At 50.0% G+C, this 57,671-nt stretch carries 51 protein-coding genes and 3 pseudogenes (1 of these 54 running past the window's edge); 29 read left to right on the forward strand and 25 right to left on the reverse strand.

Translation table 11 applies throughout. The features are described 5' to 3' along the window. Positions 1 to 1,346, reverse strand: a 1,346-nt coding sequence (locus BQ7483_RS05210; protein WP_407657204.1) for a DUF5112 domain-containing protein, incomplete at its 3' end; no start/stop codon positions are given. Positions 1,347 to 1,592: 246 nt separating this feature from the next. On the opposite strand from BQ7483_RS05210, the gene BQ7483_RS05215 reads away from it, so the two are divergent. Beyond that, positions 1,593 to 2,531 (forward strand): ribose-phosphate pyrophosphokinase, encoded by a 939-nt coding sequence (locus tag BQ7483_RS05215; RefSeq protein WP_072545127.1) that lies wholly within the window; start codon positions 1,593 to 1,595, stop codon positions 2,529 to 2,531. 92 nt (positions 2,532 to 2,623) lie between these two features. On the opposite strand, the gene BQ7483_RS05220 is transcribed toward BQ7483_RS05215, so the two are convergent. From BQ7483_RS05220 to BQ7483_RS05235, 5 genes and pseudogenes are all read right to left on the reverse strand, one after another. Further along, entirely contained in the window at positions 2,624 to 3,763 is a 1,140-nt protein-coding gene (locus BQ7483_RS05220; protein WP_407657207.1) for a phosphatidylinositol-4-phosphate 5-kinase, read from the reverse strand. 114 nt (positions 3,764 to 3,877) lie between these two features. After that, positions 3,878 to 5,167 carry a M16 family metallopeptidase gene (locus BQ7483_RS05225; RefSeq protein ID WP_072545129.1) on the reverse strand — a complete coding sequence of 430 codons (1,290 nt, stop codon included), beginning with the start codon at positions 5,165 to 5,167 and terminating at the stop codon, positions 3,878 to 3,880. Then, the gene (kdsB, locus tag BQ7483_RS05230) at positions 5,164 to 5,922 is read right to left on the reverse strand and encodes a 3-deoxy-manno-octulosonate cytidylyltransferase (protein ID WP_205096261.1); all 759 of its coding nucleotides are present in this window, start codon (positions 5,920 to 5,922) and stop codon (positions 5,164 to 5,166) included. Before kdsB ends, BQ7483_RS05225 begins: the two co-directional genes overlap by 4 nt. Positions 5,923 to 5,973: 51 nt before the next feature. Further along, a pseudogene (locus tag BQ7483_RS17980) lies at positions 5,974 to 6,321 on the reverse strand (2-amino-4-hydroxy-6-hydroxymethyldihydropteridine diphosphokinase); the annotation flags it as partial. Positions 6,322 to 6,330: 9 nt separating this feature from the next. After that, positions 6,331 to 8,661 (reverse strand): transglycosylase domain-containing protein, encoded by a 2,331-nt coding sequence (locus BQ7483_RS05235; protein WP_072545131.1) that lies wholly within the window; start codon positions 8,659 to 8,661, stop codon positions 6,331 to 6,333. 719 nt (positions 8,662 to 9,380) lie between these two features. Here BQ7483_RS05235 and pyrB point away from each other — a divergent pair. The 6 genes from pyrB (at position 9,381) to glyA (ending at position 14,120) form a co-directional block, all read left to right on the forward strand. Then, positions 9,381 to 10,316, forward strand: coding sequence for an aspartate carbamoyltransferase (pyrB, locus tag BQ7483_RS05240; protein ID WP_072545132.1), 936 nt, complete (start codon positions 9,381 to 9,383; stop codon positions 10,314 to 10,316). A 97-nt stretch (positions 10,317 to 10,413) separates the two neighbouring features. Continuing rightward, positions 10,414 to 10,872, forward strand: coding sequence for an aspartate carbamoyltransferase regulatory subunit (gene pyrI / locus BQ7483_RS05245; protein ID WP_022020337.1), 459 nt, complete (start codon positions 10,414 to 10,416; stop codon positions 10,870 to 10,872). A 6-nt stretch (positions 10,873 to 10,878) separates the two neighbouring features. Next, positions 10,879 to 11,259 (forward strand): four helix bundle protein, encoded by a 381-nt coding sequence (locus tag BQ7483_RS05250; protein WP_021848139.1) that lies wholly within the window; start codon positions 10,879 to 10,881, stop codon positions 11,257 to 11,259. An 89-nt stretch (positions 11,260 to 11,348) separates the two neighbouring features. Beyond that, positions 11,349 to 11,918 carry a flavin reductase family protein gene (locus BQ7483_RS05255; protein WP_072545133.1) on the forward strand — a complete coding sequence of 190 codons (570 nt, stop codon included), beginning with the start codon at positions 11,349 to 11,351 and terminating at the stop codon, positions 11,916 to 11,918. Positions 11,919 to 11,960: 42 nt separating this feature from the next. Continuing rightward, positions 11,961 to 12,761 carry a porin family protein gene (locus BQ7483_RS05260; RefSeq protein WP_072545134.1) on the forward strand — a complete coding sequence of 267 codons (801 nt, stop codon included), beginning with the start codon at positions 11,961 to 11,963 and terminating at the stop codon, positions 12,759 to 12,761. A gap of 78 nt (positions 12,762 to 12,839) precedes the next feature. Beyond that, complete coding sequence (glyA, locus tag BQ7483_RS05265; RefSeq protein ID WP_072545135.1) at positions 12,840 to 14,120, forward strand: serine hydroxymethyltransferase; 1,281 nt, start codon at positions 12,840 to 12,842, stop codon at positions 14,118 to 14,120. Between the two features lie 105 nt (positions 14,121 to 14,225). Here the strand turns inward: glyA and BQ7483_RS05270 are convergent, their stop codons facing one another. Genes BQ7483_RS05270 through BQ7483_RS05280 form a run of 3 tightly spaced genes read right to left on the reverse strand, consistent with a single transcriptional unit; the run spans position 14,226 to position 17,210 of the window. After that, the gene (locus BQ7483_RS05270) at positions 14,226 to 15,362 is read right to left on the reverse strand and encodes a cytochrome d ubiquinol oxidase subunit II (protein WP_072545136.1); all 1,137 of its coding nucleotides are present in this window, start codon (positions 15,360 to 15,362) and stop codon (positions 14,226 to 14,228) included. A 4-nt stretch (positions 15,363 to 15,366) separates the two neighbouring features. Continuing rightward, on the reverse strand, positions 15,367 to 16,944 hold the full coding sequence (locus BQ7483_RS05275) for a cytochrome ubiquinol oxidase subunit I (RefSeq protein WP_072545137.1): 1,578 nt from the start codon (positions 16,942 to 16,944) through the stop codon (positions 15,367 to 15,369). A 44-nt stretch (positions 16,945 to 16,988) separates the two neighbouring features. Continuing rightward, positions 16,989 to 17,210: a DUF4492 domain-containing protein gene (locus BQ7483_RS05280; RefSeq protein WP_072545138.1), complete on the reverse strand. Its 222-nt coding sequence runs from the start codon at positions 17,208 to 17,210 to the stop codon at positions 16,989 to 16,991. A 457-nt stretch (positions 17,211 to 17,667) separates the two neighbouring features. On the opposite strand from BQ7483_RS05280, the gene BQ7483_RS05285 reads away from it, so the two are divergent. The 6 genes from BQ7483_RS05285 to BQ7483_RS05310 all read left to right on the forward strand — a co-directional run bounded on the left by BQ7483_RS05285 (position 17,668) and on the right by BQ7483_RS05310 (position 24,488). Next, entirely contained in the window at positions 17,668 to 19,068 is a 1,401-nt protein-coding gene (locus BQ7483_RS05285) for a TolC family protein (protein WP_072545139.1), read from the forward strand. 43 nt (positions 19,069 to 19,111) lie between these two features. Continuing rightward, positions 19,112 to 20,353, forward strand: a complete 1,242-nt coding sequence (locus tag BQ7483_RS05290) for an efflux RND transporter periplasmic adaptor subunit (RefSeq protein ID WP_072545140.1) — start codon at positions 19,112 to 19,114, stop codon at positions 20,351 to 20,353. A 12-nt stretch (positions 20,354 to 20,365) separates the two neighbouring features. Continuing rightward, complete coding sequence (locus tag BQ7483_RS05295; protein WP_072545141.1) at positions 20,366 to 21,112, forward strand: ABC transporter ATP-binding protein; 747 nt, start codon at positions 20,366 to 20,368, stop codon at positions 21,110 to 21,112. Positions 21,113 to 21,315: 203 nt separating this feature from the next. Further along, complete coding sequence (locus BQ7483_RS05300) at positions 21,316 to 22,536, forward strand: ABC transporter permease (protein WP_022020347.1); 1,221 nt, start codon at positions 21,316 to 21,318, stop codon at positions 22,534 to 22,536. 147 nt (positions 22,537 to 22,683) lie between these two features. Continuing rightward, on the forward strand, positions 22,684 to 23,790 hold the full coding sequence (locus BQ7483_RS05305) for a sensor histidine kinase (protein WP_072545437.1): 1,107 nt from the start codon (positions 22,684 to 22,686) through the stop codon (positions 23,788 to 23,790). Next, positions 23,787 to 24,488 carry a LytR/AlgR family response regulator transcription factor gene (locus BQ7483_RS05310; RefSeq protein ID WP_022020349.1) on the forward strand — a complete coding sequence of 234 codons (702 nt, stop codon included), beginning with the start codon at positions 23,787 to 23,789 and terminating at the stop codon, positions 24,486 to 24,488. The genes BQ7483_RS05305 and BQ7483_RS05310 overlap by 4 nt, the downstream gene beginning before the upstream one ends. A gap of 346 nt (positions 24,489 to 24,834) precedes the next feature. On the opposite strand, the pseudogene BQ7483_RS18310 reads toward BQ7483_RS05310, so the two are convergent. The 5 genes and pseudogenes from BQ7483_RS18310 to BQ7483_RS05335 form a co-directional block, all read right to left on the reverse strand. Further along, positions 24,835 to 24,972, reverse strand: a pseudogene (locus BQ7483_RS18310) (transposase); the annotation flags it as partial. A gap of 26 nt (positions 24,973 to 24,998) precedes the next feature. Further along, the gene (locus tag BQ7483_RS05320; RefSeq protein ID WP_072545142.1) at positions 24,999 to 26,381 is read right to left on the reverse strand and encodes an MATE family efflux transporter; all 1,383 of its coding nucleotides are present in this window, start codon (positions 26,379 to 26,381) and stop codon (positions 24,999 to 25,001) included. A 12-nt stretch (positions 26,382 to 26,393) separates the two neighbouring features. Next, entirely contained in the window at positions 26,394 to 27,446 is a 1,053-nt protein-coding gene (locus BQ7483_RS05325; RefSeq protein WP_072545143.1) for an ABC transporter ATP-binding protein, read from the reverse strand. After that, positions 27,439 to 28,476: an iron ABC transporter permease gene (locus BQ7483_RS05330; RefSeq protein WP_072545438.1), complete on the reverse strand. Its 1,038-nt coding sequence runs from the start codon at positions 28,474 to 28,476 to the stop codon at positions 27,439 to 27,441. The genes BQ7483_RS05325 and BQ7483_RS05330 overlap by 8 nt, the downstream gene beginning before the upstream one ends. Positions 28,477 to 28,486: 10 nt before the next feature. Further along, positions 28,487 to 29,653, reverse strand: coding sequence for an ABC transporter substrate-binding protein (locus BQ7483_RS05335; RefSeq protein WP_072545144.1), 1,167 nt, complete (start codon positions 29,651 to 29,653; stop codon positions 28,487 to 28,489). A gap of 147 nt (positions 29,654 to 29,800) precedes the next feature. Here BQ7483_RS05335 and BQ7483_RS05340 point away from each other — a divergent pair, with 147 nt between their 5' ends. After that, complete coding sequence (locus BQ7483_RS05340; protein ID WP_072545145.1) at positions 29,801 to 30,514, forward strand: precorrin-2 C(20)-methyltransferase; 714 nt, start codon at positions 29,801 to 29,803, stop codon at positions 30,512 to 30,514. Between the two features lie 33 nt (positions 30,515 to 30,547). Here the strand turns inward: BQ7483_RS05340 and BQ7483_RS05345 are convergent, their stop codons facing one another. The 3 genes from BQ7483_RS05345 to BQ7483_RS05355 form a co-directional block, all read right to left on the reverse strand. After that, positions 30,548 to 31,735: a cation:proton antiporter family protein gene (locus tag BQ7483_RS05345; RefSeq protein ID WP_072545146.1), complete on the reverse strand. Its 1,188-nt coding sequence runs from the start codon at positions 31,733 to 31,735 to the stop codon at positions 30,548 to 30,550. A gap of 81 nt (positions 31,736 to 31,816) precedes the next feature. Continuing rightward, positions 31,817 to 33,598, reverse strand: a complete 1,782-nt coding sequence (lepA, locus tag BQ7483_RS05350; RefSeq protein ID WP_022020356.1) for a translation elongation factor 4 — start codon at positions 33,596 to 33,598, stop codon at positions 31,817 to 31,819. 330 nt (positions 33,599 to 33,928) lie between these two features. Next, the gene (locus BQ7483_RS05355; protein WP_022020357.1) at positions 33,929 to 34,129 is read right to left on the reverse strand and encodes a winged helix-turn-helix domain-containing protein; all 201 of its coding nucleotides are present in this window, start codon (positions 34,127 to 34,129) and stop codon (positions 33,929 to 33,931) included. Positions 34,130 to 34,338: 209 nt separating this feature from the next. Between BQ7483_RS05355 and BQ7483_RS05360 the strand changes: the two genes are divergently transcribed. Next, positions 34,339 to 35,277 (forward strand): tyrosine-type recombinase/integrase, encoded by a 939-nt coding sequence (locus BQ7483_RS05360; RefSeq protein WP_072545147.1) that lies wholly within the window; start codon positions 34,339 to 34,341, stop codon positions 35,275 to 35,277. Between the two features lie 469 nt (positions 35,278 to 35,746). Then, positions 35,747 to 36,271, forward strand: a complete 525-nt coding sequence (locus BQ7483_RS05365; RefSeq protein WP_139247570.1) for a UpxY family transcription antiterminator — start codon at positions 35,747 to 35,749, stop codon at positions 36,269 to 36,271. A gap of 60 nt (positions 36,272 to 36,331) precedes the next feature. Here the strand turns inward: BQ7483_RS05365 and BQ7483_RS05370 are convergent, their stop codons facing one another. After that, the gene (locus BQ7483_RS05370) at positions 36,332 to 36,751 is read right to left on the reverse strand and encodes an N-acetylmuramoyl-L-alanine amidase (RefSeq protein ID WP_072545440.1); all 420 of its coding nucleotides are present in this window, start codon (positions 36,749 to 36,751) and stop codon (positions 36,332 to 36,334) included. Between the two features lie 163 nt (positions 36,752 to 36,914). Continuing rightward, positions 36,915 to 37,454, reverse strand: coding sequence for an HU family DNA-binding protein (locus BQ7483_RS05375; protein WP_022020362.1), 540 nt, complete (start codon positions 37,452 to 37,454; stop codon positions 36,915 to 36,917). 160 nt (positions 37,455 to 37,614) lie between these two features. Here BQ7483_RS05375 and BQ7483_RS05380 point away from each other — a divergent pair, with 160 nt between their 5' ends. The 12 genes and pseudogenes from BQ7483_RS05380 (at position 37,615) to BQ7483_RS05435 (ending at position 50,034) form a co-directional block, all read left to right on the forward strand. Further along, the gene (locus tag BQ7483_RS05380) at positions 37,615 to 38,784 is read left to right on the forward strand and encodes an IS4 family transposase (RefSeq protein WP_072544383.1); all 1,170 of its coding nucleotides are present in this window, start codon (positions 37,615 to 37,617) and stop codon (positions 38,782 to 38,784) included. Between the two features lie 17 nt (positions 38,785 to 38,801). Continuing rightward, a complete protein-coding gene (locus tag BQ7483_RS05385; protein ID WP_072545148.1) occupies positions 38,802 to 39,671 on the forward strand; it encodes a glycosyltransferase family 2 protein in 870 nt (289 codons plus the stop codon). Between the two features lie 80 nt (positions 39,672 to 39,751). Then, a complete protein-coding gene (locus BQ7483_RS17870) occupies positions 39,752 to 40,114 on the forward strand; it encodes a hypothetical protein (RefSeq protein ID WP_204246001.1) in 363 nt (120 codons plus the stop codon). Further along, entirely contained in the window at positions 40,108 to 40,443 is a 336-nt protein-coding gene (gene tnpB / locus BQ7483_RS05395; RefSeq protein WP_072545149.1) for an IS66 family insertion sequence element accessory protein TnpB, read from the forward strand. Before BQ7483_RS17870 ends, tnpB begins: the two co-directional genes overlap by 7 nt. Before the next feature lie 72 nt (positions 40,444 to 40,515). Then, positions 40,516 to 42,311, forward strand: a pseudogene (gene tnpC, locus BQ7483_RS05400) (IS66 family transposase). A gap of 99 nt (positions 42,312 to 42,410) precedes the next feature. After that, positions 42,411 to 43,358 carry a hypothetical protein gene (locus BQ7483_RS05405; protein WP_139247544.1) on the forward strand — a complete coding sequence of 316 codons (948 nt, stop codon included), beginning with the start codon at positions 42,411 to 42,413 and terminating at the stop codon, positions 43,356 to 43,358. A 450-nt stretch (positions 43,359 to 43,808) separates the two neighbouring features. Next, positions 43,809 to 45,026, forward strand: a complete 1,218-nt coding sequence (locus tag BQ7483_RS05410; RefSeq protein ID WP_072544455.1) for a transposase — start codon at positions 43,809 to 43,811, stop codon at positions 45,024 to 45,026. 121 nt (positions 45,027 to 45,147) lie between these two features. Then, the gene (locus BQ7483_RS05415) at positions 45,148 to 46,068 is read left to right on the forward strand and encodes a hypothetical protein (RefSeq protein ID WP_072545151.1); all 921 of its coding nucleotides are present in this window, start codon (positions 45,148 to 45,150) and stop codon (positions 46,066 to 46,068) included. Beyond that, entirely contained in the window at positions 46,065 to 47,015 is a 951-nt protein-coding gene (locus BQ7483_RS05420) for a glycosyltransferase family 2 protein (protein ID WP_072545152.1), read from the forward strand. The genes BQ7483_RS05415 and BQ7483_RS05420 overlap by 4 nt, the downstream gene beginning before the upstream one ends. Positions 47,016 to 47,306: 291 nt before the next feature. After that, positions 47,307 to 48,533 (forward strand): site-specific integrase, encoded by a 1,227-nt coding sequence (locus BQ7483_RS05425; protein ID WP_072545153.1) that lies wholly within the window; start codon positions 47,307 to 47,309, stop codon positions 48,531 to 48,533. Positions 48,534 to 48,535: 2 nt separating this feature from the next. Then, positions 48,536 to 48,913, forward strand: coding sequence for a virulence RhuM family protein (locus BQ7483_RS17990; protein WP_072545154.1), 378 nt, complete (start codon positions 48,536 to 48,538; stop codon positions 48,911 to 48,913). A 98-nt stretch (positions 48,914 to 49,011) separates the two neighbouring features. Then, entirely contained in the window at positions 49,012 to 50,034 is a 1,023-nt protein-coding gene (locus BQ7483_RS05435; protein WP_072545441.1) for a PDDEXK nuclease domain-containing protein, read from the forward strand. 163 nt (positions 50,035 to 50,197) lie between these two features. Here the strand turns inward: BQ7483_RS05435 and BQ7483_RS05440 are convergent, their stop codons facing one another. The 3 genes from BQ7483_RS05440 to BQ7483_RS05450 all read right to left on the reverse strand — a co-directional run bounded on the left by BQ7483_RS05440 (position 50,198) and on the right by BQ7483_RS05450 (position 52,828). Beyond that, entirely contained in the window at positions 50,198 to 51,418 is a 1,221-nt protein-coding gene (locus tag BQ7483_RS05440) for an IS256 family transposase (RefSeq protein WP_456085460.1), read from the reverse strand. A gap of 352 nt (positions 51,419 to 51,770) precedes the next feature. Beyond that, on the reverse strand, positions 51,771 to 52,151 hold the full coding sequence (locus BQ7483_RS05445) for a hypothetical protein (RefSeq protein ID WP_072545155.1): 381 nt from the start codon (positions 52,149 to 52,151) through the stop codon (positions 51,771 to 51,773). 131 nt (positions 52,152 to 52,282) lie between these two features. After that, on the reverse strand, positions 52,283 to 52,828 hold the full coding sequence (locus tag BQ7483_RS05450) for a leucine-rich repeat protein (RefSeq protein ID WP_072545156.1): 546 nt from the start codon (positions 52,826 to 52,828) through the stop codon (positions 52,283 to 52,285). Between the two features lie 168 nt (positions 52,829 to 52,996). Here BQ7483_RS05450 and BQ7483_RS05455 point away from each other — a divergent pair, with 168 nt between their 5' ends. Next, a complete protein-coding gene (locus BQ7483_RS05455) occupies positions 52,997 to 54,160 on the forward strand; it encodes an IS4 family transposase (protein WP_072545443.1) in 1,164 nt (387 codons plus the stop codon). On the opposite strand, the gene BQ7483_RS05460 is transcribed toward BQ7483_RS05455, so the two are convergent. The 3 genes in view from BQ7483_RS05460 to BQ7483_RS05470 are tightly spaced (at most 19 nt apart) and all read right to left on the reverse strand, a layout consistent with a single transcriptional unit that may run on beyond the window. Next, on the reverse strand, positions 54,157 to 55,572 hold the full coding sequence (locus BQ7483_RS05460) for an alpha/beta hydrolase family protein (RefSeq protein WP_072545157.1): 1,416 nt from the start codon (positions 55,570 to 55,572) through the stop codon (positions 54,157 to 54,159). The two genes, BQ7483_RS05455 and BQ7483_RS05460, sit on opposite strands and share 4 nt — an antisense overlap. A gap of 19 nt (positions 55,573 to 55,591) precedes the next feature. Then, the gene (locus BQ7483_RS05465) at positions 55,592 to 56,827 is read right to left on the reverse strand and encodes a radical SAM protein (RefSeq protein ID WP_072545158.1); all 1,236 of its coding nucleotides are present in this window, start codon (positions 56,825 to 56,827) and stop codon (positions 55,592 to 55,594) included. Beyond that, positions 56,824 to 57,671, reverse strand: partial view of a M20/M25/M40 family metallo-hydrolase gene (locus tag BQ7483_RS05470; protein ID WP_072545159.1) — the 3' portion only. Its footprint extends 211 nt past the window's final position; 848 of the gene's 1,059 nt are visible here — the last part of the coding sequence; its start codon lies off the right edge, out of view; it ends in the stop codon at positions 56,824 to 56,826. The genes BQ7483_RS05465 and BQ7483_RS05470 overlap by 4 nt, the downstream gene beginning before the upstream one ends.

Here is a 57,671-nt window from a genome sequence, read left to right on the forward strand (position 1 = left end):
AAGAACACCAGCACCGCCACGATGCCCGCCACCACGGCCAGCGACCATCGGTTCAGCACGTACATGCCCCGCTCCAAGGCCTCGTAGCGGCTCTCCAGCTCCTTGTCCTGACGGGTGTCTTCGAGGATGTCGAGGTATATGTTGCGGTTGTAGTCGGAGCGCTCCTTCATGCCCAGGCCTGCATACGACACACTGAGCTGGTCGCGGATGCGCGATATCCATTCGGGGGGAGTCTTCAGCTGGCCGGCCATCCATTGGGCTTCCACGGCAGGGGCGTTGCGATGGTCGTACATCTTCAGCAGGTCGAGGGTGTCCTCGCACTGGTAGTAGTGGCGGTGGTGAGCATTCACCGCATCCAGAGCCACCCGAAGCGTGTCGAGCGCCTCTCCATAGCGGCCGTGCTCGTTCAGGTAGCGGCTGATTTCGACGTAGGTACCCACCGTCTGATACACATCCTTATATTGGGCGAACTTCTGCAAGGCCTCCTGTCCCAAGCGCAGGGGGAGCAACGTGTCGGCCGACATGCCCAGCAGGTCGAGGGCATGCCGGCGATGTTCGCGAAAGTAGTCGTAATCTTCGGCCGACGCCATCAGCCCGGCCAGGCCTTGCAGACAGCTGCCTTCGAAATAGGGGAAATCTTTCCGCAAGGCTACCCGCCACGTGGTGAAGAGCTCGTCGAAGTCGCGCAGCTTCTGCGCCTCGTCCCCTTGTCCCTCCACCAGTGAAGCCGCTCCGCGGACGTAGTGGGCATAGAGCCATTGGGCGGTGTCGGCCATCCCTTCGTCGGACACCTGGCGGATGTTTTCCAACGCCTCGGGGCGTTGTTGCAGATAGTAATAGTAGACGGCGGACACGATATAGAATTCCGAACGGGCATAAGCAAGCCGCCTCCGCTCGTGACCCTCGGCAAAGAGGTCCTCGTCTTCGGCAATGCGGCTCATACGCCGCAGGGCGCTGTTGCGGTAGTCGTAGAATTCCTTGTTCATGGCCGTCCGCTGGTAGACCCTCATCAAGCCTACATCGGCCACCAGCAGCTCCAGTTCGTTCTTCGTCAGCTCGTAGACGGAGCGGTACAAGGCTTCGGCCTCCTTGAAATCCATCTCCATGAAGGCGCAGAAGGCCAGGTTGTTGCAGGCTTCTGCCCTGCCCGAACGATAAAAACGCGCCTCCTCGAAGGCACGACGGGCCGCCACACGCGACGAGTCGAGGTCGCGATAGCGCCAGGCATAGGCCTCCCCGTTGAGCGAGTCTACCCGCCCCACTTCGCCCGAAGGCGCCAGGCCCTCACACGAAGCCAGTGCCAGCCATACGCACCACGCGCAGGCACAGACGAGCTTGAATGCCACACATTTCACTGTTCTCATGCTAACAAAGCTACGAATAAATCAGTAAAAAACAGACGTTCGCCCCCAAGAAAAAACGTTTATTATCATTCGGACGGAAAGGCGCCCGTTTTCCGAGGAGAAAAAGAGGGCTTTTCCTGCTTTCCATCCCCTCCGTCTTATTTTTATACAATAAGTCTTGGCGAAATCAGCAAGAAATGCCTACCTTTGCTGAAGTTTAATAAATAGGTAACATCTATTACAATAACAATGAGCGAAAAAGCACCCTTTTTGGTATTCTCAGGAACAAATTCGAGATACCTTGCAGAGAAAATCTGCGCAAGCCTGAATTGCCCGCTGGGAAAAATGAACATCACCCACTTTGCCGACGGTGAGTTCGCCGTGTCTTACGAAGAATCCATCCGCGGAGCAAATGTCTTCCTGGTTCAATCCACTTTCCCCAACTCTGACAACCTGATGGAGCTGCTGCTGATGATTGACGCCGCCAAGCGCGCATCGGCCAAGACCATCAATGCCGTTGTGCCCTACTTCGGCTGGGCCCGTCAGGACAGAAAAGACAAACCGCGTGTATCCATCGGCGCCAAGCTGGTGGCCGACCTGCTCTCTGTAGCCGGCATCGACCGTCTGATTACGATGGACCTGCACGCCGACCAGATCCAAGGTTTCTTCAACATCCCTGTAGACCACCTCTATGCATCGGCCGTATTCCTGCCCTACATCCAGTCACTCAACTTGGAAGACCTGGTTATCGCCACGCCCGACGTAGGCGGTTCCAAGCGTGCCAGCACATTCTCCAAGTATCTGGGTGTGCCCCTGGTACTCTGCAACAAGTCGCGCGAGAAAGCCAACGAAGTGGCTTCCATGCAGATCATCGGCGATGTGAAGGACAAGAACGTAGTACTCGTTGACGACATCGTAGACACCGCCGGTACCATCACCAAGGCTGCCGACATCATGCTGGCCGCAGGTGCCAAGTCGGTACGTGCCATCGCCAGCCATTGCGTCATGTCCGACCCTGCCTCTTTCCGCGTGCAAGAGTCCGGCCTGACTGAAATGGTGTTCACCGACAGTATCCCCTACTCCAAGAAGTGTGCCAAGGTAAAACAGCTGAGCATTGCCGACATGTTTGCCGAGACCATCAAGCGTGTAGTGAACAACGAATCCATCAGCTCGCAATATCTGATTTAAGCCGAAAGGCCTGGAAACAAACAGAAAAGGGAGTGCATCCGACGCGATGCACTCCCTTCTTTATTTCTTGCACGAGAACGTGTCCCAGCCTCTCAGTTGCTGGACACGATACGCCCCATCTTATAGGTCACCTTGCGGATTTCCTTGCCGAACTTGTCCTTCTCCACAAAGGAGCCGTCCTTCTTGCCTTGCTTGAAGAAGCCCTCGAAAGTGTTTCCGTCCTTGTCGGTCTGTATGCCGCTGCCTTCTTCCAATCCGTCTACAAAACCGCCTGTATAGCGGGTGCCGTTGGCCTGCACCAGCGTACCGCGGCCGTCGAACTTATTGTGCTTCCATTCGCCGTCGTACGAATCGCCCGCACTCCACTTGTACACGCCCTTGCCGTTGCGTTCGTTGTCTTTCCACTCGCCCTCGTAGACGGCGCCGTTGGCCCACGTGAAGGTACCCTTACCCTCCTGCATGCCATTCTTGAAACCGCCCACATACTTGTCGCCGTTGGCATGGTAGTAGATGCCTTCGCCCGTGCGTTCGCCCTGCACGTAGGATCCTTCGTAGCGGTCGCCCGTGTGGAAGAAGTAAATGCCCTGGCCGTGCTGCATGTCGTCGCGCCATCCGCCCACGTACTTGTCGCCGTTGGCATATTCGAACGTACCCTGGCCGCTACGGAAGTCGTCCTTCCACTCGCCTTCGTACTTGCTTCCGTCGTTCCACACCAGCTTGCCTTTGCCGTTCTTCTTGTCGTTCTTCCACGAACCCGTGTAGCTCGAACCGTTCTTCCACGTATAGGTGCCCTGGCCTTCGCGCTTGTCGTTCACCCAGTTGCCCACGTAGACGTCGCCGTTGTAGTAGTACATCGTGCCTTCGCCATGCTGGTAGTCCTGATACCACAAGCCGTCGTAGCGGTTGTTGTTTACAAAGTAGTAGACGCCCTGCCCGTGCTGCTGGTCCTGAAACCACTGGCCTTCGTAGCGTTCGCCGTCTGAAAAGGTGTAGACGCCATATCCCTGACGCTTGCCTTTCACATATTCGCCTTCGTAGGTATCACCGTTCTTGAAGACCGTCTTGCCTTTTCCATTGGGCTTGCGACCCTTCATTTCGCCTGTGTAGACCGCCCCATCCTTGAAGGTATAGGTTCCAATGCGGACCTCCGAGGAGAAGACGTTCTTCACCTTGTCCAGAAAGCCTCCGTTCTCCTGTGCGGAAACGGCGGGGCTCTGACAAAGACAGGCCATCGCAAATGCTATATAGATGTATCTTGCTTTCATTGTCTGCTCGTATTTCTCTTTTCACTTTAAGTGACAAATTTACAATTTATCCGCCAAAGAGGGGGAATGCCCCATGGCTTTTTAGGACATTTTTTTACCCGACACCACTTCTTTTAAATTCTCTTTGCACAAGTATTCCTGCGCCAGACGGCGGAGTTCTTCGGGGGTCACGCCGCTGATGGCGGCCTGTACCTCGTCGAAATAGGTGTCGGGCAGGTGCGACGTGTGGAGGAAAATCCAGGCGTCGGACAGGGAGAAGGCCGACTCATAGCTGCGGCAGATGTCGCCCATCATGTAGTTCTTCACCATCTGAAGTTCGTCCAGAGGCACCAGCTCGTGTTGCAGGCGGTCTATTTCGTGGTAGACTTCGGCCACGAGCGGCTCCACATACTCGTTGGCCGTCTCGGCGGAGATGGCCAGCAGGCTGTCGTCGGGATAGGAAGCGAGGCCGGCAGAGATGCCATAGGTGTAACCCTTGTCCTCGCGGATGTTGGACATGAGGCGGCTGCCAAAGTATCCGCCCAGCAGGGTGACCAGCACACGAAGCTTCGCAAAGTCGGGGTGGTGGCGGCTGATGGTGACAAGTCCCATGCGCACGGCGCTCTGCAAGGCATCGGGACGCTCGATGAAGAGGCGTTTGTCCGAGGTGGTGCAGGGCTCGAAAGAGGCGCGCGAGGGACGTTGCAGGCCCTCGCCGAAAGGCTCCGCTCCGAAGCAGGCCTCCAGCCGGCGCAGACATTCGTCGGTCACCTTGCCCGAGACGTAGACGGAGCAGCCGGCCGCATGATAGTGGCGGCGGTAGAAGTAGTGCAGCAGTTCGGGAGTGATGCGCCCGTAGTCGGCCTCACAAGCCACGCGTCCGCAGGGATGGGCGTCGCCGTAGAGGGCACTCACCAGCCCCCGATGGGCCAGAAAGTCGACCTTCTGCTGGTTTACCTTGAACTGCTGGACGTTGTTGGCCACCACCGTCGCCAGTTCGGCTTCGGGGAAGGCAGGTTCCTTCACGAGGCTCTCGAGCACGTCGAGCGTCTGGGGCAGGTACTTGTTGAGCGAATAGAGGGTAACGAAGGCATGCTCGGCAGCACTCGAGAGGTCGAGCCACGCGCCATAATAGTCGAGCTTCTCGGCTATCTGGGCGGCGGTATAGCGGCGGGTGCCTTCGCGCAACATGCGGTTGGCGAAGAGGGCCTGGAGGGGATATTGCTGGTGCCAGCGTCCGCCTTCGATGAGGACGTCGACACGCACCACCTCGTTGTCGCCCGCATGGAGCACACTGAGGGGCACACCGTTGGGCCACACCACCCGCTCGGGGCGGCGCACGGCCATGGGGCCGGGCTTGCGTATAGGGGGCTGTTGGGTACGGTCGGTCATCGGGCGGCGTGTGTTTTCAGGAATTCTTCCGCACGCGCCAGGTCCTGCGGCGTGTCGATGCCGATGGTCTCAACGTCGGTGGTGCCCACCTTGATGCGATAGCCGTTCTCCAGCCAGCGGAGCTGTTCGAGCGACTCGGCCAGCTCGAGGGACGACTGGGGCAAGGAGGTTATCTGACGAAGCACGTCGACGCGGTAGGCATAGAGGCCGATGTGCTTGTAGTAGACGTGGTTCTTGAGCCAGTCGTGCTTGTCGGCATTGCGCTGGTAAGGGATGATGGAGCGGCTGAAGTAGAGGGCGTTGTGGTTCTTGTCCACCACCACCTTGGGCGAGTTGACGTTCTCCAGCGCCTCGAAGCCATTGTCGGGCGTAAAGGGTTTCACCAGCGTGGCTATCTGCGTGGCTTCGTCGTCGAAGCAAGCCTTCAGGGCTTCGAGCTGGGAGGGCTGGATGAAGGGTTCGTCGCCCTGTATGTTCACCACCACGTCGTAGCCGGCGCCCACCTTGGTGCACGCTTCGTAGCAGCGGTCGGTGCCGCTCTTGTGGTGGACGGAGGTCATCACCACCTGCCCGCCGAAGGCGCGCACGGCCTCGGCGATGCGTTCGTCGTCGGTAGCCACCCAGGCGTCGTCCAGCACGCCTGCCACCTGTTCGTACACCCGTTGTATCACGGTCTTGCCGCCCAGCATGGCCAAAGGTTTGGCGGGGAAACGCGTGGAAGCGTAACGGGCGGGTATGATTCCTATAAATTTCAAAGCTTCGTTTTTCATTTTCAATTCTCCGTTTTCCATTTTCAATTCTTCCATGCCCTGGCGGACGTAGCCGCGCTCCATGTCGGCCGGCTTGAGCACGCGGCCGTCGCACGACAGGAGGTCGAGGTCGAGGCGCACGATCTCGCGGGGCTTGTCCTGGGGCAGGCGGCCGGCTTCGCGTTCGATGGTCTTCAGGCGCGAGCGCACCTCGTCGGCACAGAGGCCGGAGTGGAAGCACGCCACCTGGTTGGAGAAGCGGCACGGGCGGTGCAGGCAGAGGGGGTCCGTCTCGCGTTCGGCCGAGAAGCGGATGTCCGCAAAGAGCTGCGCCAGCCGTCGGCGGGCCAGGGCCATGTTCTCGACCCGACGTTCGTTGCTGCCTATACTGATGAGGTATTCCATCGCGGCGCGTCAGTTGAAGAGGTCGTCCAGCCCCATGTCGGGTGTGGGTTCCTCCACCTCCTCGTACACCTCGCCGTTGTCGGCACAGGGGTCGTAGTCCTCGGGCAGCTGGAAGGTCTCAGTCTCGTCGTAGCCCAAGGTCTTGTCGGCATAGACCTTGTTCATGTATTTCGTCCAGATGGGCAGGGCCATGGAGGCTCCCTGTCCGTGGAGCATGGTGTCGAAGTGGATGTCGCGGTCTTCGCCGCCCACCCAGCAGCCCGATACGAGCGAGGGGGTGAAGCCCATGAACCAGCCGTCGGCGTTGTAGTTGGTGGTACCCGTCTTGCCGCCCATGTCGGCCTTGACGCCCAGACGGCGCACACGGCCGCCGGTACCTTCGTTGATGACGGCACGCAGCATGACGAGCATCTTGTAGGCGCTGGAGGTGCTGATGACTTCGTTCATCTCGGGCGAGAAGGTGGCCAGCACGTTGCCCTCGTTGTCCTCGATGCGGGTCACGAGCAGCGGAGCCACGCGGATGCCGCGGTTGGGGAAGGCGGTGTAGGCGCTCACCATCTCGGCGACGGATATCTCACAGGGGCCGAGGCAGAGCGACACGCTGGGCACGATTTCGCGGTTGCGCACGCCGAAGGTCTGCACCAGGCGCTTCAGTTCGTAGGGGTTGAGCTTGCTCATGAGGTAGGCAGTAATCCAGTTGTCGGAGTTGGCCAGGCCCCACTTCAGGGTCACCATCTCGCCGATGCGCTTGTTGTTGGCGTTGCGGGGCGTCCAGGGGATGCCGTTCTCGTCGAGCAGGGTGTAGGACACGTGGCGTGCCTCGTCGCAGGGCGAGAAGCCGTTCTCCATGGCCAGGGCGTAGACGTAGGGCTTCATGGTCGAACCAATCTGACGGCGGCCCACCATGGCCATGTCGTACTGGAAGTAGTGGTAGTTGGGACCGCCCACATAGGCCAGCACGTGTCCGTTGCGGGGGTTCATCGACAGGAAGCCGGCGCGCAGGAAGTGCTTGTAGTAGCGGATGGAGTCGAGCGGCGTGAGCACGGTGTCCACTTCGCCCGCCCAGCTGAAGACCGACATCTCCTGCGGGGTGTTGAAGGCCTTCATGATTTCCTTCTCCGAAGCGCCGCCCTTCTTCATCAGGCGGTAGCGGTCGGTCTGGCGGATGTTGCGCAACAGGATTTCATCGACCTGCTCCTGCGTCAGCCGGAAGCTGTAGGGAGCCTTCTTGCGGCCTTTCTTCTCCTTGAAGAAGTAGCCCTGCAACTCCTTGAGGTGCTCGGTCACGGCCTCCTCGGCATACTGCTGCATGCGCGAGTCGATGGTGGTGTATATCTTCAGTCCGTCGGTATAGAGGTTGTACTTCTTGCCGTCTTTCTTGGTGTTCTTCTCGCACCAGCCGTAGAGGGGGTTCGTCTCCCAGTCGAGCGAGTCTTCGTAGAACTTCTGCATCTGCCAGCCGCGGTAGTCGGACTTGTCGGGCTTCTTGGCCGTCAGCACCGTGCGCAGGTATTCGCGGAAGTAGGGCGCGGGGCCTTCCTTGTGGTCCACGCGGTTGTACTTCAGCTTCAGGGGCAGGGCCTGCAGGGAGTCGCACTGCGCCTGGGTCAGGTAGCCGGCCTTGCGCATCTGGTCGAGCACCACGTTGCGGCGTCCGCGGGTGCGCTCGTTGCGGCGCACGGGGTTGAAGAGCGAAGGGTTCTTGCACATGCCCACCAGCGTGGCGGCCTCTTCCACCTTGAGGTCCTTGGGGTCGCAGTTGAAGTAGGTGTAGGCGGCGGTCTTCACGCCCACGGCGTTGTTCAGGAAGTCGAACTTGTTGAGGTACATCGTCAGGATTTCCTCCTTCGTGTAGTAGCGCTCCAGCTTGACGGCGATGACCCACTCGATGGGCTTCTGGAAGAGTCGCTCCAGCGTACTCTCCGCACTGGGCGAATAGAGCTGCTTGGACAGCTGCTGGGTGATGGTACTGCCGCCGCCGGCGTTCTTCTGGAAGAGGAGGCCGCGCTTCACCACGGCACGGAACAGGGCCTTGACGTCAATGCCCGAATGCTCGGCGAAGCGGACGTCTTCCGTGGCGATGAGGGCGTTGATGATGTGGGGCGACAGGTCCTGATAGCCCACGTAGACGCGGTTTTCCTTGCTGTACGAATAGGTGCCCAGCGTCTTTCCGTCGGCCGAAAAGACCTGTGTGGCAAACTTGTAGTTAGGGTTCTCTAGGTCTTCGACGGGCGGCATGTAGCCTATCCAGCCTTTCGAGATGGAGGTGAACACCAGCACGCATGCCAGCAGCATGACGGCCAGCAGTATCCAGAGGGTTATGATGACTTTCTTTATCATGTTCAGCGTTTCGTTTTTACTTTGATTTAATAACATGCAAAGATACAACTTCCGGCGCAATTACACAAGAGGAAGCATCACTTTTCGGCGGCTTTTCAAGGCCGGAAACGCACGTCTGTCCGGCAGCCCTTCTGATAAACACTTTTTAACTTACACAATTACAAATTACAATTACAGTTAGACGAAAGTGAGTTTCGGCATCGTTCAGATTAAATAGTATATTATAATTTTATTATATTATATATTATATATATATTTTAATTATATATATAATATATAATATAATAAATATATATAAGGAGCATAGGAGAAGCACGCAAAAAAACGATATTGACCTAACTGTAATTGTAATTTGTAATTGCGTAAGTTAACGAATGTGAAAATCTATGGCTATAAAAACTGAGCAGCCAGGCACCGACCGATAACCGCAAACAGCTACAACAGCTAAAGGAAACACCGCCCCCGCCCGCGCGAAAAGCATCGCTTTCCCAACTGGAAAGCAATGCATTAGTTTTATTAACACAAAACGCCCGACCGGTTAACAGATTTTCAGACTTTATTGACACCCCATTTTTGGCGCTTCGGCGGGAGATGCCTACCTTTGTAGGGACGGGAGGAAAAATGGCGGCGGAAGGAAAAAAAACGGGGCACAGACTTCCAACTACCGCAGTTTTTGCCTACCTTTACACTCTCGAAGATTAACAAGAAACAACAACAATATGGAAAACAGAAGTTTAGTGACCATCGCCGAGCACAGCAAGGAAAAAATCCTCTACATGCTGGAAATGGCAAAGCAGTTTGAAGAACGTCCCAACCGCCACCTGCTGGACGGAAAGGTCGTGGCAACCTTATTTTTCGAACCCTCGACGCGCACACGCCTCAGCTTCGAGACGGCGGCCAACCGCCTGGGCGCACGCGTCATCGGCTTCAGCGACCCCAAGGCTACCAGCTCGTCGAAGGGCGAGACGCTGAAGGATACCATCAAGATGGTGAGCAACTATGCCGACATCATCGTGATGCGCCACTACCTGGAGGGAGCCGCCCGCTATGCCAGCGAGGTGACCGACGTGCCCATCGTCAACGCCGGCGACGGCGCCAACCAGCACCCCTCGCAGACGATGCTCGACCTCTACTCCATCTACAAGACGCAGGGCACGCTGGAGAACCTGAACATCTTCCTCGTAGGCGACCTGAAATACGGACGTACCGTACACTCGCTCCTGATGGCCATGCGCCACTTCAACCCCACCTTCCACTTCATCGCCCCTGACGAACTGAAGATGCCCGAAGAGTATAAGATATACTGCCGCGAGCACGGCATCCGCTACGTGGAGCACACGGACTTCACCGAGGAGACCATCGCCAAGGCGGACATCCTGTACATGACGCGCGTGCAGCGCGAACGCTTCACCGACCTGATGGAGTACGAGCGCGTGAAGAACGTCTACATCCTGCGCCGCAAGATGCTGGAGTACACCCGCCCCAACCTGCGCATCCTGCACCCCCTGCCGCGCGTGAACGAGATTGCCTACGACGTGGACGAAAGTCCCAAGGCCTACTACTTCCAGCAGGCTCAGAACGGCCTCTACGCCCGCGAAGCCATCCTCTGCGACGTGCTGGGCATCACGCTGGAGGAAGTGAAAATGGAAAGTTGAAAATGGAAAATGATTCGCCAATTTTTTAACTTTTAATTTTCAACTTTCAATTAGCTAAAATTCTCAATTCTCAATTTTCAATTTTCAATTAAAAGAAATGAACGACAAGAAAGAATTGCAGGTAGCCGCGCTGGAGAACGGCACCGTCATCGACCATATCCCCTCCGAAAAACTGTTTACCGTGGTGTCGCTGCTGGGCCTGGAGCACATGAACAACAACATCACCATCGGCTTCAACCTCAACAGCAAGAAGCTGGGCAAGAAGGGCATCATCAAGATTGCCGACAAGTTCTTCTGCGACGACGAAATCAACCGCATCGCCGTCGTGGCACCCAACGTGAAGCTGAACATCATCCGCAACTACGAGGTGGTGGAGAAGCGCGAACTGGTGTTGCCCGACGAGCTGCGCGGCATCGTGAAATGTGCCAACCCCAAGTGCATCACTAACAACGAGCCCATGCCCACCCGCTTCCACGTCATCGACAAGGAACGCTGCGTCATCAAGTGCCACTATTGCGAGAAGGAGCAGACGAGGGAGGAAATCGAAATCATTTAATTGAAAATGGAGAGCGAAAACCATATCTTGAAGTTCAACACCATTGAGGTAAAGAGCTATGATTTCGCCATCCGCATTGTCAATCTTCACAAATATCTGAACCGACAGAAAGAGATTCATTCCTTGTCCAATCAGATGCTTCGAAGCGGCACCGCTATCGGAGCGCTGATTCAAGAAGCCGTTCATGCACAGAGCAAGGCCGATTTTCTGAACAAGATGAATGTCTCGCTGAAAGAGGCAAACGAAACCATGTATTGGATACGCTTGTTGCACAGCACCCATTACTTGAAAGACAACGAATTCGCCTCCATTCATAAAGATTGCGAAGAAATCGTCAAACTATTGGCAAGCATCGTAAAAACGACCAAGGCCAGTCTGAACAGATAATTTTTCAATTTTCAATTCTCAATTTCCAATAAAACAATGTTCAAAACAGATAATTTTCAATTCTCAATTTTCAATTTTCAATTAAATAAATGAAAGAAGACTGGAAACCCGGCACCCTCATCTACCCCCTGCCCGCCGTCCTGGTGAGCTGCGGCAGCACGCCCGAGGAATACAACATCCTGACCGTGGCGTGGACGGGCACCCTGTGCACCAACCCGCCCATGTGCTACATCTCCATCCGCCCCGAACGCCACTCCTACGACATCATCCGCCGCAACATGGAGTTCGTCATCAACCTCACCACAAAGGACATGGCACGCGCCACCGACTGGTGCGGCGTGCGTTCGGGTCGCGACTACAACAAGTTCAAGGAGATGCATCTGACGCCCGGACGGTGCACCGTGGTGCGGGCGCCGCTCATCGAAGAGTCGCCCCTCTGCATCGAGTGCCGCGTCAAGGAAATCGTGTCGCTGGGCTCGCACGACATGTTCATCGCCGACGTGGTGAACGTACGCGCCGAGAACAACCACCTCAACCCCGAGACGGGCAAGCTGGAACTGGCCGAAACCAACCCGCTGGTCTACGTCCACGGCGGCTACTACGAACTGGGCCCCAAGATAGGCAAGTTCGGCTGGAGCGTGGAAAAGAAGAAATCCTGAAGACACTCACCCCATCATTGAAAAGACGAAAAAGAGAACGCCATGAAACGAAAGCCTGTCCTCCTGCTGCTGGCAGCCCTGCTCACCGCCTCCCTGGCCTGGGGACAAGCCCCCGCCGCGTCCGAGGCCCACAACGTCCTGCCCCAGCCGCAGAAGAAGGAAAGCACGCACCAGAGGAACCCCGACAACGCCCCCGTCAACTTCGGCATCAAGGGCGGCTTCACCGCCTCGCTCTTCCTCGTGTCCGACCTCAGCATCAACGGCCAGCGCATTGAGCAGGTGCAGAACAACTACCAGATAGGCTACTTCGCGTCGCTCTTCATGCGCATCAACTTCGAGCGCCACTTCATCCAGCCCGAAGTGTCGTACAACATCAACCGCTGCAACATCACCTTCACCAAGCCCCTGGCCGCTGATGCCGCCGAAGGCACCGTGCCCGAACCGGCCGGCATCACCTCGACCATCCACAGCATCGACGTCCCCGTCATCTACGGCTACAACCTCATCAAGGAAGGCCCCTACAGTCTGGCCGTCTTCGGCGGGCCCAAGCTGCGCTACCTGTGGGCACACAAGAGCAAGACCACCTTCGACAACTTCAACCTGGACGACATCCGCGAGGAACTCTTCCCCTTCAACGTCAACCTGACGGTGGGCGCGGCGGTCACCATCTCGCGCGTGTTCTTCGACTTCCGCTACGACATCGGGCTGCACAACATCTCGAAGCGCATCTCGTATGCCCTGCCCGACCTTCCCCCCTCGCCCGACGGCGAGAAGCCCGACAGCGAAATACGCTTCCACCGACGCGACAACGTGCTGAGCTTTTCGTTCGGCGTGTTTTTTTGAGACAGAATGTAACGTATCTCCATTTAAATGCTTACATTTGCGAACATTTAAACGAGATGCACTAAAAAATAAAAGCACATGGAAAGAGACAACTTGATTTTCGACATCATCGAAAAGGAGCACCAGCGCCAGCTGAAAGGCATCGAGCTGATAGCCTCCGAGAATTTTGTAAGTGACGAAGTAATGCAGGCCATGGGCTCCTGCCTCACTAACAAGTACGCCGAAGGCTACCCCGGCAAGCGCTACTACGGCGGCTGCGAAGTGGTGGACCAGAGCGAGCAGATTGCCATCGACCGCATCAAGAAGATATTCGGCGCCGAATGGGCCAACGTACAGCCCCACTCGGGCGCACAGGCCAATGCAGCCGTCTTCCTCGCCGTCCTCAACCCCGGCGACAAGTTCATGGGCCTGAACCTGGCTCACGGCGGACACCTGTCACACGGCTCGCTGGTCAACACCTCGGGCATCATCTACCATCCGTGCGAATACAATCTGAACAAGGAAACCGGCCGCGTCGACTATGACCAGATGGAGGAAATCGCCCTGCGCGAACATCCGAAGATGATCATCGGCGGAGGTTCGGCCTACTCACGCGAGTGGGACTACAAGCGCATGCGCGAGATTGCCGACAAGGTAGGCGCCATCCTGATGATCGACATGGCCCACCCCGCCGGCCTCATCGCCGCCGGCCTGCTGGACAACCCTGTGAAGTATGCCCACATCGTCACCTCGACCACTCACAAGACCCTGCGCGGCCCGCGTGGAGGTATCATCCTCATGGGCAAGGACTTCCCCAACCCCTGGGGCAAGAAGACACCGAAGGGCGAAGTGAAGATGATGTCGCAGCTGCTCGACTCGGCTGTGTTCCCCGGCATTCAGGGCGGACCGCTGGAGCATGTCATTGCCGCCAAGGCCGTGGCCTTCAACGAAATCCTCCAGCCCTCGTGGAAGGAATACGCCATGCAGGTGAAGAAGAACGCCGCCACCCTGGCACAGGCGCTCATCGACCGCGGCTTCTCCATCGTGAGCGGCGGTACGGACAACCACTCCATGCTCGTCGACCTGCGCACGAAGTACCCCGACCTCACAGGTAAGGTGGCCGAGAAAGCCCTCGTATCTGCCGACATCACCGTCAACAAGAACATGGTACCCTTCGACAGCCGCTCTGCCTTCCAGACATCGGGTATCCGCCTGGGTACGCCTGCCATCACCACCCGCGGCGCCAAGGAAGACCTGATGTACGAGATTGCCGAGATGATTGAAACCGTCCTGTCCAACGTAGACAACGAAGCCGTCATCGCACAGGTTCGTGCCCGCGTCAACGAGACGATGAAGAAGTATCCCCTCTTCGCCTATTGAACGGACGACTGAAAATCACACCATATACAGAAAGAGCGCACCCCCCGCGTGGGGATGCGCTCTTTTTTCTTATGCTTATGCACAGAGCGGAGAGAAGCCTCAGCCTCAATCCTCCTCACCGCCGGCCGTGTCCTGCCGCTCTATCTTGCGGTTGTCGATGCTCCGCCAGGCATAGAAGATGTAAGCCAGCACGAAGGGCACGAGGATAGACACATAGGCCATGGTGCGCAGGGTGAACTCGCTGGAGCTGCTGTTCTGCAACGTGAGCGAGCTTTGCAGGTCGGCCGTCGAGGGATAGTAGGCCGTGTTGTTGTAGCCCGCTACCAGCAGGAGGGAGAGCACCGTCAGCACCGTGCCGATGCCCGCAAACCAGATGCCCTTGTCGAAGCCCTTCTTCCACAACGTGCGTCCGATGCCCCACAGCACACTGACCACGCCCAGCAGAAACAGCACCAGCACCACAGGCATCTCGAGGAAATTCGTCAGATACTTGTAGGGCTCCATGCACACAAGCCCCGTTTCGGGCTTCACCGCATAACCGTCGGCCAGCAGCGTGCGCACCAGGAAGGCCAGGAAGAACACCAGGAACAAGCCCGCATTGGCCCACAACGAACGGCGGCTGCGCGCTACCAGCTCTTCATCGGCAATGCTGTTCACAAAGTAGAGGGCACCCAGCACCCGCGCCAGGAAGAACACCGCCAGGCCCAGCACCACGTTCCAGGGGTTGGCCAGCGCGTCGAGCCCATGCCATCCGTTGGCCCAACTGCTGATGACGGGCATCATCGTCTCCGTCATGCTGCCCTTGTCCACATAGAAGGCCGAGCCCGTGAAGAACGTGGCCACCGCCCCGCCCAGCAGGACAGGCCCCACCACGCCGTTCAGCACCAGGAAGGCGCGATACGTGTTCTTGCCCAGCAGATTGCCCGCCTTCAGCTGGAATTCGTAGCTGACGGCCTGCAACACGAAGCTGAAGAGGATAATCATCCACAACCAGTAGGCACCGCCAAAGCTGGTGCTGTAGAACAGAGGGAAAGAGGCGAAAAAGGCGCCGCCGAAGGTGACGAGCGTCGTGAAGGTGAACTCCCACTTGCGACCCGTCGAGAGCACCATCATCCGCCGCTGCTCTTCCGTCTTGCCCAGGCAGAACAGGAGCGAATTGCCCCCCTGCACAAAAAGCAGAAACACCAGAATGGCTCCCAGCAGGGAGACCACAAACCACCAATATTGTTGAAGTAATGCCATAACGTCAATAATTTGAAGAATGAATGTTTACATTTGAATTCTCAGGTCCCTTTCGGATGGCTTTCAGCATGATGCCCACCTCGGCCACCAACAGGACGGTAAAGAGGAACAGGAAGAGGAAGAAGGTTGTCTGCACCGACCCCACCTCCAGCTTCGAGATGGCCGCACCTACGGGCAGCATGTCCTGAATAGTCCACGGCTGGCGTCCGCACTCGGCCACCACCCAACCTGCCTGACTGGCCAGATATCCCAGCGGTATGCTGAGCATGGCCACCATCTGCAGCCAGCGCAGGCGGCTCAGGTCTTTCTTGAAGGCCACAAACAGCACCACGATGAAGAACAGGATGAAGTATCCGCCCAGCAGCACCATCACGCGGAACATGTAAAAGGTCAGCGGCACGCTGGGTACCAGCTCCTGCGCATCCTTGATGTAGCCGTAGCCGAAGTAGGGCATGTTCTCCTTCAGCTCGACGGCAGCAACCTCGGCCGCTGCACTGTCGCCCTCGGCACGCGCCTCCCGATAGGTGGCAAAGGCCTCGATGGCCTTGCGTCCGCGCTCCATCTTTTCTGCGGCCGAAAGGGCCTTCGTGCCGTCCTTCAACTCATATCCGCCCTCCAGCAGGTCGTTGATGCCAGGCACGAAAGCATCGGCCTTGCGCTCGGCCAGCAACGAAAGCATCTTGGGAATCTCCATGCGGAAGAGAAAAGGATCCACGCCGTCGTCGGGCGTCTGCTTGTCAGGGTTCAGTATACCGAAAGCCACCAGGCCGGCTCCCTCCTGCCCCTCATAATAACCTTCCATGGCGGCCAGCTTCATTGGCTGGTGTTGGGCCACCTGGTAGCCCGACCCGTCGCCCGTCCAAGCGGCCATCAGTGCCGCAAACAGACCTACGGACGCTCCCACCTTGATGCTGCTCAGGGCAAAGCGGCGCTCGCGCTTCTTCCACAGATACCAGCAGCTGACGCCCACCACAAACAAGGCTCCCAGCACCCAACCTGAAAGAACGGTGTGGAAGAACTTGTTGACGGCCATCGGCGAAGTGGCTACGGCCCAGAAGTCCACCATCTCGTTGCGGGCCGTATCAGGGTTGAACTTCATCCCCACAGGATATTGCATCCACGCATTGGCCACCAGTATCCACCAGGCCGAGATAGTGGCGCCCAAACCCGTCAGCCAGGTGGAAGCCAGGTGGAAGCCGCGGCTCACCTTCTGCCATCCGAAGAACATCACGGCAATAAACGTCGCCTCCATGAAGAAGGCCACAATGCCCTCGATGGCCAGCGGCGCTCCGAAGATGTCGCCCACAAACCAGCTGTAGTTGCTCCAGTTGGTACCAAACTCAAACTCCAGGATAATGCCCGTGGCCACGCCGATGGCGAAGTTGATGCCGAACAGCTTCATCCAGAAGCGGGCGGTCCGTTTCCAGAAGGGATCGCCCGTCCGATAATAGAAAGTCTCCATGAGGCCCATGACCACGGCCAGTCCCAAGGTCAGCGGCACAAAAATCCAATGGTAGATGGCGGTCAGCGCAAATTGTGCCCTTGACCAGTCGATCAGCGAAGAATCAATGTGTTCAATCATAAATCAATTATTAATAGTAAAGGAATAATGTTCTGCAAAGCCATCTACCTCGGAGGCATCCGCTCAATCAGTTCACGGCTCACGTACCCGTTCTTCTCTCCGCCGTCGGCCGCCTGTTTCAGGAAGTCGGGGAAAAAGAAAATCCTAAGGATGAAGAACATAACAAAAAGCTTGATGAGGATAATCAGCCACAACGTCCGCCCCAGCTTCATGCCGCGGAAGCCGTCGCGATAGAATTGCCAGATGTTCAGGAAAAGATGTTTCATAATCCAAGGTTCCAAAGACACAAAGATAGTACAAACCCTGAGAAATGCAAAAGAAAGCTTTCCCAAAAATGAATTATCCTGGCCTTCGAAGACAAGAGTACAACCACAGCAGCAACAAGTCTCCTTCATTGATTGCATAAGATGGCATCTTGAGCAGCATGAGATGGCATCTTGTGCAACATAAGACAGCATCTTATGCCATCAAAGATAGAAACATCTGCCACGCGTGTTGCTTCAGGCCGACAAGAACCCTGCTTCCGGCCGCATAATCTGCGCTCCACCCCGCCCAAAGCACCATTCTGATTGGTCGGCAAAATCTGCCGGATAAGCGTTGTCTGTACGGCCAACGTCCATCTTTTTTCCACATCCGACGAAAGCCCCGTACTTTTGTCACAGAAAAAAGAAGAGAGAACAGATTGATTTGACAGAAAACGATAACTCCAAATTCTCAAGCGATATGACAAATCTAAGAACATTCACCCTGACGGCTCTCTGCCTGGCAGGCATCACCTGCGCAAAAGCACAGATCGCCGAGCCGACGCCAGCCGTACAGGCCGACAGCACCGTTGCCGCCCGCCTGCCCCAGCAATGGAACTTGCAGACGTGCATCGATTATGCCTTGCAGAACAACATCACCATCCGTCGCAACCGCATCAGCGCACAAAGCACGCAGGAGGATGTAAAGACAGCCAAGGCCGAACTCTTCCCCTCGCTCAACGCCAGCGTGAGCCAGCGTGTCGTAAACCGCCCCAATACCACTAACGGTACCATTATCAGCGGTGATAATATCACTTCGAGCCAGAGCAAGACATCCTATAACGGTACCTATGGTATCGATGCCAACTGGACTCTCTACAACGGCGGCAAGCGGCTGAACACCATCAAGCAGCAACAGCTGAACCAGCGCATCGCCGACCTGGCCGTAGCCGAAAGCGAGAACTCCATCGAGGAAAGCATCATGCAGGTTTATGTACAGATACTCTACGCTGCCGAAGCGGTCAAGATAAACGAAGCGACCCTAGAAGTGAGCCAGGCCCAGTACGAACGGGGCAAGCAGCTCTTCGAGGCAGGAAGCATCGCCCAGAGCGACCTGGCACAGCTCGAAGCGCAGGTGAGCAGCGACAACTACCAGCTCGTCACCTCGCAGGCCACCCTGCAGGACTACAAGCTCCAGCTGAAGCAGCTCCTCGAGCTGGACGGCAGCGACGAAATGGTGCTCGACATGACCATGCCCAACGACACGCAGGTACTCTCGCCCCTGCCCACCAAGACCGACGTCTACCGCACCGCCCTGCTGATGCGGCCCGAGATTGAGTCGGGCAAGCTCGACGTCGAAGCCTCCGACCTCAACATCAAGATAGCCCGCGCCGGCTACCTGCCCACCATCAGCCTCAGTGCAGGCATCGGAAGTACCAATGCCAACGGCAACGACTTCACCTTCACCGAGCAGATCAAGCAGAACTGGAACAACTCGCTGGGCCTCACTCTGAGCATCCCTCTCTATGACAAGCGCCAGACCAAGTCGTCCATCAACAAGGCCAAGCTCCAGAAGCAGACCAGCGAACTGGACCTGCTCGACAAGCAGAAGACGCTCTACAAGACCATCGAGAACCTCTGGCTCGACGCCAACAGCGCCCAGCAGCAATACGTAGCCGCCAGCAAGAAGCTGGAGAGCACGCAGACCAGCTACAACCTCGTCAGCGAGCAGTTCAACCTCGGCATGAAGAACACCGTCGAACTGCTTACTGAAAAGAACAACCTGCTCAACGCCCAGCAGGAAATGCTCCAGGCCAAGTACATGGCCCTGCTCAACGCCGGCCTGCTCCAGTTCTACCAGGGCGAGAAGTTTGAACTCTGAGAAGAATAACCCACAAGAAAACAATCAAAAATACATTTATATTATGAACAAGAAGAAAATCATCACCCTCACGGCAGGTGTCATCATCGTGGCCGGAGCAGCCTTCTGGCTGTTCGGAGGCAGCACCCGCAAGCAGCAGGTCAGCTACGAGATGGTCAAGGTAGGTCCTGCGGACATCTCGAACTTCGTCACCGCCACCGGTACCATCGAGCCAGTAACCGAAGTCGAAGTCGGTACACAGGTCAGCGGTATCATCGACAAGATTTATGTGGACTACAACACCGTCGTCAAGGAAGGACAGCTCATCGCCGAGATGGATAAGGTGACACTCGAAAGCGAACTGGCCTCCTCGCAGGCCACCTACGACGGCGCCAAAGCCGAATACGAGTATCAGAAAAAGAACTACGAACGCAACAAGGGACTGAAGGCCAAGAACCTCATCAGCGACACCGACTACGAGCAATCCGAATATAACTACCTGAAAGCCAAGAGCGCCTTCGACAGCAGCAAGGCTGCCCTTTCCAAAGCCGAGCGCAACCTGTCGTACGCCACCATCACCTCGCCCATAGACGGCGTGGTCATCAGCAAGGATGTGGAGGAAGGACAGACCGTAGCTTCAGGCTTCGAGACCCCTACCCTCTTCACCATTGCCGCCGACCTGACGCAGATGCAGGTAGTGGCCGACGTCGATGAAGCCGATATAGGCGGCGTCGAACTGGGCCAGCGTGTAGAGTTTACCGTCGATGCCTATCCCAGCGACACATTCGAGGGTGAAGTTACCCAAATCCGTCTGGGTGAAGCCTCCTCGTCGTCGAGCAGCACCAGCAGCAGCTCCAGCACCGTAGTCACCTACGAAGTGGTCATCTCCGCCCCCAACCCCGACCTGAAGCTGAAACCGCGTCTGACGGCCAACATCACCATCTATACGCTCGACAAGCGTGGCGTCAACAGCGTACCTGCCTCTGCCCTGCGCTTCACTCCCGCCCTGCCCATCGCGGGCTCCGATGCCGTCATCAACGACTGCGAGGGCGAGCATAAGCTCTGGACCAAGCAAGGCAATGTCTTCACCGCCCACGCCGTCACCACCGGCATCAGCAACGGCAGCTATACTGAAATCACCGGCGGCATCGAACCCGGCACCGAAGTCATCAGCGACGCAAAAATCAGCAGCAATGCACCCCAGGCCGAAGAAGCCGGCGGCGAGCGCAGCCCCTTCATGCCAGGCCCTCCGGGAAGCGACAAGAAGAAAAACAGCAGTAGCAGCGATAGTAGTAGCAAAAAATAACAGCAGACAGTCATGAACAAAGTTGTCATCGAACTTCAGAACATCAAACGCAACTTCCAGGTGGGCGACGAGACCGTGCATGCCCTGCGCGGCGTCTCGTTCACCATCCGCGAAGGCGAGTTTGTCACCATCATGGGAACGTCGGGGTCGGGCAAGTCCACCCTGCTCAACACGCTGGGCTGCCTCGACCCCCCCACCAGTGGTGAGTACCTGCTGGACGGAATCTCCGTGCGCACCATGTCCAAGTCACAGCGTGCCATCCTGCGCAACCGCAAGATAGGCTTCGTGTTCCAGAACTACAACCTGCTGCCAAAGACAACGGCTGTAGAGAACGTCGAACTGCCGCTCATGTACAACCCCTCCGTATCGGCCGCCGAACGCCGCCGCAGGGCCATTGAAGCCCTGGTAGCCGTCGGCCTGGGCGACCGCCTGGAGCACAAGTCCAACCAGATGTCCGGTGGACAGATGCAGCGTGTGGCCATCGCCCGCGCACTGGTCAACAACCCCGCCGTCATACTGGCCGACGAAGCGACAGGTAACCTCGATACGCGCACTTCGTTCGAGATTCTGGTCCTCTTCCAGAAGCTCCACGCCGAGGGACGCACCATCATCTTCGTCACCCACAACCCCGAAATAGCCCAATACAGCAGCCGCAACATCACCCTGCGCGACGGGCAGGTAAAGGACGACCGTGTGAACCCTCACATTCTGAATGCAGCCGAAGCGCTGGCCGCCCTCCCCGTGCCCGAGGAGGACTAAAGAAGGGGGAAAATTTAACAGACCGTTAAGCGCCCGTTTAACGGACCATTAAGTACTCGCTTAACGGACCGTTAGATACTCGCTTAATACGCCGTTAAATACTCGCTTAACGACCCGTTAAACGAGCGCTTAACGGACCATTAAATGCAACCGCAGAATTCCGCCACTGAAAAGTGATGGAAGAAACAGAAAAAACAACCCTTATGAACGGAACAAACTTATTCAAAATAGCCCTGCGCGCCCTTGCCAACAACAAGTTACGCGCCTTCCTCACCATGCTGGGTATCATCATCGGTGTGGCCTCCGTCATCACGATGCTGGCCATCGGCCAGGGCTCGAAAAAGAGTATCCAGGCACAAATCTCCGAAATGGGCTCCAACATGATCATGATACATCCGGGAGGTGAACGACGGGGCGGTGTGCGGATGGATCCCAGCGAAATGCAGACCCTGAAGCTGTCCGACTATGAATCGCTGCGCAACGAGACGACCTTCCTCTCGGCCATCAGCCCCAACGTGTCGAGCAGCGGCCAGCTCATTGCCGGCAACAACAACTACCCCTCTTCTGTCAGCGGCGTAGGCACGGAGTATCTGGAGATACGCCAGCTTACGGTCGAAGAGGGCGAGATGTTCACCGAAGCCGACATCCAGGTGTCTGCCAAGGTTTGTGTCATCGGAAAGACCATCGTAGACAACCTCTTCCCCGACGGTACCGACCCCATCGGACGCATCATCCGCTTCAACCAGGTACCCCTGCGCGTGGTAGGTGTCCTCAAGAGCAAAGGCTACAACTCCATGGGCATGGACCAGGACGACGTCGTACTGGCTCCCTACACCACCGTAATGAAGCGACTGCTGGCCCAAACCTATCTGGAAGGCATCTTTGCTTCGGCCCTCTCGGAAGACATGACCGACTATGCCACCGAAGAGGTCAGCACCATCCTGCGACGCAACCACAAGCTGCGCGATACGGACGACGATGACTTCACCATCCGCAGCCAGCAGGAATTGAGCTCCATGCTCAACACCACCACCGACCTGATGACCACGCTGTTGGCCTGCATCGCAGGCATCTCGCTCGTCGTGGGCGGCATCGGCATCATGAACATCATGTACGTCTCCGTCACCGAACGTACCCGCGAAATCGGTCTGCGCATGTCTGTCGGCGCCCGCGGCATCGACATCCTGTCGCAGTTCCTCATCGAGGCCATCCTCATCAGTATCACGGGTGGCATCATCGGCGTGCTCATCGGATGCGGAGCTTCGTTCATCGTCAAGAACGTGGCCCACTGGCCCATTTTCATCCAGCCCTGGAGCGTCATCCTCTCGTTCGCCGTCTGCACCGTCACCGGCGTGTTCTTCGGATGGTACCCGGCCAAGAAGGCTGCCAGCCTCGACCCCATCGAAGCCATCCGCTACGAATAGCCCCCTCTTTCGGGCATGGATGATGCGGATACACACGATAAAGGAGGGACTTTATCCGTGAGAATCCGTATCATCCATGCTGCTTTCAAATAATTCTTCATTCTTCATTATTAATTCTGCATTTAATCTTATCTTTGTCCCACTATGATGAAACAAAACCTGTCACAACGTGCCTACCTGGTCGAAGTCCTGACCCATATCATCGGCTGGGGCATCGTCTTCGGCTTCCCGTTCCTCATGATGAGCCGGAGCGGATTCAACATCACGTGGCCCGACTATCTGCGCCACGGCTGCATCGTCCCCCTCTCCTTCCTCATCATCTTCTACCTGAACTACTGCCTGCTCATCCCCCGCTATCTGTTCAGCAACCACGTCAAGACCTACCTTGTACTCAATCTTGTCTGCATCCTGATCATTGCCCTGGGTTCGCACTTCTGGCAGGAATTTTCCATCGCCTACAACGACATTCCCCGGCCAAACAGACGACCTGACAGTCCCCCAAAATGGATGTTCTTCCTGCGCGACGTTTTCTCCATGGTGCTCACCGTGGGTCTCAGCGCTGCCATCCGCATGAGCCGCCGCTGGGCCGCCAACGAAGCCGCCCGCCGCGAAGCCGAGCAGCAGCGCACCGAAGCCGAGCTCAAGAACCTGCGCAGCCAGCTCAATCCCCACTTCCTGCTCAACACGCTCAACAACATCTACGCCCTCATCGCCTTCGACGCCGACAAGGCCCAGCAGGCCGTGCAGGAGCTGAGCCGCCTGTTACGCCACGTCCTCTACGACAACCAGCAGAACTTCGTACCGCTGGACAAGGAGATGGACTTCATCCGCAACTACATCGCCCTGATGCGCATCCGGCTCTCGTCCAACGTAACCGTCGAGACCCATTTCGACATCCGTCCCGAAAGCCGCACCGAGATAGCTCCGCTCATCTTCATCTCGCTCATCGAGAACGCTTTCAAGCACGGCATCTCGCCCACCGAACCCAGCTACATCCGCATACGCTTCAGCCAGACGGGTAATCGCGTCAGCTGCGAAATCACCAACAGCTACCACCCCAAGTCGCCGGCCGACAAGAGCGGAAGCGGCATCGGCCTCGAACAGGTGCGCCGCCGCCTCGAACTCTCCTACCCCGGACGATACACGTGGCAGCAGGGAGTCGACCCCTCCGGCAAGGAGTACCGCTCCCTGCTCACCATCGAATGTGAAAATCCACCCCATTCCGAACTTTCCAAACAAAAGAACTTGATATGAAACTGAAATGTGCCATTGTAGACGATGAACCCCTGGCCCTCGGACTGCTTGAGAGCTATGTAGCCAAGACTCCCTTCCTCGAACTGGCAGGGAAATACTCCAGTGCTGTTCAAGCCATGAAGGAACTGCCCGAAAAGCAGGTCGACCTCCTCTTCCTCGACATCCAGATGCCCGAACTCAACGGGCTCGAATTCTCGCGGATGGTCGATTCGCGCACCCGCATCGTCTTTACCACTGCCTTCGAGCAATACGCCCTCGACGGCTACAAGGTCAATGCCCTCGACTACCTGCTCAAGCCCATTTCCTACACCGACTTCCTCCAGGCGGCCAACAAGGCCGTCCAGTGGTTCGAACTGCTCAATCAGCCCCACGACGAAATCACCTCCATCTTCGTCAAGAGCGACTACAAGCTGGTACAGATCGAGCTGGACAACATCCTCTACGTTGAAGGGCTCAAGGACTATGTCAAGATCTACGAGGAAGGCAGCCAGCGCCCCATCCTTTCGCTCATGAGCATGAAGGCCATGGAAGAGCTGCTCCCCTCTTCGCGCTTCATGCGCGTCCACCGTTCCTACATTGTCCAAAAAAGCAAAATACGTATCATCGACCGCGGTCGCATCATCTTCGGAAAGACCAGCATCCCCGTCAGCGAAAGCTATAAAGCCGCCTTTCAGGAATACTTGGACCGCCGAAGCTAAATGGGCCACATTATCAACTTTTTAATCCACAAATTTGGAGTTTTAGGAAAAACCGTCTATCTTTGCCCGTGAATAGAAAACGGAGTTGTGAAACTCTCAATAGAATAGTTTAGTTAAGTCTAGTTTAGTTTTTGTTGGGCACTTCCACGTTATGCGAACGACGGGAGTGCTCATTTTTTTCCTACCATACAGGCACTTACAAAAACAAGCGTTTCCAAAGCTTCGCAACAGGTTGCAAAAAACACTTGTCGGAAAATTGTCGGACAGCATTTTTCGGCTATTGGAATTGTCGCAACTTATTTGAACAAAAACAAGGATCAACGTAAAAACCTGAGGGATTCTTGGATTAAGCATAAATTTTAGCCAGTCTGAACAGGAAGAACGCCTTGTCCTTCACTCCTCTGAACTTTGAACGAAAGCTCTTTATTTTGGCATTGAAGGATTCGGATGCAGCCTTTGTGGAACGCTTCTCAAAGAAGTTTATTCAGGCGAAAGTACTGAAACGAAATATCATTTTTTGGACGAAGGCTGCAGAGTTTCCTGCCGCTTCATTTCGAACAGCACGCTGAAAGTCAGCGGAATGGCCAGCAGGAAGGTACACATGTCGGACACAGCCTGACACATCTCCACTCCCTGAAGTCCGAAAAGACTGGGCAAGACAAAAATGAGCGGAATGAAGAACAATCCCTGACGGGCAGACGACAGGATGGTGGCACGCACCGACTTGCGGATGGTCTGCAACATCATGTTGCTGATGATGATGAAAGCCCCCAGCGGATAGGTGACCAGCTGCCAGCGCAGCGCCGCCGCACCGGTAGACACTACAGCCGGGTCGCCCTTGCGGAAGAGTTCGACAATCTCTTCAGCGTAACCGAAGCCCAGCACGGCACATACCAGCAGGAAGACGAACCCGATGCGCACACAGAACCAGAAGCCCTGACGCACACGCGCATAAAGGCCCGCACCGTAACAGAAACCGCACATGGGCTGGAATCCCTGGCCGAACCCGATAAGGAAAGAATTGATGAACATGCCGATGCGCGACACGATGGACATGCCCGCAATGGCTGCATCGCCATAGGCGCCTGCGGCCACATTCAGCAGAATGGTGGAAAGGCTGGCCAGTCCCTGACGGGCCAGCGAAGGAGTGCCTCCGCCGATGATTTCCTTGATGAACGACCACGTGGGCGTAAAGTTACGGTAACGGATGGCAATGTTACCGCCCTTCCGGGCCATGAAAAGCAGCAGCACGAAGCTGCAGAACTGGCTGATGACCGTCGCCAGCGCGGCTCCCGCCACTCCCATATCGCAAACAAAGATAAACAACGGATCGAGCAGGACATTGAGCACGGCTCCGCTCACGATGCCCACCATGGCATAGGCCGCATTTCCCTGAAAACGCATCTGGTTGTTGAGCACCAGCGAGGAAGCCATGAAGGGAGTACCTATCAGGATGATGCCCAGATAGCGTTCCGTATAGGGCAGAATGGTGGGCGTAGAGCCCAGCATCACCGACAGGGGAGTAAGGAATATCAGTCCCAGCACCGCCAGCAGGCACCCCATGAAGAAGGCCATGAAGAAACCCGTGGCCGCCATCTTCTCGGCACTGTCCACGTCGCGGGCTCCCAGCCGGCGCGAGATGAAGTTGCCCGAACCGTGTCCGAAGAAGAACCCCGTGGCCTGGATGATGGACATCAGCGAAAACACAATGCCCACCGCGGCGGTGGACTGCGTATTGATTTTCCCGACAAAATACGTGTCGGCCATGTTGTAGAAGGCCGTCACCAGCATACTGATGATGGTCGGTATGGCCAGGCGGGTAATGACGCCCGGTATGGGGGCAGTGGTCAGCTGCTCGTAGTTTTCTTTTGCGGTGTGGTGATGTATCAGCATATCGTTCTATAATCAATCGTTTCCTGTTGTCAATGTCTCGCGGACCTTCAGCAGCAGTTCGCCGATGCTCCGCAGGACCACCGGACTACCATCCGGCCGATGCAGCAGAAAGGTGCCGTCGCCCCGGAGGTCGCCCGTCTCGATGAAGATGTCCGACTCCACGTTGCGGTTGGCCAGGATGCCGTCCCGTTGCAGGGCCTTGCGCACCATGGCGTAACGCTGTCCGTGACCGACGAGGCGTATCTGCGACGTATATTCGTTGTCCACACGGAAGAGGCCGGTTTCCAGGTCGAAAACGATACCTTTGCGGGCGAAGAAACCGCTCAGGCTGCCGTCCAGGGCCAGGTCTTCGGGCGTGCCGATGGTTACGCCGTTTGTCTTGTCCATCAGCCAGATCCGGTCGGCAATCTGCAGGGCCAGTTCCAGGTCGTGGGTCGAGAGGAAGATAGTCTTGCCCGTCCGGCGGCTCAGCTGATGGAGCAGCTGCATCATTTCCACCTTGCTGGGGAAGTCGAGGAAAGCCGTCGGCTCGTCCAGGTAGATGACGGGGGTTTCCTGTGCCAGAGCCTTGGCTATCATCACCTTCTGCCGTTCGCCGTCACTCAGGGTGTCGACCATGCGGTCGTGCAGGGAGGCGATGCCCACCAGGCCGATGGAACGCTCCACCACTTCCTTGTCGGCCTTCGACAGGGTTCCCCAGAAGCCGGTATACGGGCTGCGTCCCAGGCTGACCAGTTCGAAGACGGACATGTTGCGGACGTCGCACTTCTCCGTGAGCACCACGCTCAGCACGCGCGACAGCTGCTTGTCCGTGTAGCTGCCAATCTCCTTGCCCTGCAGCCAGATGCTGCCGCCCATCTTGGGCTGGAAGGCCGAGAGGGTGCGAAGCAAGGTGGACTTCCCCACCCCGTTGGCTCCCAACAGGCAGGTCAGTTCGCCGCCGTAGATGTCGGCCGAGATACCGGAGGCCACCACCTTCACGCCATGCTTGGGGGCATAGCCGATAGACAGGTCCTCGATGTGGACGGTGGGACGGGTGTAGGTATGGACAGCTGTATTATTCATTGAGTTCATTTTTTCTACGTTTGAAGAGTACCGAGGCCACAACCGGAGCACCGATGAGGGCCGTCACCGAGTTGACGGGCAAGGCACCTTCCAGTCCGGGCATGCGGGCGATAAGGTTGCAGACCAGGGCCAAGGCCGCACCCACCAGCAGCGTAGCAGGCATCAGCACCCGATGATCGGACGAGCGGAAGATGGCCCGGCACAAGTGGGGCACGGCCAGTCCGATGAACATGATGGGCCCGCAATAGGCCGTCACGATGGCCACCAGCACACCGGCACAGAGGATGACCAGCAGGCGGGCCCGGCGGATGTTCAGTCCCAGGTTGCGCGCATAGCCGTTGCCCAGCAGCAGCAGGTTCATTGTCTTGATGAGCAGGAACGAGAGGGGCAGCAGCACGGCCATGATGCCCACGAAGAGCAGCATCTGGTCGCCCGAGACGCGGGCAAAGCTGCCCAGCCCCCAAATGACGTAGGCGCGGATGTCTTCCTCGACGCTGAAGAACTTCAGCACACCGATAATGGCATTGGCCACGTAGCCTATCATGACGCCGATGATGAGCAGCGTCACGTTGCCCCGCACCTTCATCGACACGTAGACGATGAGGGCCATCACCGACATGGCGCCCACGATGGCCGCCAACGACAAAGCCACCTCGCCCAGATATCCCAGATGGCTCAGGGCTACGCCTCCCACCGCCCCGGACAGCAGCACGACAAAGGCCACACCGAGGCTGGCGCCCGAACTTACCCCCAGTACCGACGGATCGGCCAGCGGATTACGGAACACCGTCTGCATCTGCAGGCCGCTGACCGACAGGCCCGCACCGGCTACCAGTGCCGTCAGTGCCTGCGGCACGCGCGACTTCCAGATAATGTTCTGCCAGACGACGGACTCGTCGGTACTGCCGGCCAGGATGCTGCACACCGAACGCAAGGGGATGTGCACCGAACCCAGCAACAGGTTCAGCAGGAAGAACACGACGATGAGCACCGTCATCAGAAGCATCAGGGGAAGTATGGGACGTTTCAGCATACGGAAATCATTTCAGCCGTTCGTAATAAGTAGGTTTATAGTCGGGCAGCAGGTCGGGATGGAAGGCATGTATCAGGTCCTCCAGCACCACCTCGGGCTGCATGGGCATGCTCTCATAGAAAGGCGTGGTACGCATGTTGCAGTAGATGACGCCTTTTTCCCGAAAAGCACGGAAGTCGGCATAACGCGCGTCGGTAGCTTTCAGCGCGTCGTAGGAGAAAGTGCCGTCGTAGCTGTTGACAATGCGCCAGAAGTCGGCCTCCTCGGCCCGGCTGTAGACAGTCTCAAAGTCCAGCGTCACGCCTCCCGAACGGGGATCGTCCTTCAGGAAATAGTCGGCCCCGGCATCGCGGAACAGCTGGGCCAGGAAGCTCTTGCCGCCCACGGCATACCAGTTGCCGCCACGCAGCTCGCCGCTGAACACCACGGGGCGCTTCTTCACGCCCGCCGCCAGGCGGCACAGCTCGTTGTAGCGCGCCTCGATGGCCGCAAACTTGGCATTGGCCTCGCGTTCGCGACCGATGAACAGGCCGATGAACTTCACCCATTCCGCCTGTCCCAGCGGCGTCATTTCCTTGTAGCCCAGATGGGGCACCAACGGAATACCCGTATCGTACATGGCATCGTAGCCCCCCCGCTTGAAGGGAGAGATGAAGATGACATCGGGATTGACGCTCATGATGACTTCGCTGTCGAAGTTGCCTTCGATGCCTATCTTCACCGTCTTGCCTTCTTCCACCTGGCGGTTCATGGTGGGGTTGAACAGATGGCGCGTGCTGGTGATGCCCGCCACGAACGGACAGGCGTCCAGGGCGATGAAGTTGGACAGCTGGAGCGACGTCATGCAGATGACGCTGCGCACCGGCGTCTCGATGACGGTATAGTCTTGGGGAATGCCTGCCGGACGGGTACCGCGAGGCACGAGGGTAAAGCGGTAGACCGGAGCCTTCGGGTTCTGCGGGTCCTGCACATCGACCAGCCGCACGCCGCCGGAGAGGTAGCGCACTTCATAACCTTCGGCATAAGCCGGACGGATAACGGCAGCCGAATCGAGCTCGGCACAGGCCACCGTATCGACAGCCGCCGCTTCGGACGACCGGGCCGACTTGGAGCCACACGAGGGCAGACAACAGGAGGCGGCCAGCATCAGGCCGGCCAGAGGTATCTTGTTCATCGGGATCATTTTTAAAACTATGCCGCAAAGTTAACCGAAACGGGGGAATATCACAACTTACGTATGTGAAACTTCCCTATCCGAGGCGTCAGAATAACATATTTTCCATACCTTTGCAGGCAACTTAACCCACGAAAGCCGAACATTATGTCACACCCCATCCAATTCGTTTCCCTGGGTCCGGGCGATCCGGAACTGATTACCCTGAAAGGCTGGAGGCAGCTGAAGGAAGCCGATGCCGTCTATTGCCCCGAAACCCTGACACGCGACGGGCGCCGTCTGTCAAGGGCTGCCGACATCCTGCTGCAGCTCGGCGTGGCCGAAGACGCCATCCGCCGCTTCCACCTTCCTATGAGCAAACAGCGCGAACGCGCACTGGAAGCCTACGACCGGGTCTACGCGGAAGCCCGGCAACTGCAAGCCCGGGGAAAGCGCGTGTGCATCGTGGCCGAAGGAGATGCGGGCTTCTATTCGTCCATACATTATATATATGAGAAGCTGCAGGCCGCAGGTGTTCCCGTAACGCACATCGCCGGCATTCCGGCCTTCATTGCCGCCGGAGCATTGGGCGGACTGCATGTGGCCAGTCAGGAGCAGCGGCTCACCGTCATGCCAGGCAATGCCACCGCCGAAGAACTGGAACGCCTGATAGCAGACGGCGGGACCGTCGTCATCATGAAGCTGTCGCAATGCACCGACGAAGTGCACCGCTGCATCGGCCGGCATCCCGAATACGCTTACCACTATTTTGAAAACGTAGGTACACCGGAAGAAGTCTATACCTGCGACACCCACCGCATTGCCGCAACAAAATTCCCCTACTTCTCACTGCTGATTGTACAGAAGGCACATCCGCAGTAAAAAGCAGGGGAACAGACTGTCTATCCTATCGGATCACTCTTCTGCAGCCTGATAGCTGCGCAGGGCCAGCTTCTTGACCCACAGCACAAAGAAGCCGGTCAATACCAGATTGAGTACGATGGTCAGTACCGAGATGAGCAGGGCTGGTCCGCCCAGGCTGTAGCTCAGGGCAATGAAGATGACGCCGGCCCCTACCTCGCCGCGCGTAAACATACCGATGGACAGTGCCAGACGTTCGCTGAACTGACGGTCGCGGTAGAAGAAGACGGGAAACAGCTTGCCGAGGTTCGACAGCAGGGACACGGCCAGGACATGGACCACAATCATGCCCCACGACATCATCTCCTGCGAACCGGTGACGGAATGACTGCCGGCCGACGCTTCCGCAAAGTCCACACCCAGGAAACGGGGCATGCCCATACCCACCAGAAACATGAACAGGAAGGAGATGCCCGTAGCCGCCCGGCGTTCGGCCGGCGAATCGTGTTCACGGTGCTTCATCACCATGCCCAGCACGAAAGCAGGCAGCAGCACCTCCACATGGATGCTACCCTCCTCGCCATAGAAATGCTTGCTCAGCAGGTAGATGCCCAGTGTGGACGCAAATACCAGCACCGAATAGCAGAGGATGGCCTTCCAATCCTGCCGCCAGTCGTAGCGCCCCATCTGCTTCCAGCCGAAGGACAGCAGCAGCATCACGATGACAATGATGGCCAGCAACTGCCACTTCAGCCCGATCATCATAATCTGCAGCGGAATCATCAGCAGGATGGTGTCCAGGTCGTCGAAGATGGCCAGCACCTGTATCTTCTTGTACATCCAGCTCTGCTTCAGCCCTATGGCGGCCAGCATGGTGAAGAGGATGCCTGCCGACGTGGGCGCGGCAAAACGGCTCAACAGCAGGTTTTCCTTCCACGCCTCCCAGCTGCCCCAGTAGGCAGACGGCAACAGGACGAACATGTAATAGAGAGCAATCAGGAACCACGGCATGGCGGCGGTGGCCATGGCGATAAAGTAGTCTTTGGCATACGCCCGCCATCGCGACTTGTCGACTTCGAACTCACGGCCCACATTGATCATGATGAAGCCGAGGCAGACGTAAAGCAACACATTCGACACGGTCTTCACCGCATCATAACTTCCTCCCGCCCACAGGGGGAGGTACTGGCTGACCAGCAGTCCGGCCATCAGGAAGGCCGAAAACGATAGAACTTTTCTCATTATATATAAATAGTATTAAGGAGGAGGACACCAAGACAGTCCTATGGAAAGAGAGCATCCTCCCCGGGGTTAAATCTTACATCAATCCAGCTTCAGCACTGCCAAGAAGGCCTTTTGCGGCACTTCCACGTTGCCGATCTGCTTCATGCGCTTCTTGCCCCGCTTCTGCTTCTCGAGCAGCTTGCGCTTACGGCTCACGTCGCCGCCGTAACACTTGGCCGTCACGTCCTTGCGCACGGCCTTGATGGTCTCACGGGCAATGATCTTGGCACCGATGGCAGCCTGGATGGCTATCTCGAACTGCTGCCGCGGAATCAGTTCCTTCAGCTTCTCGCACATGCGGCGGCCCAGGTCATAAGCGTTGTCGAAGTGCGTCAGTGTAGAGAGCGCATCCACCGGTTCGCCGTTGAGCAGGATGTCGAGCTTCACCAGCTTGGACGGACGGAAGCCATTGGCATGGTAGTCGAAGGACGCATACCCCTTGGAGATGCTCTTCAGCTTGTCGTAGAAGTCGATGACGATTTCGCCCAGCGGCATGTCGTAGTAGATTTCCACGCGGTTGCCCGAAATGTATTCCTGCTTCACCAGCTCGCCGCGCTTGCCCAGACAGAGGGTCATGATGGGGCCGATGTAGTCGGTACTGGTGATGACCGAAGCGCGGATGTAGGGTTCCTCGATGTGGTCGATCATCGTGATGTCGGGCATGCTGCCGGGGTTGTGCACCTCCATAACATGGCCCTGCTTGTCGAATACCTTGTAAGATACGTTGGGCACGGTGGTGATGACGTTCATGTCGAACTCGCGGTCCAGACGCTCCTGCACAATCTCCATATGGAGCAGGCCGAGGAAACCGCAGCGGAAGCCGAAACCCAGGGCCAGCGACGATTCGGGCTGGAAGGTAAGCGAGGCATCGTTCAGCTGGAGTTTCTCCAGCGAAGAGCGGAGATCCTCGAAGTCCTCGGCCTCGATGGGATAGACACCGGCAAAGACCATCGGCTTCACTTCCTCGAAACCCGCAATGGCCTCCTTGCACGGATTGGCAATGTGGGTGATGGTGTCGCCCACCTTGACCTCGCGCGAAGTCTTGATGCCCGAGATGATGTAGCCCACGTCGCCCGTACGCAGTTCGTCGCGCGGCACCATGTCCATCTTCAGCACGCCCACCTCGTCGGCCTCGTATTCCTTGCCCGTATTGAAGAACTTCACCTTGTCGCCCTTGCGGATGATGCCGTTCTCTATCTTGAAGTAGGCAATGATGCCGCGGAAGGAGTTGAACACCGAGTCGAAGATCAGAGCCTGGAGCGGTGCATTCTCGTCGCCTTCGGGATGGGGAATGCGCTCGATGACGGCTGCCAGAATCTCTTCCACGCCCATGCCCGTCTTGCCCGATGCACGGATAATCTCTTCGCGCTTGCAGCCCAGCAGTTCTACGATTTCGTCTTCCACCTCGTCGGGCATGGCGCTGGGCATGTCACACTTGTTGATGACGGGGATTATCTCCAGGTCGTGCTCGATGGCCATGTAGAGGTTCGAGATGGTCTGTGCCTGCACGCCCTGCGAGGCATCCACGATGAGCAGGGCCCCTTCGCAGGCCGCGATGGAGCGCGACACTTCGTACGAGAAGTCCACATGTCCCGGCGTGTCGATGAGGTTCAGGATATATTTTTCGCCTTTGTATTCATATTCCATCTGGATGGCATGGCTCTTGATGGTGATACCGCGTTCACGTTCCAGGTCCATATCGTCCAGCATTTGTCCTTCGGTGATTTGTATGGTATGTGTAAATTCCAGCAGACGGTCTGCCAGCGTAGATTTCCCGTGGTCGATGTGGGCTATGATACAAAAGTTTCGTATATTCTTCATTGGATAGTGTTATAAATAAAAGCGGTGCAAAGATAGTGAAAGGTGAGAGCAGAAGCAAATGAAAATGAAATTTTCAATTTGATTATGCCGAGCCGCATCCTATCTTATCAAAAGATAGTGAAAGGCGAGCGGAGAACAAAATATTGAAACTTGTTTCAGATATTTTTTATCCCGAGCCGCGTCCTGTCTTCTCCCGCCCCTACTCTATCTGCCTAACCTTGTCTGCATCATCCGAATCTTCTACCCGATGCACATCGCCACAAAAAAAGAATGCGTTGACAGCGGTTCCCGGTCAACGCATCCCTTTTATAGTCAGATAAATATTTCTTCTTAGTTCAGCTTCACAAACAGTTCGCCTTCCACTTCCGAAGTAGAAATTTTGTCTTCTCTCAATAACCAGCCAAGTCCCAGATACAGGTCCTTGTCAATCAATTTTGTTGCTTTCTTGATCTGTTTAGCAGTCAAGCCTTCCGTTTCATTCAGTGCGTTCCAAATTTTTCCAGCAGTTTCGCCAGCTTTTTCCTTCAACATTTTCATTCAAATTTAAGTTAGACATGCCATAAAAGCCTTCCACCTGTGCGGAATCAGCTTTTATTTTGCGTGCAAAGATAGTTATTTTTATGTTACATAACACATTATTGAGTATTTTTTTCCTTTTCATGTAAGAAAAAAGGCCAAATATCCTCCTCGTCCGCATTTTTGCGGCCGTTCAGTAGCCATCCCTAAAACAAATGAATGATATGACTTCAATCCGACTCACCCCCCAATCGTCTGTCCCTACCGGGGAAAACACCTGCAGTGTCTTCAACTTCATCCACTCCCAAATCCTGCACAAGAGGCAGGTAGGCAAACTCCGTTCCAGCGAGACCTACCGTTCCACCCTTAACAGCTTCATCAGCTTCCGGCAGGGCGTGGACCTCACGTTCGACAAGATGGACTCCGACCTTCTGGAGCTTTACGAAGCCACCCTGCTCGGGCGCGGCCTGTCGCGCAACACCACCTCTTTCTACATGCGCATCCTCCGCACCAACTATCGGATGGCCGTCGCCCGTGGGCTTACCCCCGACTGCCATCCCTTCAGGCACGTCTATTGCGGCATAGACAAGACGGTCAAGCGGAGCATCTCCTTCGCCGAGGTCAAGCGTCTCAAGGAGCTCGACCTTTCCGCCTTCCCCCGCCTCGACTTTGCGCGCGACATGTTCATCTTCAGTTTCTGCATGCGGGGCATGTCGTTTGTCGACATGGCCTATCTCCGCAAAAAGGACCTGCTCAACGGTTATGTCACCTACCGCCGGAAGAAGACGGGGCAACTGCTCACCGTGCAGTGGACCCGCCAGATGCAGGACATCCTGGACAAGCGGCAACCCAATCCCACCCAATACCTGCTCCCCATCATCGGGAAAGAAGACGGCACCGAACGCCGCCAATACCAGAACCAGCTGCTGAAAATCAACCGCCACCTCAAGTCATTGGCCCGTCTGGCCGGTCTTTCCGTCCCCTTGTCGCTCTACTACACCCGCCACAGCTGGGCCACCATCGCCCGCTGCAAGTCCATTCCCCTTTCTGTCATCAGCGAGGGGCTGGGCCACGATTCCGAAACCACCACACAAATCTACCTGGACTCCATCCAGTCTTGCGAGGTCAACAAGGCCAATCACATCATTCTGAAAGATTTGTAAATGAGAATAATTACAGAAAGGAAAATGAATGTCTCCTAAAATGAGACGGTCATTCGGGGGACAAAAGTACAAAAAAATTTTCTTTTACAAGTATTTTATTGATTAATTCATGCTTTCTGTTGCAAAACCGCCCCGTCCTGAAGAGGTATGGAACCACAGATGACACAGATTAACACAGATGAATGTATATAAATAAGGTGTAAATATAAAAAATCTGCGTTTATCCGTGAAATCTGCGTCGTCTGTATACCAACGGTGAAGCAGAGAGATGACCGTCTCATTTTAGGAGACCGTCATCAGCCGGGTGTCGGAAGAGGCACTGATGCAGCGCCCGCCCCATCCGTACAATACGGAGAAAAATGAAACGACGGTATTGTAGCGAACTTACGCCAGCCAGTAACGTAACTGCTTGTTTCTGTACACCTTACAGCCACTTGCAGGATTAGAAGAATTGTCTCAAGCCGAACAGATGGACGATACCCCCCAATGGTTTGTCATGCGCGACCTCAAGCGGAGCAACGCCAAGCTCCCCGCCTACCGGATGCTGGAAGAGAGGAACATCCGCTGCTTCACCCCGATGGTCACCAGGATTCTGGTCCGCCACGGTAAGAGGGAACGCCGTCTGCTTCCCTTTTTGCCGGACCTTCTCTTCGTTTTCGACACCCGCGGCACCCTCGACCCGATCGTCGGCAGCGTGCCCACCTTCCAGTACCGGTACCAGAAAGGGCGTGTCCCCATGACCGTCCGTCAGGCCGATATGGAACGTTTCATCCGGGCTGTGTCTGCCACCGAGTTTCCCCGCTATTACCGTCCGGACGAGGTCACCTCGGACATGCGCCGGCGTCCCATCCGCATCATCGGCGGCCAGCTGGACGGCATGGAAGGCCATCTGCTTTCCGTCCGCGGTTCGCGCGTCAGGCGTCTGTTGGTGGAGCTTCCCACGGTTCTGGCAGCGTCCGTCGAAGTGGAGCCGGACTTCATACAGCTTCTTTAATCGGAACTACAAGAGACAGGAGGAAGGGAAAAAATGTTTCAGATTACCCGCATCCCCTCATCAGGGTTGCAAGTCAGCATACTCGGCCGCCGCATCGAAGCACGGACACGCCTTCCGCGCGTCCAGGTCCCTGTGCCCCACAATCAGGGCTTCGGGATACTTCCGGTGCAGAGCCTCCAGCAACTTCCTCAACGCGGCCCGCTGTTCGGGTGTGCGCGTGTCCGTCGGTGTCCGGCCGTCCGCAGCCAGTCCGCCGATGTAGCACACGCCGATACTGTGCCGGTTGTGGTTTCTGCAATGTGCTCCGACGCGCTCCTCCTCCCGTCCGGTCTCCACGGTTCCGTCTGTGGGAATCACGTAGTGATACCCGCAGCCCGTCCAGCCCAGCGATCGGTGGTAGCGGTCGATGTCCTTGCAGCGGAGTGTGCATCCCGCCCCGTTGGCGGAGCAGTGCACGATGATCAGTGTAATGCGTCTCATCATCCCAGCATGTTACCTCCTGCCGCACCCCCGATGGCACCGGTCAGCAGCAGTTCAACAAAACGGACGAGATAAGTCAGCAGTTTTTTCCAATTCAGTTTCATACGTTTGGTTTTTAAGTAAAACAATATCAGCAGTACCATCCTTCACAACAGATTGGCGGTTACAATAAAGGATTACCCTCCTGGTTGTCGTCCGGCTCCGTCGTTGTAGAGCCGCCCTGCGAGCCTCCCGAGGGCTTCTTGTTCTTGGCCGCTTCCAGGTCTACGGTCGTCTGTCCGCTCTTCTCCGCCTTCAGCGTCGCCTGTTGTGCCAGGCGGCTGCTTACGAGGTTGAACGTGGCGCGTCCCGCCAGATTCTGGAAATCCTCACCCGGTGTGAATACGATGTTTACTTCCTTGATGTTCTGCGCAGTGAATTCCTGGAGCGAGTCGGCCCCCACCGAACTGATGGAGATCCAGAAGTCGCCCAGGTCGCCCAGCATCACTTTCCGTCCCGAGAGCAGCATCTCCACGAGGCATTCGCACATGTCCGATACCACCCCTTTCACCGTCCCCCGGGTATATACCCCGTTGTGGTCGGCAATGTGTTTCACGAACTTGTCGAACGTCATCAGTTCCGTCATCTGTACTCTCGCATACGCTTTCAAGGGTGCCGACTCGTCGGTCGGATTCGCCTTCATGTAAGTAGAATAGTTGATCATTTCAATAGAGATTTTAGATAAAGTGATTCACTGCTGTCCGGAGAAGATTCTCCAAAGCAGCTATTATTAATTAATACTCAACTGGTTACGAGGATAATAAAATTTTTCGATTAGAAATCATAGTTTTGCAAGAAGGTATAAACAGCCAATTCTGCAAACTATGAACAAAGGAAAAACAATATTTGCACAGGTTATGTCTCTTATAAACACATACGAATTTAAGAAGTGCGTCAACCGCTATAAGGGTGACAGACACTCCATCAAATTCACTTGCCGTGACCAGTTCATGGTAATGAGCTTTGCCCAGTTCACGGACAGGTCCGGGCTGAGAGACATAGAGACTACACTTAACCTTTGTTCTCCTGATCTTTACCGTTCTGGTATCAAGGTAATGCCCAAATCCACCTTGGCCGAAGCGAACGAAAAGAAGGATTGGCGTATCTATCAGGACTTTGCACAAGTTCTGATACGACAAGCAAAGGAAGCATATAAGGGACAGAAACTTAGACTTGACCTGGATGAAATGGTCTATGCCTTTGACAGCAGCACTATTGAGCTGTGTCTGAAGCTTTGTCCATGGGCTAAGTTTCATCATGAGAGAGGAGCAATCAAGATGCATACCTTGATGGATTTTAGGGGTTCCATCCCGACATTTGTTCATCTGACAGAAGGAGCGGTTCACGATTCCAAAATTATGGATAAGATACCTGTAGAAGCAAACTCCTACTATCTTATGGACAAAGGATATGTCAAGTTTGACTCCTTGTACCAGCATTTTCATCTTAACAATGCCTTTTTTGTAACTAGAGCAAAAGGAAATATGCTTTATAAGGTTATTGATAGTAGAGAGGTAGATCAATCTGCCGGACTTTCCTCTGATGAAACCATCAAATTGACTGGGCCACTTACTTCTCAGAAGTATCCTGATTCTCTTAGACTTGTTGTATATGAAGACTTCAGCACAAATACAGTTTACCGTTTCCTCACCAATAACTTCAAACTTGAGGCATTGACCATTGCCGAGTTGTACAGGGAAAGATGGCAAATTGAGTTGTTCTTCAAATGGATAAAGCAGCATCTGCACATAAAGACATTCTATGGAACCACCCAAAACGCCGTGTACACACAGATATGGATAGCTATCTGTGACTATCTTCTGCTTATCATTGCGAAGAAACATTATATGTTGAACCCAAGTCTTCATTCTATTTCAAATTCTATTGGTCAAGTTCTCTTCAAAAGAGGCGACATCAAAGATATATTTAATCAAACCGACCTCACTGCTAATGTTCCGGAGGGTGATGGTCCTAGGCAGCTTACATTGTGGTAAAGTTTCTCCGGACAGCAGTGATAGAAATCATAATTGTTGATGATAATGCTCTAAGAGAAAATATACGTAAAGAAGTCAAAACAATAGTTTCACGATATCCTCAGTGTATCCTTGTTACCAATAAGACAAATTTAGGAGGAAGTCTCGCCCGAAACGAAGGCATAAAAGCCTCTCGAGGAGAGTTAATTTCCTTCCTTGACGATGATGATACTTATTTCCCTACGCGCATTGAAAAATGCGTCAAAGCTTATATAAATCATAAAAATGAAAACATTGGAATTATTTTCCATCACAGTCAATCCGTAACAATAGATGGGAATAAATTAGGAGAACATATAAATCTATTAGAAAAAAATCCTTTAGCTCAACTATTAAGGATTAGTTGTATTGCAGCTACATCACAATGGATTGTTCCTCGATATTCTTTTGAGCAAGTAGGAATGTTTGAGGATACACCATGCAAACAAGATTCCATTATGATGCTAAAAATTATCGGCGGAGGTTTGAAACCTTTGTGTGTTAATGAAATTCTTAGTAATTATACTGTACATCAACAAGGAAAAATCAGTGGCAACCCGCAACGGAATATTGCCGGAATCACCAACTATCATAATTGGGCAAAAAAATATTATTTACAATTACAGCCTACAGAAATTAAAGACGCAGAATGCCGTTTTGCAAAAGATCTCATTACAAATCATAGTATGCTCAATCAACGAAAGGAAGCAATAACACAATACAAAATATTACTAAAATGCAATCCACCATCCATCACTATGATACTTGCCGCACTACAAATAGCATTGGGAAGTACATATTTCAATATTTTTCAAGCAATACGTTTCATCGGATCACCTATTAAACACCTAATTAAAAAACTTCTGTAACATATTGTTCTTGTAAGCAGTCAAAAAATGGCTATTAATTGAAATAGATAACTTCGCTGCCAAGCAAAATTTATGGAATTATGTATAGCAGTGAAGATCTTGAAAGGTTTTACTTTCAGTACCAGAGCGAGGCTCTGCCTCATGGAGAATCTCTTCAATCGTTTTGTTTAAAGAACAAAGTTCCTTATAACATTTTCCAAAAATGGTTTAAGGATACTCGCAAAAAAGTAGTTGAAGTTCAAGTTGATGGTGCTCCTGGGCTTACTCATGAGGAAAAAGACAAGACCGGTGATCAACCTAAACCAGTATCAAAAAGCAGTACTGACTATCCTGTCCGCATATGGATAGATATTCGTATCAGTAATGGATTACACTTGTCCCAAAAGAATTTAAGCTACCAGGATTTGGTCCGTATGGTAGAGAAGCTGGAGGGTTTATGCTGAGTGTTACCGGTCTGAATCATTTTTATTATGTGCGTGACTTTACCGATATGCGTTGCAAGCACAGCCGTGTGTTGTCTATCATTCGTGAACGTCTTCACAGGGAACCGTGTGATGGTGATGTCTTTATTGTCATGTCTCGAAATCGAAGAATAGTCCGTATGTTTTCATTTGACAATCGTTCATACAGCCTGTTCGAAAAGAAGTTTGTGGCAGGTTATCAGTTCATGAAAGTGGAGCGAAATGGGTCAGACACTGTTTATCGGATTGACTGGAAAGATGTGCTTCTGATACTGGAAAATCCAGTAGTTAAAGTATTAAAAATCAGATAATTAATATACTTATTTACTTGTTGTTTTCCGATTATTTTGCTACCTTTATACCTGTAAATCAAGGTGTTAAAGATGATCGAACTGCAACATATAATCGACTCAAAAAGGGAGTTGTTGAGTAGGGAAACCTACTCACGGAACCCTATAAATTATAGTGAAGGTATGGCAGACGATCAAAAAGACCGTTTTATTCAGTACCTGGCGGAACAACATCAGGAGGATGGGTTGACCATCAAGGCGATGAAACTTGTCTTGGAGGATTTCATGAAAAATCAGAAATCTCATGACGAACAAATGGCCTTATTTCAGGCGAAACTGTCTAATTTGGAAAATCAGTTATCGGAAGAGCGTAAGCTTCGCAAATCGGCAGAACGTAAGGCAAAGTCTCTTCAGGAAAAACTTGATTTTGCCAATCAGGAACTTTTTGGCGACAGACGTCAACGGATAAACTCTAAAGCTAAAAAGAGCGCTTCTGACCGACAAAAGGAGAAAGATGATTATGACGGCACGGACGATACACTCCGTACGGATTCTGTAGCCAATAACGAATCTCGGAATGAGGCGGCTCTTCCCCCAAAGGAACGTGACCTGAGCAATCGTCCCGACGGATATAAAACGATGGGAGTAGCGGGTGAACCGATAGAGCATCCTTCTGATTTGTCAAAGGTTCCCGGACGTATCATTGAAAGAAGGATGGTACGTGTATTCAGTTTCCGCACTTTCCTTACGGAAGAATGTTTTGAGATGGTTCATTATGCGGAGCCGGGCAAAAAGCCGAGGTGGGGTTATTTTCCCTCTGAAGGTCATCCGGAGGTAATAACCAAATTCGAGGGTACTAAAGCCACTCCTGAATTTCTGCAGGCCATAGCCTATGAAGTTTATGTAAAGAATGTGACCTTCGGTCATCTTCACCAATGGCTGACAGATATGGGCATGACCATTTCTAAAAACACCTTGCACAACTGGCTAAAGAAAGGCAAGAAATACCTTGATGAACTGGTTCGTGTATTGAAGTCTGTTGCTTTGGAAAAGGACTCGATTGTGAACTGCGATGAGACCTGGTGTAAAGTGCGCAAATATGACCACTACAAGAAGTGTTATATCTGGGTATTGGTCAACAAGGCTCAGAAAACAGCCATTTTCTTCTATGAGAATGGCTCCCGCGGCCGTGAGGTACTTACCGACTTCCTGGGTGATGCGGAATTGAAGAGTATCATGTCCGACGGGTACAATGCTTATGTATTTATCGGTAATGAGTTGAAATCGGCTCGGTTTAAAGATACTATCCATCAGGTTTGTATGTCTCATGTGAACAATAAGTTCGTTAAAGCCGGTAATCAAGGAGGCGAACCGATGGCCGAACGTTTCTCAAACCTTTTAAAGTGGTTCTTTTCGAAAGAACATGTTTATGATGAAGCCGGTCTTACTCCGGAAGAGAGGCTCTACGGGAAAGGCAGAGCCTGGAAACGAAAGAACACCTGATAGAATTGCGCAGCCTGTTGGATAGTGAACTGTCGAAGGATTCAGAATTTAGAAGTCAGTATTATACAGAGGCTCTTAATTATCTGAACCGGTTCTGGAAAAAGATCTTTGCTTACCTGGATGACGGCGAACTCCCGATAGACAACAATCTTGCCGAGCGAACCATCCGGAAGCTGACTACTCAACGCAATAATTCACTTCATTATGGCAGTGATGCGGGTGCTGAGATGGCTGCCACTTATCATAGTGTAATAGGAACGGTAAAGCTTCATGGCAGTTCTGTCTGGAACTTCATCGGCACTTTTTTCAAAAATATCTTTAACGGATGCAGGGACTATGTTAACATGGTTCCTGGCAAAATCACTTTGGCTACCAGCCAATGTTAAATTCAAAGCTAATTAATTAACGAAACTCGGTTTAGGGCACTGAAAAGTGCCCTTTCAAAGGGGTATGCCTTAAATTGAGTGCTTACATTGTTCTTCACCATGAACAACATTTATATAATATTATTATCAGCTACATTGTTTCTTTCCCCCAACTTGCTGAACTATATTGGCATAGATATAAAACTTATACATGCACTTATCATAGGTATATCTATTCCACTTATTGTCATAAGAAGAAATGAAGTGCTTTCCAACAAGCCTCTAATCGGCATTCTTCTACTTGTAGGTGTTTTTTCTTTTCACAAATTAATTGTAGACACTGGAGAAGGGGCTAGAATGGCTGTATTGCAAATTTTGGGTGCTCCAATAATTTATGCCGCAATACCTAAATTGAATTATAAGTTAAATAAAATCAACGTGATTTTGTGGCGGAAATTTTCAATAGTCTTTTTCATTTTTTACATCACAGAAACAGGAATGGCTATTCATGAACGTATTATTGGGCATAACATATTTGGATGGTCAGGTGGCATCATGGAATTGTCCAATCAAAACATCGGCGGATTCAGGAGTACAGCACTTTTAGGACATCCATTAAGCAATGCCCTAATTGTTTCTACGATTATGTCCTTCATTTTATTTTCACAGATTAAGGTACGCTTAAAGCTCATCCTATGGGTATTGGGCTACTTGGCCATCCTTTGTTTCAACACCAGAAGTTCAATCGTTGGGAATGCAATGATTTTTGCAACCTACTTTCTTTATACATTATTCATAGATAAAACTATAGAACATAAAGAGAAAAAAATACTTATATTTTTATCTTTATGCATATTTCTTGCTTTAATAATAGTTATAACGACTACACAAATTGGAGGTCGATTGTTTGAACTTGGCCTACTTGACGAAGGCAGTGCTCAAGTTAGAATAGATACATGGTCTATTTTTAATTTTTTTAAATTGGAAGATTTCTTATGGGGTATTGATTATAACCATATCCAAATGATTTTATATTCTACAGGAATTTTAGCTACCGAAAATTTTTAGATAGACTTTTTATTCTCATTTGGATTCGTATTCCTATGCATTTATACAATCCTATACATGGTTTTATTTACCCAACTTTTCAAACACTACAAATTCTTAAATAAAGCATGTATAATTGGTACATTTATATTGATTGCCTCTACAAATAACTCATTGTCTACATCTTTCTTACCACTATTTATATTCATTTTTCTCTGCCATATATTTGATCCCAAGTTCTGTAATTCAATACTTCGGTAAATTTTTACCGATAAATTTAATTAAATAATAGAATCGGTGTTAGCCAGTTCAATATTATTAAAGAGATCATTGAAATACTGTCAAGAATGAATCGTTAAGGGGTAAGAAAAGTGATGAAAAATATATGATAAATAGCTGAAAATAAAGCATGAAAGTATTGCATAATTTGTTGATTATTAGTAAATTAGAAGTATCTCACCACTTTTAATTATGACCAAAGAATCACTCCTTATGCAATACCAATCCGAGTGCAGGAATGCTCTCGAATCAGTTGTAAATATAAGCAAATCTTTCCAGAAAGTATTCATGGATGCAATAAAATTGTTCATGGCCATACCTGACCGCATCAATTTCCTACAAATGGGACGATATGGATGTTTCTCAGAACAGACATACCGAAACAATTTTGAGAATGATGGCTTTGACTGGTTTTCCTTCAATGAAGCCATCATTAGAGAACACCTTAAAGGTGGTCGTAAGGCGATAGCCGTTGATCCGTCTTTCATTCCAAAATCAGGCAGCAAAACGCCATGGATTGGCTATTTCTGGTCCGGTTGTGCCGGTGAATACAAACGCGGACTGGAAATAACCGGTATTGGAGTTATAGACGTTGACAACCATGAATGTATGACTTTGGGTTCTGTACAGACACCTGACAACGCAACGCTGGAAAGCTGTGAGAAGAATCTTGTTGACTGGTACAGCTCTTACCTTATCAGCATACAGGAACAGCTGAAACGTATTTCTGGCACAGTCGTATGTGATGCGTTCTTTTCAAAGGCAACTTTCATCAAACCATTGTACGATAACGGTTTCCACGTAATAAGCCGTTTCAGGAATGATGCCGTATTGTTTTATCCCACCTTAGAAAATAGGACAGGAAAACGCGGACGTCCAAAATTACATGACGAGAAAATTGACTTTGAAAATCTGGACATCACAAGATGTACCGAGTACAAAGTGAACAAGGGTAAACTTTACGGACTGAAAGCATACTCCAAAGCGCTCAAACGCTTTGTGAGCCTGGCTGTATGGTATCCTATGGATGGAAGAACGGACAAATGGCAGCTGTATTTCTCTACGGACGAAACACAGAACGCACAGGATGTTCTGGACTTTTACAGGACACGTTTCCAACTCGAATTTTGCTTTCGTGATGCCAAGCAATATGCCGGAATAACAAACTGTCAGTCTACAGACTTCAGGAAACTGGCATTTCACTTTAATGCATCACTTGCAGCGATAAACCTTGCCAAGGCTGCCTGTAAGAGGATGGGAATAAAATATTCCATATCATCATGCAAGTCAGTCATACACAATGCTTACATGCTTGAACGATTTATTCACGTGTCTGGGATTGAACCAGACACGCATTTAATTGACAGACTTTTCAAAGAACTCATTTTATTTACTGCCAAAGCCGCTTAGGCTAGGCTAATGGTTAACGAACTATTGGTAATTATATTATCCCAATAAGTTTTTTACAATTTAATATTAAAAGAATAAAGTTAAAAGATATTACAAATTCACTTAATAATATTTCAAAAAAATGATTGAAATAATAATTTTTTCATTCAATCGGGCACTTCAACTTGATGCTCTTTTAGCTAGTATACAAAAAAACTGGGTTCACACAGAATATAAATTGATTGTTTTATACAACACCAGTAATACTGATTTTCAAAAGGGATATCAAATATTGCAGCAAAACTATTCACAATATACATTCATTAAAGAAATATCAGGTAGAAAAAACTATCCAATCAAAAATTATCTATCAATATTCAACCTCAAGAAAATCATAAAGTACAAACATTGTAGATATGAAAAATCCAATTTTAGAGATTTGCTAATTAAAATTATAACGGATAGTCCCTGTAAACAAATAATGTTTCTTACGGATGATTCCATATTTATCCGGGAAGTTGAAATAAACGATGATATATTAGAATGGATAAATCAAGATCCTAATCAAAATTCTTTTTCCTTACGTTTAGGTCAATCCATCAATACACCGCAAAAACAATTACCATCCCCTATACGCAACATCATAAGCTGGAATTATTCGGACTATGATAAATCTAATAATTGGGGATACCGTTTTTCTGTTGATGGGCATATTTACAGCAGACAATTAATATTAAAATTGATAAACAACATTATTTTTAATAATCCATCTACATTAGAAGCCCATCTTCATAACTATACATACATACACAATCTACTCAATAAGGGTAAAACAGGAACCGAACCCTATCTTTTGAGCTACCCAATCAACATGGTTCAAACAATAGTGAACAATAAATCATTAGGAGTATCTGAGACGCTTTTAAATGAATATTTCTTGCACGGAAAACACTTAATCTACCCAATACCTGAACATCCTACAGAATTCCAACAATACCCTGAACATATCATACTGAAAGGGACATCTGCCATAGAAGAACTCAAAATCAACTATCATCAATGAAATTCTCAATTATAACCCCAATATTCAATCGTGAAGATACGATTTGCAGATGCATTGATAGCGTCATAAGAAATTTGCAATGGGAAATTCCTATTGAACATATCATTGTAGATGACGGTTCTACAGATCGAACTGAAAAATATATCCGTACCTATATTTCCAATAATAGACACATTAAGTTCATCAAATTTCCTCAAAATAAAGGTACAAATGCAGCCAGGAATACAGCTATAAAAAATGCTACCGGTCAATACTGCATTATTTTGGATAGTGATGATTATTTCACAGATACAGCAATTAAGGACATAGCCGCAACCATTCAGTCGCATCCATCATACAGGCATTATCTATTTGCCCCCAATGATATGTTAGATGCATATCAAAAGAATCCCTTGTTGAAGGGCAAAGAAGAGCAGATCATTACATATCAAGATTTTCTCACAGGGAAAGTGTCAGGAGATTTCATCCATGTAATAGAGACCAATATACTCCAAGCTCTTCCTTTTGATGAATACCTTCGCATATACGAAGGCGTATTTTTCCTAAGGTTCTATCGGGAAGCACAAAACATTTTATTCACAAATAAAATTATAACGATTCGAGAAAGAAGTCGTAAAGACAGTGTAACACGCACCACCATCAGGACAAGTAAAGATATTATAACTCGAAAAGCTATTGCTACAGAACTATATATTCAATGGTATGGCAATGACTTGAAAAAATATGGCTATACAGACAAACTATATCAAAACTACCAAAGCCTTCTTGAAAATCTTCTTCTATTAGAGGATTACAAAAAGGCACACAGGATTATCGCAACAGATTTACCATCCACTAGACCTATTTATAAAATAATTTATCATCTAAGATTGGGTAATTTACTCAGAATTACATTAACTATCTATCTAAAATTTAAATACAACATACTAAAAAAACGAGTGAAATAAACAGAAGTATGATTCCCAAAGTTATTCATTATCTCTGGAAAAATCTAACGAATGAGGAAAAATAATGATGGCAGCACTGGTGTTCAATGACTTATGAGGACTTTTGATGAAAGCCTCTCCAATGCCAAAGTGCAAGGAAATGAAAGGTAATGAGGGCGAACGGTTTTCAAATCATTACCCGATAACGAGGTAAGGTTATAGGTCGTTGGAGTCTATTTCTACTCTCTGCCATATTCTGCATAACAATGTACAACTCGCTGATAACTAATTTTGTAACCAAAAAAGAATTAGATTATGCGAAGTACATTTAAGGTGCTGTTCTATGTGAACGGAAGCAAGGAGAAAAACGGTATTGTCCCCATTATGGGACGAGTTACAATCAATGGCTCGGTGGCACAATTCAGTTGCAAACTAACCATTGCAAAAACAATGTGGGATGCCAAGGGCAATCGTGCAAAAGGTAAGAGTAAGGAGGCACGAGACATCAATTTGGCTTTGGATAATATCAAGGCTCAAATCATCAAGCATTATCAGCGCATCTCTGATAGAGAAGCGTTTGTAACTGCCGAAATGGTACGTAACGCCTATCAAGGAATAGGAACTGAGTATGAAACATTGCTCGGGGCGTTTGATAAAGACAACGAGAGTTTCAAGAAGCGTATCGGGATAGACCGTGCAGCAAGTTCCTACAAGGTGCGCATAAGGTCAAGAAACCATTTAGCTGCATTCATTAAGAAATGTTACAAGCGTAGTGATATTTCCATGCTTGAGCTTACTCCCGATTTTATCAAGGAGTATGAAATCTATCTCTCTACTGATGCCGGACTACACAATGGCAGTGTGTGGTCGCATTGTATGTGGCTGAAAACAATTGTTTCTAAGGCGCATTACAATGGACTAACACAGAGAAATCCGTTTGCTCAGTATAGGGTTAATCAGAACATCAAGGAGCGACAATACTTGACCGAAGATGAAATCAAGACTGTAATGACACATGAGTTTGCGGATAAGAAATTAGCTTATATCCGAGACTTGTTCGTGTTTGCAAGTTTCACAGCCTTGTCATTCGTGGATATCAAAGAACTGACTACCGATGATATTGTAGAGATTAACGGAGAGAAATGGATTCTATCCAAGCGACACAAAACAAAGGTCAATTTCCAAGTGAAGTTGCTTGATATTCCATTGCAGATAATCAAGCGTTACGAGAGATTCCAAGAGGATAAATTGGTGTTTCCAAATCTCAACTATTGGAACATCTGTAAACCTCTGAAAAAGATGATTAAAGAGTGTGGAATTTCAAAGGATATTTCCTTCCACTGCACTCGCCATGGGTTCGCAACGCTGGCTCTGAGCAAGGGTGTTCCCATTGAAAGTGTAAGCCGAGTGTTGGGGCATACGAACATTACCACGACACAGCGATATGCGAAGATTACCACCGAGAAAATCGACAAGGATTTGACGATGTTCGGCAACAGGCTTAATCAATCGTTTAGTGAAATCTCAATAGCAATGTAATTATGGTACGAGCAATTATAACAATCAGTGAAAACGGCAGAGTGAATATCCCAAGCGGTAATGTTTGGATGTCTGAAATGGAGTTGGTGGAGTTGTTCGGGGTAATAGCCCCGACACTTCGAGCCGCTATAAAAGCGATATACAAGAGTGGAATGCTTTGCCCTGTAAGCACCCAACGATGCGATTTGGCTACACCTACAAGTTGGGCGACATTCTATAATCTCGAAATGGTCATTGCTCTTGCATTTAGATTGAACACATACGAGGCAAGCAAAATAAGGCAAAAGGTGTTGGAGAGTCTATGCCAGCGAAAAGAGAGCGGAATCAACCTATTCATATCGTTAGGATGCCAAACCCCAATGAACAGAATATTATCATAATTCAATAGGCAAAAGGCATTTAAGTCCGCTCATGTTACATTACAACCAGAAAACTTTTATACCTTTGCATAAGGTTTAAGCAATAAAGAGATATGACTATGAAGGATTTAACCGTTTCAAGGCCATTCAGCGAAGATGAGTATAACGAATTACTGCGACAGGCTGTCGCAGTAATCGAGACTTCTCGATTACAGATAGCAAAGCAACTGAATACGGTTGCTATGTCTTCCTATTGGGAGATAGGCAAGTTGTTGGAAGGAAAGAAAATTGACAGCAAGCACGGTGATGGCATTGTCAAAAGATTGTCGGTTGATTTGAAGTCTAAATATCCCGATATGGGTTTATCTCCAAGAAACCTATGGGATATGAAAAAGTTTTATCTCCGTTATAATGAAAGAGATACAAAACTGCGACAGGCTGTCGCAGTTTTGCCGTGGAGCCATAATTTGCTTCTGATGAGCCACAATCTGTCTCCTGAGCATATCGTATTTTATTCCAATGAAGTAGTCTCTAAAGGTTGGTCACGTGATATGTTGCGCCACGCACTTAAATCTGAATATCATCTTTCAATACAAGCTGTAGAGAAGTCCAACAACTTTGACACTACATTGCCTGCTCCGCAGGCTGATTACGCCAATGAAGTGTTCCGTAGCAGTTATAATCTCGGATTCATTGACGCAGTTGAACCATTGAAGGAATTGGAGTTAGAACGCCGTCTTGTTCAGAAAATCACGACCTTTATAATGGAATTGGGTAGCGGTTTCAGTTTTATCGGCAATCAACATACACTGACCTGTAACGACAAGGAGTATCGTGTTGATTTGCTCTTTTTCCATCGCCGCCTCCGTTCTATGGTAGCTATTGAACTGAAGATTGGGGAGTTCAAGCCTGAATATGTGGGTAAGATGAATTTCTATCTTTCCCTGCTGGATAAGTTGGAAAAGGCTCCCGATGAAAATCCATCTATAGGTATCATCCTTTGTGCCGAAAAAGACCATTTAGAAGTCGAATTGGCTCTGCAAGATGTTAACAAGCCAATAGGAGTAGCTGAATATCAATATCTGTTGCCAAAGCAAGAGTTACAAGATTTGGTAACTGATGAAATCAAGAAAGCAAGGTAACTAACTATATAAAGACGATTGCTATTAAAGTAATCGTCTTTATCGTATAGACTTTGAGACACTGTCCAAAATTTTGTGTAAATGGAAACAGGATTCAGTTGTAAGTTTGACACTGTCCAAAATTTTGTGTAAATGGAAACAGGATTCAGTTGTAAGTTTGTTCTTATATCTGGATTCTGTTTTCAAAAATAAGCATAAATTGGTTCATAATCAAGCCCCAGTTTGAAATAGGCATTGTCCATTTCTTCTCAATCTCCATAAGTGAAAGATACACGGTCTTTTTTACGGCATCGTCCGAAGGGAATGAGAGCTTTGATTTTGTGTACTTTCTGATTTTCCCGTTCAGATTTTCAATGAGATTTGTAGTATAGATTATTTTTCTGATTTCCAGCGGGAACTGGAAGAAAACTGTCAAATCATCCCAGTTGTTTCTCCATGAAAGTATGGCGTATGGATACTTTCCTCCCCATTTCTTTTCCAGATTGTCAAGTTCTGTGGCCGCAACCTCTTTGTTGGGTGCATTATAGATATTCTTCATATCCGCCGTAAACTCTTTCTTGTCCTTGTAAACGACATATTTACAGGAGTTTCTAATTTGATGCACCACACAGATTTGGGTGGATGACTGAGGGAATACACTGCGGATGGTATCTGTAAATCCATTCAGGTTATCGGTACAGGTAATCAGTATGTCCTGCACTCCACGGGCCTTTAAATCGGTCAGGACGCCCATCCAGAAAGAAGAACTTTCCGATTTGCCGACCCACATGCCAAGGACTTCCTTCAGACCGTTCTGTTTCAGTCCGACGCAAAGGTAAACGGTCTTGTTTATGATTTTGCCGTTATCCCGTACCTTGAAGACAATGCCGTCCATCCAGACAATGAGATAAACAGGATCCAAAGGGCGGTTCTGCCATTCCAGAGCAGCCTGGTTTACCTTGTTGGTAATGATGGAAATGGCTGATGTAGAGAGTTCTATTTCATAAATCTCACGCATCTCTTCCTCTATATCAGAAACACTCATTCCTTTGGCGTATAGGGAGATAACGAGCTTTTCTATAGAAAGTCCACGACTCTCATGTTTGGGCACTGCTATCGGTTCAAACTGGCCATTACGGTCACGGGGTATGGAAATGACAGCTTCTCCATGTTCGGTCTGGATTTTCTTTGGATAGCTGCCATTACGTGAATTACCACTATTATTACCGGCCACAGAATTCTTTTCATAACCCAAATGAGCATCCATTTCGCCTTCAAGCATCTTTTCCAATACCTGGGCATGCAACTGCTTCAGGAACTTGCTTACATCGGATTCTGTCTTGAACTGACTAAGGAACTCCTTGCTTAACACCTCATCAGGCACTACTTGATTCTTTTCTTTCATAATCTTCTTCATTTTGCAAATGTATAAAATAAAAAATACGAGACTCTTTTCTGAATCCCGTATTTCCATTTACACAAAATATTTTATAGTGCCGACTTTGATAATACTTAATATATCCGAAATGGAAGGACTAACATTCCATTTGAAAGATAATAAGACGGGCTAAAACTTCCGCTTCCTCTCCATTTAAAAATGATGTCATTATTTACCCCTATCAATGATGTATATTTATTAAACTCATTCTCATCAACTTTTATATTGTCGAAAAGTAGAAAGTAATCTCCAGCTTTCAACGAAAAGTCATATCCAAAGGTCAAACGTGGATTACACATTCTCCAAGGCTTGAATTTATCTATCCTGATTGGATTAACTTTCCCACTTCGTACAATGAAACCCTAACATACCCTTTCCCCATTTTTGAAAGTTCTATATTTATCAAGAACTGGTCATGGCCATAATCATATACGGTTTCATTTGACTCTGTTAATATTAGCGGATAGTCGTTCTTCTCTTTTGTGAGAGTGACTTTGTTTTCATCGGACCTATAGAATAGGTGTATCTGTTCCAATACAAACGATTTATTGAATATTTTAGTCGGTATATTGTAATGAAAACCTTTAATTGGGAATGGTAATAATCCAACATTTCTGTCCTTTTCAATATTATCATACCCATTATTATTAGATGATGATAATACAATCTCTTTGTAAATTATTTTATTTTGTATTCTCATATACTAACCACTTTATATTTATATCGGAATCATCTGTTTATTGTATCTTCTCCATTCTGGATTATTGAGATATAGATGAAGATGTTTTTGTGGTATGAAGATGTTACATTTATTTGAGATACCCAAAATGTTTATCTTGGGAGGGTGTTCTGCGTATAAGTACAGATTTCGAGATTAGAGTCAAAAGCCTCTTTCCCGATCTTAACAACATTTGCTGGAATTGAAATAGTTTTTAATTTAAGGCACATAGTAAAGACATTGTTACCTAACTTCTTAAGTGAAAAAGGTAAATGTATCTCTGTTAAATTAAGATTATATGCAAAAGCCCAATTCCCTATTTTTGAAATACCCTCTTCTACTTTGTAATGCTCAAGGCCTCCAATATATGTTGTTGGTCCATACAATTCTTCTATGATCTTGCTATCATATCTTGGACCTGACAATTCTTTGAAGATTTGAGAATTAGGAAATTCAGATAGTCCAAAATCCGAGTTCTCAAAAAATGAACTTCCATAACTATTATACCCATCGCATCCATCTAAATAATCAAGATAGCGTTTCATATGTAGCATTCCATATTCATCGTAATATTGATTATTTCTAATATATGCTTGATTGTTATGATTTCCAGAGAATCTACTTATTATACTATATATCAGTTTGAGAAGTTTATTCATTCTTGCTATTTAATGAGTTAAATTATTAAAAAAGAATTCAACACACTACTGTCCCGTAAAAGTGGATAAATAGTTCTTTGAAATTATTGAAATATAGTCAATTACACGGTCTTTTGAAATGAAACGGACTTGATTTTGCAACTTTGCAGTCTAATACAAATGGCTGCTATGTTCCAAGACAAATACGTATTCTCTCAATTAACCGCTTTTCTGAACAGGACTCAGTTCAACAACTATGTTCGCAAGTATGATGGCAACAGATATGTGAAACATTTCACTTGCTGGAATCAGATGCTCGCGATGATGTTTGGACAACTGAGTAACCGTGAGAGCCTGCGAGACTTAATCGTTGCTTTCGAGGCGCATAGGGCCAAGCAATATCATCTTGGTTTAGGTCGTGAACCGATAGCCAAGACAACTCTTGCGACAGCGAACCAGAACCGTGATTACAGAATCTTCGAAGATTTTGCATTCTATATGATGAAGGAAGCCTGCGAGAAGCGGACGACCAACATCCTTGACATTTCCGGAAAGAAATATGCGTTTGATTCAACAACGATTCCGTTGTGTCTTGCAACATTCCCATGGGCAAAGTTCCGAAGCAAGAAAGGAGGGGTGAAAGCTCATGTCTTATACGACATTGAAGCACAAGTTCCTGCCTTCTATACTGTAACCACTGCATCAAAGCACGATTCCACAGCAATGTCTTCAATCCATTATGAACCAAATGCTTATTATATATTCGACAGGGCTTATGACTCTTTTAAAGAACTCTATAGGATACATCTTACAGACTCTTTCTTTGTTGTCAGAGCCAAGACGAACTTAAAGTATAAGACAGTCAAATGGAAGCGAAGAATGCCAAAGAACATAATGACAGATGCGGAAGTGAAACTGACCGGATATCTCTCCGAGAAAAAATATCCTGAGTCATTCAGACTCGTCCGATATTACGACGAAGAGGATGACCGTGAGTTCACTTTCTTGACGAATGCAAAACAACTTTCTGCACTGGATGTCGCCAATCTTTATAAGAAAAGATGGTTAATCGAGCTGTTCTTCAAATGGCTCAAGCAGCATCTCAAGATAAAGAAATTCTGGGGCACAACAGAGAACGCTGTTCGCATACAAATCAGTGTGGCTATTATCACGTACTGTCTTGTGGCTATTGTCCAACATGATATGAAGTTGAAACGTTCAACCTATGAAGTTTTGCAAATTCTCAGTATATCATTGACTGACAAAACCCACTTGCGTGACCTGTTCGACAAGACTAATTTCAATGATGTCAAAGATCTAAATGATCCCCTGATTCCGGGGCTTTTTGATTAATTGTTTAACTCGTCCCATTTTAACGGGACACTAATGAATTCAACAATAAGATTAATAAGATGTTTGCCATTTTGAATATCATAAGAATGGGGGCCAGGTGCTAAAATTAAATCAACCTTTTTGCCATACTTGATACCTTCATTGTATGCTCTAACGGACTGACCAAACCATACGCTTGTATCGTCAATTGTATGTACAAGCAATACAGGAACTTCCCATCTACGAATGTAATTATATGGAGAAATGTCTTTTGTCTTTTGTAAAAAATCTTCGTTCCCAGCATAGTAATCCATGACATCCGAAGGATTTCCATAACATTCATATGGATAACGTTCTAAATCAGACATTCCGCAATGGGAAACAATAGCCTTGAATTTACAAGTCTCATTATGTTTACCAGCAATCAGCAGGCTTGAGAATCCGCCATATGACGCGCCATAGATTCCAATTCTATTGATATCCATAACCTTTGAATATTCCGTTGTAGCGAACACGACTCCTCTAAGAATGTCATCAACATCAATTGTTCCCACATTGTTATTAATCCCATTGGTCCACTCAGGACTGATTCCAATAATACCTCTTCTTAATGGAATTATTACAAAGAACCCCTCTTGTCTAAATCTTTCATAAATGGAACAGGAATCTGCGAAATTGGGTATTGGGATATTCGGTCCGCCAAGACAAACCACAATAGCTGGCGATATCCGTTCCTTTGCAACAGGCTCTATTACACAGACATATAAATCTTCATCATTGCAAAATTTATGAAAGTGAATATGAGAAGCTGTATTATCAGCAATTACCTTACTGATGCAACGACATGTAGATTCCCGTAAATTTGAACTGTCAATATATATACTGCCATCAATAAGATTATATGAGTATGATTTCGTGCCTGCAGCACTGCTGTAAGATTTACTCTGCCATTTTAAGAAAACATCTGCTCCAACTTGGCTAAATGACAAATTCCCATTAACTCCTAAATTGAATACCTGTTGTGGCTCATAGCAGTCGAAGACATTATTTTCTCTATTCAGAAATACTTCTTCGTTCTTGTCGCTTATAGGAATTGAGTAGAGGTATATGGTATACAATTCTTCTTTGCCTAAACTACATGGAGATGTGTATGCTACATAATATGTCTGGTTTGATTCACAATAAAAGTCAGCACATTCTATTATTTTTTTATGTAGAGATAATATGTTGCCATTCCCTAAATCCCATCCTTGAACAAGATGAGTTAGTTTGTCTTTTTCCGATTTCAATATTATTTCTTCACCTTTTGAGTGATAGAACCCATATTCATCACACCGCATTTGTTTTATTATAGACGGAGTAAAATCATATTTAAAAACGCCAAATTCTTGATTTGGCGTTAATGGGTATGGAATAAAGATTTTACGTTTCATCTTATGTTCAAAATTTACTTTAGAGACTTTTACTTACTGATTCATAAATTGCATTATACAACTTCTCCTTTTTATTCATCATCATTAGTTTCCTAAATATTGAGCAGCGTTTAACCTTTATCGATTCAGGGATATTATCTTTCATCTCATAAGCCTTTGTCCCCTGTCTTGGACTGAATTTATTAATATTTATATGATCAAAATTGCACCGTATAAGACAGTCAATGGTATCTAACACATCTGCTTCGGTCTCATTAGGGAATCCGACCAAAATCTGAGTGTGTTTGTTGACCTTGTATCCCTCTTTATTCATATCTTCCATACACTGAATGAATGGTTCAATGTTCGGATTACGGTTCATCGCTTTCAGGACACTTGGACTTGCAGACTGAATCGCACAACAGAAGTAATTTATAAAACCAGTTGCAAAATATGGTTTAAATTCATTGTAATGCTTTACAAATACATCAGGGTGTATATAACGTATCGCAATTGATATATTTGGTGCAAAGGAGTGAATCTCATTCAATAGTGTAATGATATTTTCACCAAAGTCTGAACCATAGCAACCAACTTCATCGCCTACCATCATAAAGTTCTTATACCCAGCTTCTACACCCTCTTTAAACTGTCTGATTACAAGCTCCTTTGAGACGCTTCTAAAATTGCCAATAGCCAATTTTGTCGCGCAATAGCTACAATTCCCGGGACAGCCATATGATACCTTGATCTGGTACACATCCTTATCTTGCCAAATGTATTTTCGGAGGGTACACAGGTCGTATTGTTCCTTACAATTGCCTGTACCGCATAATTCATCTATTTTTAGCAACACTCTCTCCTCTTCATTGGGGATCCACTCATTTAGCTCGGCATCCAATGTCGGGTGGATATTATAATACACCTCACTTAATGGTGTCGTAGCTCCAATCAGTTCATTCAATCTATCCAACTGCTGATAGGTTAATAATAATGCAGATGGAGAGACCTCCAAAATACGTTTCTGCGCAAATGCTGGCAGACAGCCTCCAATGACGAACTTGGCCGATTGACTTCTATTCCTTTCGATATTTCCAATTATTTCTATCGCTTGATTTTCTTCATTATGAGTAACACCGCAACATGTCATTACAACAATATCTGCATCCTGTACACACATAATACGCTCCCATGAGTTAACCTGAAAGAACTTGGCAATCCTTTCTGTTTCGTGCTTAAGTACTGCACAGCCATTTGATGTTATATATACTTTCATAACAGTTTGTTTGTATTTATGAACAATATTGTTTCAACAATCAGTTCGATTGCAGATTCAACATCCCTTAAATCACACATTTCGACTTGAGTATGCATATATCTATTGGGAATACTCAACAACAAGGTCTTGACTCCTTTGCTGGAAACTTGAAGTGAAGCAGTATTCGTACCTCCAGTAGATATGGAATTTGCATTAAGTTGAACATCTACGCCGGCATCCTTAGCAACACTCCTTGCAATATTCACCATTTCCCTATTACAATCCGTATTGCAATTTATTACAGGACCTCGTCCCAATGCAATGTCTCCATATTTCTTTTTGCTGATATTGGGAACATCTGTTGCAAAGCCGACATCAACAGATATGGACATCTGTGGTTCAATATTGCCAACACAGACTTTTGCACCCTTACAACCGACCTCTTCCTGAACTGTTGCTACAGCACAGACACCTATATGTAAATTTTCTTTTGATAACCGTCTGATTGCTTCCGCAATAACAAATACCCCAATCTTATCATCCAATCCTTTGGATACGATACGGTTTTCATCAATAAAAAAGTAATTTGGACGGAACGATACGACATCTCCAACCGAAATCATTTCCAAGACATTTTCCTTGCTTAATCCCGTGTCAATCCATAACTCTTCCAACTCTACCACTTTTGCCCTTTCGTCGGGTTTCTGAACATGGATAGGTCTTTTGCCGATAACACCTGGAACCACTTTATTATCCGACGTATGAATTTCAACTATTGAACCAGGTAATGTTGCACAATCAATTCCTCCATTTTGACGGACATACAAAAAACCCATATCATCAATATAAGTTACTTGAAAGC

The sequence above is a fragment of the Mediterranea massiliensis genome (genome assembly GCF_900128475.1).
In the GTDB taxonomy this organism is placed as follows: domain Bacteria; phylum Bacteroidota; class Bacteroidia; order Bacteroidales; family Bacteroidaceae; genus Bacteroides; species Bacteroides massiliensis_E.

Excerpts from the sequence above, each read along its gene's own strand:
- BQ7483_RS05345 (WP_072545146.1), bottom strand. The coding sequence starts at position 31,735 with ATGAGAAAAGTTCTATCGTTTTCGGCCTTCCTGATGGCCGGACTGCTG.
- BQ7483_RS05285 (WP_072545139.1), top strand. The coding sequence starts at position 17,668 with ATGACAAATCTAAGAACATTCACCCTGACGGCTCTCTGCCTGGCAGGC.
- BQ7483_RS05235 (WP_072545131.1), bottom strand. The coding sequence starts at position 8,661 with ATGATAAAGAAAGTCATCATAACCCTCTGGATACTGCTGGCCGTCATG.
- BQ7483_RS05420 (WP_072545152.1), top strand. The coding sequence starts at position 46,065 with ATGAAATTCTCAATTATAACCCCAATATTCAATCGTGAAGATACGATT.
- BQ7483_RS05465 (WP_072545158.1), bottom strand. The coding sequence starts at position 56,827 with ATGAAAGTATATATAACATCAAATGGCTGTGCAGTACTTAAGCACGAA.
- BQ7483_RS05450 (WP_072545156.1), bottom strand. The coding sequence starts at position 52,828 with ATGAATAAACTTCTCAAACTGATATATAGTATAATAAGTAGATTCTCT.
- lepA (WP_022020356.1), bottom strand. The coding sequence starts at position 33,598 with ATGAAGAATATACGAAACTTTTGTATCATAGCCCACATCGACCACGGG.
- BQ7483_RS05445 (WP_072545155.1), bottom strand. The coding sequence starts at position 52,151 with ATGAGAATACAAAATAAAATAATTTACAAAGAGATTGTATTATCATCA.
- BQ7483_RS05415 (WP_072545151.1), top strand. The coding sequence starts at position 45,148 with ATGATTGAAATAATAATTTTTTCATTCAATCGGGCACTTCAACTTGAT.
- pyrB (WP_072545132.1), top strand. The coding sequence starts at position 9,381 with ATGGAAAACAGAAGTTTAGTGACCATCGCCGAGCACAGCAAGGAAAAA.
- BQ7483_RS05455 (WP_072545443.1), top strand. The coding sequence starts at position 52,997 with ATGTTCCAAGACAAATACGTATTCTCTCAATTAACCGCTTTTCTGAAC.
- BQ7483_RS17870 (WP_204246001.1), top strand. The coding sequence starts at position 39,752 with ATGTATAGCAGTGAAGATCTTGAAAGGTTTTACTTTCAGTACCAGAGC.
- BQ7483_RS05260 (WP_072545134.1), top strand. The coding sequence starts at position 11,961 with ATGAAACGAAAGCCTGTCCTCCTGCTGCTGGCAGCCCTGCTCACCGCC.
- BQ7483_RS05270 (WP_072545136.1), bottom strand. The coding sequence starts at position 15,362 with ATGGCATTACTTCAACAATATTGGTGGTTTGTGGTCTCCCTGCTGGGA.
- BQ7483_RS05250 (WP_021848139.1), top strand. The coding sequence starts at position 10,879 with ATGGAGAGCGAAAACCATATCTTGAAGTTCAACACCATTGAGGTAAAG.
- BQ7483_RS05225 (WP_072545129.1), bottom strand. The coding sequence starts at position 5,167 with ATGACCGACCGTACCCAACAGCCCCCTATACGCAAGCCCGGCCCCATG.
- BQ7483_RS05280 (WP_072545138.1), bottom strand. The coding sequence starts at position 17,210 with ATGAAACATCTTTTCCTGAACATCTGGCAATTCTATCGCGACGGCTTC.
- BQ7483_RS05305 (WP_072545437.1), top strand. The coding sequence starts at position 22,684 with ATGAAACAAAACCTGTCACAACGTGCCTACCTGGTCGAAGTCCTGACC.
- BQ7483_RS05310 (WP_022020349.1), top strand. The coding sequence starts at position 23,787 with ATGAAACTGAAATGTGCCATTGTAGACGATGAACCCCTGGCCCTCGGA.
- BQ7483_RS05275 (WP_072545137.1), bottom strand. The coding sequence starts at position 16,944 with ATGATTGAACACATTGATTCTTCGCTGATCGACTGGTCAAGGGCACAA.
- BQ7483_RS05440 (WP_456085460.1), bottom strand. The coding sequence starts at position 51,418 with ATGAAAGAAAAGAATCAAGTAGTGCCTGATGAGGTGTTAAGCAAGGAG.
- BQ7483_RS05340 (WP_072545145.1), top strand. The coding sequence starts at position 29,801 with ATGTCACACCCCATCCAATTCGTTTCCCTGGGTCCGGGCGATCCGGAA.
- BQ7483_RS05300 (WP_022020347.1), top strand. The coding sequence starts at position 21,316 with ATGAACGGAACAAACTTATTCAAAATAGCCCTGCGCGCCCTTGCCAAC.
- BQ7483_RS05220 (WP_407657207.1), bottom strand. The coding sequence starts at position 3,763 with ATGGCCTGTCTTTGTCAGAGCCCCGCCGTTTCCGCACAGGAGAACGGA.
- BQ7483_RS05355 (WP_022020357.1), bottom strand. The coding sequence starts at position 34,129 with ATGTTGAAGGAAAAAGCTGGCGAAACTGCTGGAAAAATTTGGAACGCA.
- glyA (WP_072545135.1), top strand. The coding sequence starts at position 12,840 with ATGGAAAGAGACAACTTGATTTTCGACATCATCGAAAAGGAGCACCAG.
- BQ7483_RS05290 (WP_072545140.1), top strand. The coding sequence starts at position 19,112 with ATGAACAAGAAGAAAATCATCACCCTCACGGCAGGTGTCATCATCGTG.
- pyrI (WP_022020337.1), top strand. The coding sequence starts at position 10,414 with ATGAACGACAAGAAAGAATTGCAGGTAGCCGCGCTGGAGAACGGCACC.
- BQ7483_RS05215 (WP_072545127.1), top strand. The coding sequence starts at position 1,593 with ATGAGCGAAAAAGCACCCTTTTTGGTATTCTCAGGAACAAATTCGAGA.
- BQ7483_RS05460 (WP_072545157.1), bottom strand. The coding sequence starts at position 55,572 with ATGAAACGTAAAATCTTTATTCCATACCCATTAACGCCAAATCAAGAA.
- BQ7483_RS05320 (WP_072545142.1), bottom strand. The coding sequence starts at position 26,381 with ATGCTGATACATCACCACACCGCAAAAGAAAACTACGAGCAGCTGACC.
- BQ7483_RS05405 (WP_139247544.1), top strand. The coding sequence starts at position 42,411 with ATGAACAACATTTATATAATATTATTATCAGCTACATTGTTTCTTTCC.
- BQ7483_RS05335 (WP_072545144.1), bottom strand. The coding sequence starts at position 29,653 with ATGAACAAGATACCTCTGGCCGGCCTGATGCTGGCCGCCTCCTGTTGT.
- BQ7483_RS05435 (WP_072545441.1), top strand. The coding sequence starts at position 49,012 with ATGAAGGATTTAACCGTTTCAAGGCCATTCAGCGAAGATGAGTATAAC.
- BQ7483_RS05325 (WP_072545143.1), bottom strand. The coding sequence starts at position 27,446 with ATGAATAATACAGCTGTCCATACCTACACCCGTCCCACCGTCCACATC.
- BQ7483_RS17990 (WP_072545154.1), top strand. The coding sequence starts at position 48,536 with ATGGTACGAGCAATTATAACAATCAGTGAAAACGGCAGAGTGAATATC.
- BQ7483_RS05375 (WP_022020362.1), bottom strand. The coding sequence starts at position 37,454 with ATGATCAACTATTCTACTTACATGAAGGCGAATCCGACCGACGAGTCG.
- BQ7483_RS05295 (WP_072545141.1), top strand. The coding sequence starts at position 20,366 with ATGAACAAAGTTGTCATCGAACTTCAGAACATCAAACGCAACTTCCAG.
- BQ7483_RS05365 (WP_139247570.1), top strand. The coding sequence starts at position 35,747 with ATGGACGATACCCCCCAATGGTTTGTCATGCGCGACCTCAAGCGGAGC.
- BQ7483_RS05360 (WP_072545147.1), top strand. The coding sequence starts at position 34,339 with ATGACTTCAATCCGACTCACCCCCCAATCGTCTGTCCCTACCGGGGAA.
- BQ7483_RS05380 (WP_072544383.1), top strand. The coding sequence starts at position 37,615 with ATGAACAAAGGAAAAACAATATTTGCACAGGTTATGTCTCTTATAAAC.
- tnpB (WP_072545149.1), top strand. The coding sequence starts at position 40,108 with ATGCTGAGTGTTACCGGTCTGAATCATTTTTATTATGTGCGTGACTTT.
- BQ7483_RS05255 (WP_072545133.1), top strand. The coding sequence starts at position 11,349 with ATGAAAGAAGACTGGAAACCCGGCACCCTCATCTACCCCCTGCCCGCC.
- BQ7483_RS05410 (WP_072544455.1), top strand. The coding sequence starts at position 43,809 with ATGACCAAAGAATCACTCCTTATGCAATACCAATCCGAGTGCAGGAAT.
- BQ7483_RS05370 (WP_072545440.1), bottom strand. The coding sequence starts at position 36,751 with ATGAGACGCATTACACTGATCATCGTGCACTGCTCCGCCAACGGGGCG.